Below are 56,227 nucleotides of genomic sequence, written 5' to 3'. Positions count from 1 at the left end.
CGGCCCTGGAAACCACAATTAGCCTGCCGTTCGTCACGGCTGATCAAAACGGCCCAAAGCATCTTGAGATCAAGCTCCGGCGGGCCAAGCTGGAAGAGTTGGTCGATGAGCTGATTCAGCGCACCGAAAAGCCATGTCGGGACGCAATGAAGGATGCGAAAATCAAGGCCGAGAAGATCGATGAGGTCGTGCTCGTGGGCGGTATGACCCGCATGCCGAAGGTCCAGGAGACAGTGGCCGATATCTTCGGCAAGGAGCCGCACAAGGGCGTGAATCCCGACGAGGTGGTCGCGATCGGCGCCGCCGTTCAGGCCGGCGTGCTGCAGGGCGATGTCAAGGATGTGCTGCTTCTCGACGTGACCCCGCTGTCGCTTGGCATCGAAACGTTGGGGGGTGTGTTCACGCGTCTCATCGAACGCAACACCACCATTCCGGCTAAGAAAAGCCAGATCTTCTCCACCGCCGAGGACAACCAGACTGCGGTCACGATCCGTGTCTTCCAGGGCGAGCGCGAAATGGCAGCCGACAACAAGCTGCTTGGCCAGTTCGATCTCGTCGGGCTCCCCCCGGCGCCTCGCGGCCTCCCGCAAGTCGAGGTCACTTTCGACATCGACGCCAACGGAATTGTCAACGTCTCGGCTAAGGATAAGGCGACTGGCAAAGAACAACAGATTCGCATCCAAGCGTCCGGCGGTCTGTCACAGGCTGACATTGAACGCATGGTCAAGGAGGCAGAGGCGAACGCGGAAAGCGATAAGAAGAGGCGGGTCCTGGTTGAGGCGAAGAATCTGGCGGAAGCCGAGATTGCCGCGAGCCAGAAAGTCCTAGATGACTCCAGGGACAAGACCCCCGCCGCCGATGCGAGCGCGCTTGAGAAAGCGATTGAAGACCTGAAGTCTGCGGTCGGCGCGGACTCGGTCGCGGATATCGAAGCCAAGACGAAGGCGCTGCGGACGGCGACATCGAACCTCGGAGCGAAGGTCCACGACAGCGCCGCCGGCGGCCCAGGTGCAGAGGGCAAGTCCAGCGATGAGGTCATCGATGCTGACTTTGAGGAAGTCGACGATGAACAGGGCAAACGCCCGCGACAGTCGGGCAGCGAAACGCCATAGAGGCATGCGCATCCGCTCCGGTACTTCTCCTGCTAGTTCCGACGAGGGCGCCCACGGAGGGCCCGCGAGCTCGCTCGACGCGTTGACGCGCCGCGGCCGCCGCTTGGGATAGTTGGTCCTTGCGATTTGCGCGGCCATGGAATCAGAACACGTCTACGGAGACGGAGTCGTGCCTAACGATCCAAGTTAAGGGTCTGGAGATAGGCGCAAAACATGTCCGCCATGGCCTGTGCGAACTCTTCGATCCACCGCCGTTTGAGGCCTTTCCGAAAAGCTTTTTCCAGCTGCGGTCAGCTACGCGATCGCCCAACCAGATCACGTGGATGTCGGCGACATCGTGATCTGACCAACGGTGCCCAACTGACTGCACATGGACGTGGTCCAGGTGACGGCTTGGGGCTCCGCGCGGCATAGCCCCTCACCCTCGATCCGCCGTGTCAAGCGACGAACCGCTCAAACCACTCGAGCATCAGCTTGGGGTTGGTGGGCAGGTAGTTGTAGCCGTCGAAGCGCCGGTTCGTGCCGTCGATCCAAATCAGGTCCTTCTGGTCGGTCGGCATGGCGTCAAAAATCGCCTGCACATCAGCGGGCGTCGTCAGCGTGTCGTCGCGGACCTGAAGGAGCAGCGTCGGGATATCTACCGCGGATGCGTACTGCGGCATGTCCATGTCCTTCAGCTCCATGCTGGTCGCACGGCGCAGAGCGTCGGCGACCTCCGGCAGGGCGTCCGGCATGCCCATGTGGCCCAGGATCGTGCGGTAGAAGGAGCTGAGCGAGATCGGCTGTGGCGCGACGATGGCCCGGACGCCGTCGAACTCCTCGCGATGCTTCTCGATGCGATCCGCGCCCAGAAAGCCGTAGCGGCCAGCGTTGATAGCCCGGAATCGGCGTCGGCATAAAAATCAGCAGTCCGACGCAGCCAAGCGGAATAGCCCGCGCCTAGACATGAGCAAAGGAGAACTCGGCCTTGCAAATGCGCCACGCCCTGTTGCCCATCCTTGTAGGAATGTCCGCCATGAGCAGCATCGCCGAAGCCGCGCCTCGTAACCAGGTCGTCGGCACATGGCGTATGGTTGCGGCAGAAATTGAAAGGGATGGCAAAGTCGTACCCGCCTACGGGCAGCGGCCAAGTAGAATGCTGATTTTCGCGCCGGACATGCACTACGTCGAGGTGCTGACTGATGGCGATCTGCCTCGTTTCGCGTCCAACCTGCGTGGCCAAGGTACTGATGAAGAAAACCGCACCGCAATGGCGACGAGCATCGGCATGTTTGGCTCATATACGGTCGATGAGAACGGTGATTTCGGCGGCGATCGCGTTGAAGGTTCGACGTTCCCAAATTGGGTCGGAAGTGTACGAACGCAGAAGGACATACGCATCGTGGTCAACGGAGACCAGATGACAAACTACTTCACCCGTCCAGATGGTACAAAGATCACCATCATTTTTGAGCGCGCAAAATAGCGAATGGTTGACAAGACAAACGCGGATTGGACGACCCCGAGCTGCAACAGGGCGCGAGCCGCTCCTATGCACGCGATTCAGAGTAGTGCCGCTTCTTCGCGTCCAGACGTAGATGCCCCCGATGACTTTCGCAGCTTCAGTCCGAGCGTGATGAGGACGACCCCAAGGATCGCGGCATAGATGCCGAGCAGCCAGCCCAGTGCGAGGAAGGTCTCAAACGGCCGCGTTACCAGAAGCCAAATGACGAGTATGCTGAGCGCGACGGAAAGAAGGCCGCTGATAAACAGCCAGACCTCGCCCTTAATCTCGTTTCTCAAGCGAATGGCCGCAGCTATTTCAAACACACCGGAGAGCATCGACCAGAACGCAATGCTCACCCATAGAAACGTTGCAAGCACCAGCGTGGCGACAAACGGCGATACCACCACGATAATGCCGGTCAAGACGCCAAGCGCGCCGCTGAAGGCAAGCCATCCCCATCGTTCCTCCTTACGGATCCGTCGAATGGCGGAGACGAGTTCGAACGCGCCGTCGACGAAGGAGTACGCACCGAATACGAGCGTCAGCGCGAGCAGAGAGTCTGCCGGCATTACGAAAGCGATTACGGCGATGATTAAAGCCAAAGCTCCGCGGAGTACAAAGACCCACCAGTTTTTTTGCAACGTGCAGATCAGAACTCCTGTTGCAGGCAGGGGAGGCGTGTCTTGGTTCATGTCGATTTCCTTTTTTGGATCGTCCTGAGGTTTCCCGGTGGGTTTAGCCAAGACTCTGCGCGGGGTTGCCCCATCCGCGGGGAGTGGGAGTCGCTTGGCCGGCCGTATTGCCGCTAGTTCCAGAGTACATCCCGCGGATGGGCCCGCTCGGTCCTCGCATGCAGCTCCGCCACCTCCTCCGCTTCGAGCAGTGTTTGCCGCTCGAAGCTATTGGGAGGTCTCATTCCACCCGGAGCCAGAGTCCGAGCGAAGTGCTGCTCAAGCTGCGGGCGGCCGAGCCGTGTACGAATTTGCGGACGGGTGGAGGCGTCCCGGTCTGCCGAGCCGACGTTGCATCAAAACAGGTCTGAGACCTGCTTCTTGATCCTGTCGAACCAGCCCTTGCCGCTCTTCCCACCACTTGACTTCTGTTCGATCTCTTTGATCTGCTCGAATATCGGCTCGAAGTCCGCCTTCTTGCCGTAACCCAAAGCCTCCGCCATTCTGATCTGCTTCCGGGCTTCGTCGAGTTGCGCGGCGAGCGATTTGTTGCCCTCTTCCGAGCGCTTATCGTCTTCCGCGAGCTTTTCAGCATCTTTTAAAAGAACCTGCGCGCGCAGTACGGGCAGTGGCACGGCCACCTCCGTAATGACCAGCGTGTTCAGCGCCGCCTGAAGGGTGTCTTTTGCTTCATCCACCTTGCTCTTGGCGATGAGGCCGGCCGCGGACTTGATCGCCGTAGGATAGGCAGCGAGTGGCAAATTCGTGGTCTGGAACACCACCTCGCTGGCGAGGTTACTGACCAACGGGCGTGCCTTTTGAACTTCTCCGTCGCCGAGCAGTCTCCGCGCCTCCTTGATCGCGTCTTTTACGGCATTGGGATCCGCGTATAGATCGCGGATGACGACCCCGGTGTCCACCGGCGCTAGTGCGAGCTTGGGGTCCCGCGCCAGGATAAGTTCGAGCTTCCCGGTAGCGACTTCAAGCGCCTCGAGGGCCTCTTGTGTCTTCTTGTCGCCGAGCAGCGCCAATGCCTTCTTCGTTTGGTCGAGCGCTGTCTCGGCGTCGACGACGATCTTCTTGCGTTCTTCGTCTGCCCGTTTGGCGACGTCAGCATCCACTTCGGGTTGTGCTGACTTCGCCGTCGGCGATTGCTCCTGCGCCGGGTTCGCCTGAGACTGAGACTGTTCCTGCCCACGGGCTGGAACCCCATGTGCGGCGACCAGGCTCAACGCCGCCGCGGAAAGCAGTATACTTTTAAGATTGGTTGTCATTGATGATCTCCCTTGTTGCAGCGTGGTTGAATCAGCGCGGGCTCACGGTTGCACCGGCAATCGCTACGGATCTGCACATCGGCCTCAACCTGATGCGTCAGGTCCAGCTCACGGGCCCTTTCTCTTGGCGGGCAAGCGCCGCGGAGCTGTCGGCAGACAAAGAGCATTGATGGCAACTCCGCCTCCGACCGACACTGACAATCGACAGTTTTTCGCGAGATACGGCGCTCGAAGCGCGGACGGCTGTTTCCGAAGGACCGCTCACGCGGCGTGACAGGGGCGCCCCACGGGTTGCAGCCAGCCTGCCCATGAAGGTCGGACGTTTGTTTTCCTGCCAAGTGGCGGTTCGTCGCGTGAGCAGCTTCGTGCTGAATCGGCGTCCACATCGAAAACTGACGCCTGTCAGCGCGCGCCACCATGCCCGGCGTAGCGTGGTTACGCCGTAAGTTGCGGAGGACCGACCAGGGGCCGCGCAGCGCGGCCATGCTCAATTGGCAGAAGGAAATAGAACAATGAGATCTGACAGTGACATCAAGCGCGACGTGGAATTCGAGCTGAAGTGGGACCCCGACATCGACGCCACCGACATCGGCGTTGCGGTCAAGTCCGGCGTCGTGACGCTCACGGGTTTTGTCCGCAGCTATCTGCAAAAGTACGAGGCAGAGCGAGCGGCAAAGCGTGTGTCCGGCGTCCTCGGCCTGGCGAACGACATCGAAGTACGGCTGCCCTCCGAAAGCCAGCGCACCGATCCCGAGCTCGCGCGCGAAGCCGTCGCCGCGATCAAGACCGAGCTTCCTTACGCGCACGAAAACGTCAAGGTGTTGGTGAAAACCGGCTGGGCGACGCTGGAAGGCTCCGTCGAATGGGATTACCAGCGCACACGCGCCGAACGCGCGGTCCGGGCCCTGAAAGGCATAAAGGGCATCTCAAACCTGATCACGCTGAAGCCGCGCGTCGCCCCGGCCGAAATCAAATCGAAAATCGAGGACGCCTTCAAGCGCAGCGCCGAGATCGACGCCAATCGGATCGTTGTGACGGCCAGCGGGGGGGAGGTCACGCTCACCGGCACGGTTCGCTCTTGGGCCGAGCGCCAAGAAGCCGAGCGGGCCGCATGGCGGGCACCAGGGGTCACGAAGGTCGATAACCGTATCACCATCGCTCCTTAAACCGGCGCACATGAGACAGCGGAGGGCGGAAGTGTGCACTCTGCTCTCCGCTTTATCGAAAGGTTTCGCGTCAAGGGGAAAGCGACCAATCGTGACTCTGTGAACAGCCAGGCAAACGCGACAGAAATCCTAAGCTAGAAGCCATTCTTGCGAACGCATTTCCCCGGTGAGACAGGGGCGAACGTGCGCAATACCGAACAAGAGGCGGCTCTACCGCAAGCATATAGTTTCCAATCAACCCGAGTTAGTTGTCTCGACGCGAGCTCGCACGTCGTATCCCATCCGATCATCCGAAACCCAACTCTACCGACGACCTCCGAACGGAACGCTGGGAGCTATCGCCAAGGGAGATGCACAAAATTTGGAGGAGCGCAGGTGCCGGACCGATTCTACCAAACAGTGGGTTTCATTGAAGCCGTCGAGAAAGCGCAGAGCGCGATCGAAGTGGAAGAGTGTCTGCTCGCATTTGCTGCAAGTTTCGGCTTCACATCTGTTTTTGGCGGTATTGTTCCGTTGCGCCCCGTTCCGCTGGACGAAATGCCTTCACGCATCTTGTTTCAGCGGTTTCCAGAGGGGTGGGCGGAGCGATACAACGACAACGGCTATGTACTTCGTGATCCCATCGTCTCTCGATTGATATATGATCGGGCACCCTTTGCGTGGGCTGACGCCTATAAAACCGATCGTGAAAGACAGAACGTCAAACTCATTAGTGGAGAGGCGTCCGAGTTCGGGCTCCGGGACGGCTACGTCGTGCCGATTCCCACGATCGAAGGTGACGTCGCCGCGGTGTCTTTCGGTGGCCCGGCGTACGCTGTGGAGCCAAGTGAGGTTGCGGCGCTTAATTTCGCCGCAAGCTACGCGGTCGGGAGCTATCTGCATCACAGAATCGCACGCAGGCGACTGTCTGCAGCCTTGACGCCGCGAGAGTCGGACTGTCTCGTGTGGGCGGGTGAAGGAAAAACGGATTGGGAGATTTCGGTTATTCTAGGCATCTCCCGCGCAACGGTTTTGAAGCACGTTGCCGCCGCGCGGGAGAAGCTCGGAGCGGTAAACAAGGCGCACGCCATTGCGACGGCGATCAGAATCAAACTCCTCGCGTAAGCTCATGGCAGCGTCTGAGAATTGATAAGACGCACGGCTCAGCGAAATGAATTTAGCGACGTAAGGGAGCTTTTGAGACTGTAGCTGCGCGGGCTCTTAGAAGCATCTAGCGTCCCTCGCGGCGCGCTCTCTAGCCGCCTCAAAGCCTCAGCGCTCTTCTCCGAACTCACTATGTAGATCTTTAAGGGTCTGCTCTGCCTGGCGAAGTCTGGGTCCAGGTGCGTCTACTACGATATTGATCATTGCCGCGAAATCGTCAGCCTCGTCCCGCCTCGCCGCAGCAAGGATATCCCGCACATTGCAGGTCTCTCCTGAGGGAGCGGGGGGGCCAGCGCCGAGCTCGAGAGCCTTGCGGGGCTGCGGCGCCGGCGCCGGCGCCGTGGTCAGAACAAGGGGCGCACGGGCTTCCTTTGCGGCGGCGCTGGGCCTCTTCGCCTTCGGCGCACTGGTTTGAGCCGGCCGGCGGGGCGAGACTTTGCCAGATCGCGCCGGTGCGCGGGCAGCGGCCGCCTCCGTTGGCTCCAGATGTGACGTGTCGGGACCGGGGTTAATCGCTCCCTGAAGGGATTCATCCTGCCAGACCCGCAATCTGGGCAGAGGCGGCGGGACGCTTCTCGCGCGCTCGTAATAGCCGCGATATGGCTTGTCCAAGTAGTGCCTGATCTTGGTCAGCTCGAACGACGGAGAATTTTTTACCATCAAGATGGAAAGGCGCGCCGACATTTCCCGTAGCTCGAGCGGGCTGCGCAGGGGGCGCGGTGTGTAGTGCGGCGACCAGACTCGGGGCGCGAAGATGCCCTGGCCCGGCCGCTGGATCGGCGTCTTATAGACCTGCGTGGTCTCACCAAGCATTTCGGAAACGAAGTCCGAAGTCTCAAGATCGTTGATCTGGATGAACAGCTTGATCTGCGAGCCAGAGACTGTGGTGATGCGGGTGTTCTTGCCGTAAAGCTCGTCGAGCTGCGCGAGGTCCTGCATGACGATTGCCATCCGGAAGCCATATCCGGCGCTGATCGTGATCTTGGAAATCAGCGAATCCATTCGGCCGACGTGATAGAACTCGTCGAGCATCAGCAGAACCTGATGCGGCTCGTCGTCGCCGGGAATCTTGACCATTAGAAGGTCGTGGATTTGCTGGAACAAGATGCGAATGAGCGGCCGGAAGATTGAAAGCTCGGCGATCGTGCATCCGATGAAGATTGTCATCGGCGTGCGCCGCAGCTCCCGGATGTCGAAGTCCGAGGTTTCCGTCGCGGCCGAGATGAGACCGTTGTTCCAAAGGCTCATCGCCATGTTGACGTTGAAGACCGCGCTGTTGCGCGTCTCCGGCTCGAGCGCGATGTATTGATTGAAGCTGTCGACCACCCATGTCGGCAGATTTTGTCGCTCGGTGCGGACGATGGCCCGCAGCACCGTCGAGATGTCCTTCCCGGTGGTCGTCATACGGGCCACCGTGCGCATGTGCTGAGCGCCCTCGATCAGCGGCGAGGAAAGCACATAGCCGATCAGGGCGGAGAGCAAGAGCCGACCGGCGCCGGCCCAAGTGTCGTCGGCCTTTTCTGGAATGACGAAGGAGGCGACCACGAGACAGTCGGTAGCCATGCGCTCGTCGCGGCGCACGAAGTCGAGAGGATTGTAGCGGTGTGTGTCGTTCGATCCCGGCGAGAACATGAAAACCTTATTGCCCATCGCCGTGCGATGGTTGGCGAGGGCCTCGAAGTTCTCGCGCTTCGGGTCGAAGAAGACTGCCGAACCTTGCCACACATAACCATTGGGCAGGACGAAGCCCGTCCCTTTGCCGGACCGCGATGGTCCGACCACGAGGATATGCGCAGGTTCGTCGGAACGGATGGTGACACCACTGAGCAATCCGAGGACGATTCCACGTTTGCTGGTCAAACCCCGCTTCGCCGCTTCCATCAGATTGCCGAAGCGAGCCGCGCCGTACGGCATCTGTCGACGGTTGATGTAGGCGAAGAGCGCGCCGGCCAGGCCAAGGGCGACCACTGCGGCGGCGGCGTATCCGGCACGGATGAGTGCCTCGGCGCGCGTCGGCGGATAGACCAGCCGCTCATAAAAATGACGCCATGCCACCAGGAAAAAGTCGGCGGAGCGGTCGGCATTCTGCATCGCGAACAGCGCCCAGCGGCTGGCGCCCTCGCTCGGGAACCGGTGGGGCGCCCAGCGCAGCGCGACCACCACCTCATACGCCAGGCTCCACAACAAGCAGAACGCCAGAAGCACGAGCAGCCCGATGCCGATGCGGAATGCGATGATGCGGCTCATCGGTCATACCTCGCGGCGTGCTCGCGTCGCCAGTCGGGCATGCGCGAGAAATAGATCTCGGATGTGCCGCGCCAGCCGCCAACCTTGGTTTGTTGAACCACGATCGGAAGAACGGACTTGATGTACGCGATGATCTCGTCACGCCGCAGACCAAGCCCGGCCTGCATCACCATCAGCGCCAGCTGTTCGAAGGCGCCGGCCGAACTGTCCGCATGGACCGTCGTGATGCTGCCGGGATGTCCCGTATTGATCGCGCGCAGAAACGAATAGGCTTCGGCGCCGCGGATCTCGCCGAGAAAAATGCGGTCCGGACGCAGCCGCATGGAAGCCTGCAGGAGCATTTCGACCGTAACTCGGGCTTCGCCCTGGTCCCCCTTCGAGGCCACCAAGGGAAGGAAGTTCTTCTGGATCGGATTGACCTCACGCGTGTCCTCGATCGTGATGATGCGCTCGTCGGCCGGCACTTCCTTGAGTATCGCGTTCAGGAACGTCGTCTTTCCGGAGCTTGTCCCTCCCGAAAGCAGGATCGAATATCGACTGACAACGGCCAGCTTGATAAAGTCCTCGATGCGGCCCGCGTCGAGATGCTCGCACAGGCGGCGATCGACGTCGGACAAGGCGCCCTCTTCGGTCATCGCGACCTTGTCGAACGATCCCATGCGGCGATAATCGTCGAGCCGCATCTCCTTGATGACCTGCTTGCGGATGGCAAACGCACCGCCCGAGGTCGTCGCTGGGGGAATGACGCCTTGGAAGCGCTCCCCCGTTGGCAAGGCCGCGGACAGAAGCGGATGTTCTTCGTTGACGCTTTGCCCCGAATGACCCGCGACGCGCTCGGCCAAGTGGCGGATCGCGTGTTCGCTGAGCGCTGGCACCTCGTGCCTTTCCATCGCCGATTGTCCAAACCGTTCGACCCAGACTTCCCCAGGCCCATTGGCGCAGATCTCGACGACCTGATCGTCCTCGAGCCAAGGTCGGATCGGCTCCAGCGCGCGATCAATGAAGACCGTCAGGCTTCGCGCCACTACGCTCACGCTTCAGCTCCCTGAGGGCTTCCTTGACCGGATCGGGATACAGTGCCGAGAAATCGAGATCGCGCCGCACGAACACGATGATCCGCGTTCCCTGGTCGAGGTAAATCGTCGGTGGAATGTTGATCGAGTTGCGCAGGGCCTCCTGAGCGATGTTGGTCAGAGTTTGGGAAATGTTCTGTGCGGCGATCTGACGGGCCTGCAGGGAAAGCTGGTTCTGGTTCACGCCGGTTTGGGTCTGCGTCACGACGCCGGTCACGGGGTCGGTGGTCGTGATGACCGTGCCGTTGCCATAGCCGTCGGTGTTTTGTCCGTATGCGCTGAGGAATTGTGCTCCCCCGCCGACCAGCGACAGCACGATCGCCGAGCCGAAGCGCTCGAGATAATGATTGTCGACGAAGCCAGCGTTGCCGGCACGGCCGAGCTCGTCGGCGCCGTTCGAACCGAGTTGCACCGACACGCCGTCGGACCGCAACATCCGGGTCCAGACGATGAAGACCCGGGTCTGGCCCTGGGCGATGCCGGACCGATACTCGCCGATCAGGCGGCTGCCCGACGGAATAAGCACGCGTCGGCCGTCGAACGACCAGACATTCTCGGTCACGACAGCTCGCACCATGCCGGGCAGATCGCTCTCTACGGCCGTTTCCAGCACGCCGCGGATCAGCGTGCCCTGCGCCACCAGCGCGTCGATGCGGTCGTTCTTTGATGCGCGGGCCACTTCGACCCCTGCGGCGGAGACCGATGCGAGGAAGCGCCTATTGGGATCGTCTTCGTTGCCTGCCGCACCACGAGGTCCGTCCTCGCCATTCGTAGCGGCGGCCGCCGAGGCGTTGTCAGCGATCACCTGTGGCGCGCGCAGCCGCTCCCAGCGCCGTCGCTCTTCCTCCTGGCGTTGCCGCTCGAGCTCCGCGAGCCGCCGCGCCTCGTCATCGTTGGGCGGTGCCGCGACAAGGGGCGGTTCCGGTGCCGGCGGCGGCGGCAACGCCAGGGGCGGTGCGACCGGAGGAGCAGGCGGAGCGGGTTCGGGCGGCGCCGGCGGCACGACGATCGTGCCCTGATCGGTTTGGGGACGGGGCGTCGAAAGCGACGGCGCCGGAAACTGGGTGGTCGTGAATTCTTCTTTGTCCGGCGTCGTCAAAGTGGGAGTCCGGCGGGCCAGCGATCCGTAGATGAGCCAGGCGGCAATCGCCAGCGCCCCAAGCGGTATGGCGATCTTCAAGAAACCGCCGAGAGCGGTTCGCCCCCGGGCGACAGAGCTGGCGGCGGCCGCCTCGAGCTCCAGTGAACGATAATCGTCGGCCGTCGGCATGCGCGCTCAACCTCCCGAGGCGGTGGCCGTGCCCACGCGCTGCGGCGCGTAAGGCTCAAGGCCTGTCGGCTCATGCACGTTGGTCAGACGGCGGTTGAAGATGCAGGTCGATTCCTGGCCGTTGCGCAGGGTCCATTGCGCGGAGACCTTGTCGACGACGACATAGGGTCCCTCTGTCCGGAAATTGACGAGGCTCTCATTGCGATCCGCGTCGACGATGAAGATCGCCGGTGTCTCGCCCTCGAACCGAAACCAGGTCTTGGTGCCGTCGTCGAAGACGGCGACCGGCTTGTTGGTGGAAGACCCCTTGTAGCCGTAGTTGCTGTTGGCGTTCGCGATGTTGAGCGCTTTCAAGTTCGGATTGGCGGCGCGCTCCTTGGCTTCGGCAAGCAGCCGGGCGCTGGCTTCGTCATCCGGGAAGCGAAACCGCACGGCGTAGATCTGATTCGATGGCGGGCGCGTGTTCGAGCGCAGCAGGAACGAGTAGACTCGCTTGTCGGTCACCACGTTGAGATTGGATTGCGCGTTCTTCTCCACGGGTTTGATGAAGATGATGTCGCCTTTTCGGTTCGGCTCGACGCGCCAGGCAATGGAATCGCCGAGCGCCAACGTCTCGATCTTTTCGTCAGGCTGCAGCTGGATCATCGTCGACGTGCCGTAGGTGGCGTCGATTGCGGTGACGTTGTCCCGGTTGTAGACGACGTCGCGCACACGCGGGTCGAGGCGGCCGGGGCGCGGCGTCGATTCGGCAAGCGCCGCGCCCGTCGACAGTAAGAGGGTAAGAAGCGCAACAGCGGACGGCCGCATCATGGCTGCTGCCCCACGCTGCGCGGAGATGGCGCCGATTCCTGGTCACGCCGATATTCGAGCACCTGGAAGCCCAGCGGATTGTCGAAACGCCATTCGTTGCGCATGGGCGCGGACGTGTAACGGAAGCGCACCAGAGAAACCCAGTGCCGAGTCACGATGTTGGTGGCCGACTTTTCGTCGGTGGAGAAGCGGACCAGAGCGGTGCGGTTGTTCGGAAAGGTCACCGACTTGATGGTGACGCTGACCTCGGTGTTCGTCCCGTAGATCTTCACCGGGTTATTGGGATTGGCGGGCGAGTAAATCTCGGTGAGTTCGCGCGCCGCGTCTCCGGCGGCGAGGAGTTGGGCGAGATCAAAATTATCCTTCAGCGCCTTCGGATCGTAGGTCTCGCGCGCTTTGATGTAGCGCACGACATTGAACATCGTGACCGCCTCGTCCTGCGTCAGCGGTCCCTCCGCGGTCGGTCGCTTGACCTCGACGAACCCCGTCGTTTTGTCGACGACGACCATATAAGGCTCGTAGGTCTTGAGTGGCACGAGGAGCGCCAGCACGGCGAGCGCGGTGACGGCAACCATGGTCATCACGGTGGCGACGATCCAGGCTAGCGCGCGCGAGTTGCGGTTGCGCCGGGCGATATCATGCTCCCAAGTTGCGCCGTCGGCATAATAGCGCGGATCAACCCGGTCGGACTGGGTCGTGGTATCCGTCACGGTCTTCCTCCCCCGCTCTGCGCGGGCGGTACGCCGGAGTTGCGGAGTTGGTCGGCGAGCCGACGGAACTCTGCGGACTGCGTCCAGCTCGCGGCGCGGAGGCCGACGCGCGCTCTCTGCCGCGCGGCCAGCTCCTCCCGCCGCGCCATCGAAGCGGGGTTGAACGGATTGCGGAAGGCGAGGCGCGCTCGGTTGGCGGCCGCCCCCATCCGGTAGCCGGAGGCCGTGGCCAGGACCGCGCCGAGCCGGGGCGCGAAGATCGGGACGCCACCTGCGATAGCGGCCGCCATGTTATTGATCTGGCTCAGCAGGAGGATGCCGATGATGGCGAGCAGCACCACCGGTCCGATTGTTGCCCATGTGGCAGACTTGCTGTTGGCGACGCCGTTCAGCGTGTCGATCGATTGCTGGATCAGCGAGACATAGAAGGCGAGGAAGGCGTATACGAGCACCTGCACAAGGAAATACTGCGCGAGTGAGCTCATCCAGCCGCTGAAGAACCGCGACGTGACGCCGAACAGAAGCAGGATGATGAATAGCGGCGCCAGGGCAAGCAGAAGCCACATGAACATCTTCGACAACACGATCAGGAAGATGGCGAAACCGATCAGGATCGCCATGACAACGTAGAAAACGGCGGCGAAGATGTAGGGTCCCCAATTGGTAATGCCGGCATTCTGTAGAAACGCCTCGGTCGCGCTATTGGTCGTGTCCCACATGTTCTGCAAGGCCGACTGGACGGCGTTGACCGAGGTGAGATTGGCCGAGGTGCCGGTATTGTTGGCGGAAGTGACGGCGCTCAGCAGCGCGTTGCCGATGGCGGAAGGACCGTCATTCAGGATCGTATACACGAAGGTTTGGAATTCTCCCCAGCGGGTCGCCAGGACATAGATCATCATCGCGCGAAAGAGCCGGAAGGCATAATCCGTCGGGCCGCCGCTGGCCGTGCCCTGCCAGATCCCGACGCCCCAGAAGATTACGTAAAGCGTCAGGAGCAGACCGGCGACGCCGGTTGTCCCGCCCGATGTCGCCGCGTTCGCGAGGGCCTGATATGCCGTCGAAACGTAATTCTGGCCAAGCTGGTCGACGGATTGCAGTAGCGAAGTGATATTGAAATTGTTGGCCATCGCGCTCCTCAGATCGGCCGCATCGGGCCGCAGGCGTCAACGGCCTCAACCGCGGCTCGAGCGGGCGGCGCGGGAGGGAGCTGCGCATAGGCCAGCGGCGCGCCGCCCTCGTCGGGTGAACACGGCGCTTTCAGCGGCTTATAGGCACAGCCGCCGAGCGCGAGCGTGAGTAGTACGCTGGCCATGAGGAGCGATACCGATCTCACTGCGGCGGCGCCTTGGGTTGCGTGAATGTCATGGCCCGCGAGGCGGATTCCGCGGCATCGTTCCGGTTGGGGGACGTTTCAGCGGTGCTCGTCGCCGGCCATGAGGATGGACGGAGCGCGTAGCGTCCGACCGCGACGCCCACGGCGAGCGCAACCACGGCTGTCGCGATGACAATGGCCTTCGACATGGGGGTCCCCCAGATGTTGTGTTGCGCCGTCCCGCGCGGCGTGCGCGAAAGCTTTTCGCGGCTCGCCGCCCGCTCCGCTACTGAGTGAATTTCATGGCGCGCGCCGCGGCCGACTCCGCCGCGATGCGATCGAGATTGGCCTGGTTCGCCGCAGCGGCTGCATTGTTCGCAACCCCGTTCAGTTCATTGATCGTCAGGCCGGTCTGAACCTGCACCTGGGTATTCTGATCGATGCTGCCTTTCAGATCCTGCGCCTGGCCGATCTGCTGGCCGCCCTGCTTGAAAGCGCTCGATCGCTGCTGCACCGCGCTCTGTGTCGAGTTGATGAGCCCCGAGAGCGTAGCGGCGACGTTCACGGAACTCTTGTAAGCCGTGTCCACGGGGTGGCTCTGGCCGCTGGTGAGACCGGTGATCGTCTGTACGAGCTGCAGGCCATTGATCAGAGTCGACACGATGTTCTGCGAATTCGAGCCCATGCCGGCGAAAGACAGCGCCCCGCCCGAGATCACCGATCCGAGGGAGGGCGCCTGCGCCATGGAGAAGCCGCCGCCGAGGGCCATTTGTGCGAGCGTTCCTTGCGCCTGGGACGAGCGATCGCCCGTCACCGCTTGCAGCGTCTTCTGGGTGAACTGCATGATCTGCTGATCGGCGGTCAGGATCTTCTGGGTGCTGGTTGCGATCTCCTGGGCCTTTTGCAGGTTGGCGTTGTCGATGACCGGGACTTGCGCCAACGCTGGCGACAATTGGGCGGTCACGATGACGGCGATGAGGGCAAGGATGGTGCGCATGAAAATCCTCCCTAGCGCGTGTCGTTGTTGATCGCGGCCAGCGCCGCGGCGACGTCGGCCACGGTCAAGCCGGGCCCGGTCGAAGCGCTGTCGTTCGTCGGTGTGCCTTGCGCCTGTGCGAGGTAAAAGATGACGTTGCCGTCGGTGTCGACGTAGCGGGCGCTGACGCATCCAGGGTCGGGGTTCGTGCCCGGCGGTGTGGTCGAGCATCCCGTCGGCGTCCGGCAAGGGTCAGTCGGCGAGCCGGTCCCGATCATGCCCGCGGGACAGACCGGACCGGAGGCGGGCCGTCCCCCCATCACCGTCGCCGCCCGCATGCCCCCGGCCGCCCGGCTCATGTCGCTCGTTCTGGCGAGGTTGAGCGCGTTCAGGGCGGTGACCCAAAGGTTCGTCGAATCAATGACGCCGTTCCAGGCAAGGTTGTTCTGCAGCCGCGCCGCGCTGTTCATGTCCATCGCCGCCATCACGGTCGAGCCGGTGCCGACCTGCTGGCCCGCGACCTGAAACCCTGACTGCGCGGCGCCAAGCGTCGAGCGACTGGCATCGAGACCGGCAACGACATTGCCGCTCGATTGAAACAATGTCTGGCTGTTCAGCGCGCCGCCTTGCGCCCCAGGATCGGGAGCGGCGGGCATGTCCGGCGCATAGGAGCGAAGGGCCTGGCTTCCGGCGCCCGCCTGCGGCTTAACGGTCGGATCGGTGACGTTGGCCTTCTTGCCCGTGGTCACCGCGCATTTGACGCCGCTATTGGCGTCCTTGCGCTGCGTCGTCACCGGTACGAGTTTGACCGTCGTGCTGGCTGTCAACGAATGTTGGCTGAGCTGTGCTGCGTCGTCGACCGGGATGGCCGCGTGCGCCTGGGTGGCCAAAGCCGCCGCCGCGACAATGATCAGGATGGTCTTCATGAAGGGTCTCTCCCCAGGAAGATCGGCAGCCACACCGCTGGATCGTCGCCAACGCGCGCGCGCAGCGCGTCGAGCTCGGCCACGGTCTCGGTCCGACCGGACAGCACCTTGATGAGGTCAGGCATGCTCGACAGGTTCAGCCGGGCCACGACGCTGTCCCGGCCGTGCTTGATCAGGAAGGACCGACTTTCGGGGACGGTGCTGCGAATCCAGTCGACCTCGCGGCCCGAAAGGCGGAAAGCCTGACGATAGCTCTCGTCGTCGGCTTTGGGATTCGGAAAGAAGATGTTGGTGCTGGTCTGCTCGATCAGCGTGTTGGACGCGCGTGAGCGGACGATATCGGCCGCAGATTGCGTGCCGAAGCCGATGATGCCGTTCTGCTTGCGGATCGTCTTCAGCTTATCGCGTATGAAGAAGGCAAAGACCTCGTCGTCGAGCAGCCGCCAGCCTTCATCAAGAAAGATCATCACCGGATCGCCCGTGAGCAACTCCTCGGTGCGGTGGAAGATGTACATGAGCGCGGCGGTGCGAATGACGGGATCGTCGAGGACGCGCGTCATGTCGAAGCCGAAGATGCTCGAAATCGAGAACTGGTCCTCATCGTTGTTGAACAGCCAGCCCCGCTGATCCGGCCGCATCCAGCTTTCCAAGCGCGCGAGGAGATCCCCCTCCCCCGCCCGGATGCGACCGCGCAGCAAGGTCGAGAACGCCTTCAGCGTCCGCCCGTCCGGACCCGCTGAAAGCGCCGCTGCGATTGCGTTTCGGATCACCTGCTCTTCGGAAGCGCTGAGATCGCCGCCCTTGGCCGGACGCAGCATGAAGGCGAACAGCTGGTACAGAAACTCGCGGTTCGCTGCCGAGTCGGGCAGCGACAGCGGATTGAACCCGGTGGGCTCGCCGGGAATGAGCGCTTCATATTGACCGCCGAGAGCGCGAATAAAGATCTCAGCGCCACGATCCTTGTCGACGAAGACGAGTTTGGGGCGCGGCTGGATGCGCTGCGTCTGCGCCGCGATGAACGATAGAAACACGGTCTTGCCCGACCCGGTCGGCCCGACGACGGTGAAGTTGCCGATGTCACGAACGTGGTGATTGTAATAGTAGGCCGTCTGCGACGTTGTCTCGAAGACCGAGATTGCGGGGCCCCAGTGGTTGCCGTCGGGGCGCCCGCTCGGATAGTTGTGCAGCGAGGCGAAGCCGGCGAAGTTTTTCGACGAGATCACAGCCTTGCGGGCGATATAGGCGAAATTGCCCGGCAGCTGCGACCAGAACGCCGGTTCGCAATTGAGGTCTTCGCGCACCCAGATCACCGACCGATCCGTCAGCGCGGCACCGGCCGCTGTCACGGCCGCGCCTACCTCGGCGAGATCGCGGCCGAGGCACATCACCGTCATGTGGTGCTCGCCATAGATCGCCTCGGAAGCCATCAATTCGTCCCGGGCCTCGTCAAGATGCTCCGCGACGATCGAACCGGCCTCGTCGGACATATCGACTTGCCGCGACACGCGATCGATCTGCTTGGCGGCGACCGGCCGATCGACGATGGCGAAGGTCTGGGTGGCGATAAATTCGTGCGGCACCCGCAGGAGATTGTCGAACGAACCGGGACCACTTTGCGCCGGATATTCGCGGATCGAAATCATCGCGCCGAAGCGCGTGTCGTCGCGGCTGGCGCCGCGGATCTCGATGGCGTTGCGGCCGAAGAAGAGACGCTTCGTCGAGAGCGCGTCCGCAAGGTCCATGCGGGGCAGATGCATCGGCCGCGGTAGGCCGCCGTTCACGATCTGCACGAGGAATTCCAGCGGCTCGGAGAACCAGATGCCGTCGCGCCGGACCACGCCGAGTTGCCGCGCGCCATAGGCGGCCAGGTTCTCGCGAACCGCCGTCGCGGCATCGCGCAGCTCGTTGAGGGCGGTCTGAATGGCCACCGACTCGCCGGCCTCGTCCTTGCGGCCGAGAGCCTTCGTCATCAGGACGTCGAAGGTTCCGGCCTGGCCCTGGAGCGGACGGCGCACGATCGTGAGATAGATGTCGTTGACGAACATTCGACGCTTCGACAGGGAGGCGTCGTAGCGCTCGTCGATCTCGCGGCACAACGCGTTGTCGAAGGTCGACGCGATCCGTGGTTGCACCTCGCGCCGGACGATGTGCGCGGCGAGCGCGAAGCGCGAGTTGGCGAGTGTGCGGACGATGTCGTTGCGGCCGAGCAGACGGGCGTTGACCTCGCTCATGTCGGATGTCTCGAACGAGTAGCCGTCGAGCTTCAACACCGTGAGGAGCAGGCCGTCTCGCGTCTTGAGGATGTGATCGTCGACGTGGCGGGTATAGGGAATGTGCGACGCCACCGGTCGCTCACGGCGGGACACGGCGCCGAAGGTGAGCTCGTCGAGAAGGGCGCGGGCGACCATGGCAGCCTCACGGGGCGTAGCTGTCGGCGCCCCAGAAGGAGCGCGAGCGGGGCGGACATCTTGTCGAGCGGACGAACAGGATCTCGAAGATACGGTCGTCGCGAAGAGTCATCACGTAGCCGAACAGATGGAGCGGAATCGCGACCAGCAGCATGAAGAGATTGTGGGTGACAAGGAAGCACACGCTCGAGACCACGCCGTTGAACATGAAGTACATATACGGCACGCCCATCAGCGTCGGCGCGCGAGTGAGGGCTTTGACCAGCGGGGTGATAAGCGGATCATCGAGCTCGGCTTCGGTCATTGGCCGACCGCCGACTGGAAGAATTGGACGATTTGCGCCGAGCCGAACACCAGAACGATGCCGAAAATGACGCTACCGGCGATGCCCCACGTCAGACGGCCGGACCAGGCGAACAGACCGCACGCGATGACGGCCAGTGTCGCCAGCGCGGTGGCGATCGGGCCTGTCAAAGCCTGAACCAACTGCGTGAGCGTGGATTGCACGGGTTGCAGCGTCCCGCCCGACTGTGCCGCGGCGTCGACGACGCTGAGCGCCACAAGGCTCAGAGCGAGGGGCGTGCGCGAAATCCATCGAGTCATCTAGTCCTCCCTGTCAATCGACGTGCATGACGAAACCATCGTTCCAATGCCTTCCGGCTTGGGGACGCGCCGCATCGGGCCGCGTGGCGAGTTCGACGACGTCAGGCTGGGCGGACGCGAGAGCGCCAGCGCCGCGAGGATCCGGCCAGCTGTAGAAATCGTTGATGACTTGGGCGACGAACCGAACGGTCTCGGGATAGGGAGGAACACCACGGCTCTTGGCGACGGCTTCCTCGACGGCGTTGTAGGCCGCGAGGATAAAGAACGGGTTCTTGTATTTGTCTTGGAGGCTGCGCAGGAAGCGGATGCCGCCGCGCACGTTATCGGCGGGGCTGCAGAGGTCGACGTTGAAGCGCTGCGCGGTCTGCGGAAGCAGCTGCATCAGGCCGAACGCCCCCTTTCCGGAGAGCGCCATCGAGTTGTACTGGCTTTCGCTCTTCGCCACCGACTGAGCGAATTCGGGCGAGAACTTCTCCTCTGTGGCGATGCGTGCCACCAGCGCTCGCGCCTCGTCGGGCGCCATCGCCTTCGCGCCGCCGCACGGCCGCGCCGCTTCATTCGCGTCGAGGCGGAATCGCGGCGTGTCCAGTGGAATGACGCGGCCGGAGGCATCGACGGTCGCGAGGTGCGAAACGTTCGCTGCGTCCTGAGCGTTTGCGCCGGCGCAGGCCACCATCATCCCCAATCCGATCGCCGCGATTCGCTTCGACATGCCCCTAGGCTCTCCACTTTTCAATAGACAATATATTAGATGTTGTTACCTTGGCAACAGGTTAGTGAATGACGTCCCCAGCTCGATCCGGAGGGATGGAATGAAACGCTGCTCAGTCCTGCTGGCCGGCCTCAGCCTCGGCCTCGTGCAACCCGCCCCACCTGCGGCGGCGCAGGACGCTTCGTTCGGGTGCAAGGTCTTGCTGTGCGCGGCGGCCAGCAATCCGGGATGGTCCAGCATCCCCTACTGCGTGCCGGTCATGCAGGAACTGTTTCGCCGGCTCGCCCGCGGCGGCGGCTGGCCAACCTGTTCTGAAGGGCATGCCAGCGGCCCGGGCTATGAGCCTTACGAAGCCTGTCCGGTAGGCCTAACACCGGTCGCAGGCTTGCCGGGCGGAGAAACATCGCCATCCGCCAACGGAGAGCTGTGCGCCGATCTGTCCAAGCCCGAGCGCATGTGCTCAGGAAGCGATGGCGGTTGCACGACGACCTATCCGACGACGCCGCGCCAGCGCCGCAGCGAGCCCTACTACGTCGACATCAGCTCGGCCAACGGCGTGCAGCGCTTCTATTTCTCGCTGCAGGGCTACTAGAATGGGCCGGGCATGGCTGATGGCCGCGATTCTGGCCCTGCCACTCACCGCAACAAGGGTAACGGCGCAATCCGCGTCGCCCTGGTTTCCAGTTCCAGCGGACGCCATCTATCTGACAGGCGACAGCTGGTCGGCCGGCGACGTGACCTATCGTCTTTATGGCGTCCAGGCCTGCCTGCGTGACACGAGCTTCACCAACGGCCACGGCCTCAAACGCGACTGCGGCGAGGCTTCGCTCGCCATGCTTGTCGCACTGGTTCGCGATCTCAGACCGCAGTGCTACGACGCGGCCGAATCGCCGCAGCTGCGAACCGTCTTCGTGTTCTGCCTAGCCAGCCCGAGCAAGGGCGCCGCGGCGGGCTCACGCATCGATCTCGGCACAGCTCTGATTTCAACCGGCTTCGCCTTCGCCGCGCTCAAACCGGACGGCCAGCCGGTTCACGCGCCGTACTTCGTGGCCCAGCTTGTCGCCCAGAGATCCAAGGCGGGATTGTGGGCGTTCGCCGACCTCCCCGATCCGAACGCGATCATTCTGCGCGCCCTGCGGCAGGCTTCGCCTGCTCCCGCGTCCGGGATGCCAGGAGCAAACCCAGCGACCCCATAGGACTCAACGTCAGCACGAGGAGCGACCATGCGAACCACAAATCTCTTCATCGTCCGTGGCTTTGTCGGGCAGGCGCCGAAGGCGTTTAACAAATCCGCCAAGATCCACATCGCGACCGACCGCGGGTGGACTGACGCCAAGGGCGAGCGGCACGAGGAGACCGACTGGGTAACGGTCAGCGTCCTCAATGAAAAAGCCGCGGCCTGGGTCATCGCCAATGTCGCGAAAGGCGATCCGGTCTATGCCGAATGCCGCATCGCCGACGGCTCCTACAAGAAGGACGGCGAGACGATCTACACGACCGACATCATCGCCAACGTCTTCCACAAGCTCGATCTCGGTGCGCGCGACGATGCCGCGGCGTGACACCGTGTTTCTCGCCATCTCGCTCCTGGCGGCCGCGACGACAACCAAGGCTGGCGCGCAGCCGGCCGATCGGAACGAGGGCATTTACGCGCCGCAGCTGCCGCTTCAATCGCCGCCGCTGCGGGTCGAGGTCATCAATGGGGTGCGGTTCCGCGATATCGAGACGGGCGCGGCCTACCGGCTCTACGGCATTGATACCTGCGCGCCGGAGCAGACCGCGCGCTTGGGCAGGCAGCCCTGGCCGTGCGGCACGATGGCGACATCGTGGCTCGTCACGGCGACCCTCAACGCCTGGCTCGCCTGCAGGACATTGCGGGACGAGGCGTCAGAGCACCTGGTGCGGTGCGCCACGGCGGGCCATCCCGACATCGCTGCCGATATGTTGCGCGCCGGCATCGCCGTAGCGCTCCCCGGAACGGACAGGGACCCGGCGATCCGTGCCTACGTCCAAGCCGAGCAGGACGCGCGCAAAGCCTATCGGGGGCTCTGGTCGAGTACATTCCAGATGCCCTGGGAGTGGCGTGCCAAACGCCCGGCCGCGCCGCCGCTCGCCCGGTTCGAGGCAACGCCATGAGCCGTACCGCCGTCGTTCTCTCTCTTCCCATCATGCTCGTGCTGTCAGCCTGCGCCGCGCCGCAGCCATGGCCGGTGACGGACTATGGGCCGCCCGCGCGCGAACCGATGTACACCCCCGCCGCCGTCAAGCCCGGCCGTCTGGAATATGCCCCCGATCGGTCGACGTTTGCCCCCATCCTTACCGAGCGTTTTCCCTATCCGACCCAGCCGGAGGCGAACGCGGCCTATCGTCGGCTTCTCGCCGGCTCTGCCCGGGAAGGCAACTTCCCCGCATCGGTGTGGCTGTTCGGGTGCAAGCCGGGCGCGCTGGACGAACAAACCGCCCGTGTGATCCGCTACCGCGGTCCCGTCGTCCATTGCGCGACGGATTTTCTGGACGGCAGTGGCCGTCGCCTTCGCCGCGAAGCGGTAAATTTTTATTACTACGGCGACGTCTGGAACATGCAGCCCGTCTACCCGCCGCGCAGCGTGGTGCCATGGCGCAATCGGGAGCGTTCGCCGAAGGATTTCTGGCGGTGGCTGCCCGGCCGCGACCGCTACGAATAGCAGGCGGCACAATGCGCGCGGCAAGGCAGTTGAGTCATTATATTAGATGTTGTATTAAAGGCACATCGCCGGCCTTTCGCAGCTCTGCCATTTTTGTCCTGGCGATGGGGATCGCAGGGATGATGAACACCCAAGCCCGCGCGCAAACGGTGACGCCCGATCCGGGGACGTGGCGACCGATGGCATATGCGGATCTTCAGCTGCCCTCTCGCGCGACCGCCACCTACACCGACATCTGGAAGGACGCGATCGAACGCAACAACCAAGGCTATCGGCAGCGTGGGGATCATCGCTTCGCGGGCGGCAATGCGCCCGTCACCGAAGCCCATTTCGTCATCTGGAGCCGCGGTCGTTCCGTTGTCCTCAGTATCCTCAACACGGCGATTGGATGCACGATCAAGACCGCAGTGCCGCAGGCGCGCGCGACGGTGAAGCTCTGCCCCATGCGGATTGCGATTTACGAGGGGATCCAGGTGCGCACTCTCGAGGGCGGCCGCGCTTGCTTCCTTGAGCTTGAGCCAGGCGCATCGCCCGATCCGACGGTGTCCGCGGCCTATGCATCCTACGACGTTCCGAACCGGACGTTGAAGACGGGCATGATCGTCAACCATAACGCTGTCGACGGCTGCTCGCTGGATGTGCCGCTGAACCGCCGCGACGCTGATTGAGGAGAACAATAGAAATGCACTTTCGGATGATCTGTCTGCTTGCTGCGACCGCCCTTGTCGGCGCGGTGCCAGCAGCCGCGGCCGACGCGGCTTTCAGCTACAAGACCTCGTATCGCAACGTGACCCAGGACCCCGACAAGGTCTGGACGGGTGATGCGCTCGCGGCCGGCTCGTCCGGCACCGTGACCATTCACGAATATGAATTGCGCACGCCGCGCGGCGACTTCTTGATCTCGCAGATTTGGAACGACGACTGCACATCCGGCACCTGCCCTACCCGCCTTGTGCGCGTCGCCCCCCATCAGCAGCCGACCGTCCTGGTCGACGATATGATGCATCAGATCGTGCCTCCTGATGATCCGCGCTTCGCCGCGATGGCCGCCGACAAGGCGCAGGCGGCGTTCGCACAGCGTCCCTTCGCGTTGACCGACGACGGGAAGACGCTCGTCAACGGCGATTTCACCTTTGCGATTCCGGAGGGCAAGCCATGACAGCGCGCGCTGTTCGCGGCATCCTGGCCGATGCGGGTCTCCTGCTGTGTCTGTCGGGGGCGGCAGCGTTCGCCGGAGAATCAGCCGCCAATCTTACTGCGGCGGGCATCCCGTCGAACTGTGCGGATTTCGCTGCGAAAGTGTCCAGCAGCGAAGGAAATTTCGGCACCACAAATCAGTTCGGCTGCCTCGGAGCATTCCAATTTTGCCCCGGCACCTTCGAACGCTATTACAGCGGCAGCGCGCAAAGCTTTCTCGACGATCCCTCCGCCCAGGTCGCCGCCTGGACCCGGTACGAACAGAATGAGTGGTCGAAGGCGCAGAGTAACGGCATGACCTCGCTGATCGGACAGCAGGTATGTTACGGCGGCCACTGCGCCACGATCGACCAATCTTCCATCCTCATGGCCTGCCAGTTCGGCTGCGGCCAGCGCGGGAAGCTCGCGAACTACGCTGCGAGCGGCGACTGCAATGCCCGCAACGTCAAGGATGGCAACGGGGTAAGCGTGTGCAGCTACCTCATCCGCGGCGCCGGATATGACGCCTCCTGCTTTACCGGAGACCAGTCGGCGGTTTGCCAGCAGACGCCGACCGGGCCGGGCGATTTTCCGACCTCGACCGGTATAGCCGCCAATCCGCCACCGCCATCGACAGCGTCGATCATCGTCAATCCGACAGACGTCTAGGTACCGCCCAGATCAGTTTTTCTCGGAAGGGTCGCGGATGATCCAGGGAGCAAAATAATTGAGTTCCTCCTCGGTCGAGGAACAGAGATCTCCGCCACGATAATGAGCATGAACCATGGCCCAAAACACAACCTCGTCGGAGCGCCCGGCGAACAAAGCTTTTTGCAAGGTGCGACCGATCAGCGTCACCGCCCGCGAATGTTCATATCGGGCGTGAAGTTCGTGAGCGATGATCTTGGTATCCGCAGTTCTTATCATAGAATAACTCCATGCTGATACGGACCATCACGCAACTGACGGCCAGTTAGACATCGGCAGCACCGACTCGTTGGAGCCTCGTGCGGCCCGGATTGTTTCAAGGGTCTCGCGGTTGAAGGACATGCGCAGGGCAATAACTTCGTCGCGGCCAATACGCTGGGGAAAACCGAGTGATCGGACGAAGAACCGCAATTGCATCGCGATTAACATCAACCGCCAGTCGATCGCGACCGTGACTGTGTCAACCTGATGCTCAATGCCCCATTCGACGACGCCTTGGGCGAGTTCGAGAAAGGGACTGTCACCGCGCGGTCGGTGTTCGCGATAGCTACGCGCAACGCTGAAGCGTGTCCACTCGAACACATGTTCGCCGCGTGGCGGCGTGTGCCGGCACAGATCCGTCAACACATCGCTCAATAAATGCGGGCGAGTGGTTGGTAACAGCCGCTGATAGCCGACGATCTCCTCGTCGCGCAGACAGATGTGATGGATTGCATGCCGATCGTCGAATCGATCGCGCTCGCGACCGCCCGGCTGGCGCAGTTCCTCCCAGCCCTTTTCTTCGACAAAAATTGAATGCCGAAACCGAAAGGCGCGGTCCATCAATGTCTCGTATCGACCGACGTCCGAGCCTGGAATGACCATCAGCATGAAATGCACCTCGACCAGATGACAGAGCCGAGTTGGTCATGTCCATCGCCAGCGCGGTATGGGCACAAAGGTCCATTGCAATCAGACTAGCGCGCGCATTGTCTGTTCTTGGAGATATTTCAATAAATGAAAAAACGAAACGCCTATTAGTACGGCGACTCTTCGGCGGACTTAGCTCAGGTGCGATCGCGGCGACACTATCATCGCTATAAAGGTCGCCAGGTCATCTGCCTTTGTTCTTGATCCGCTTCTGGTCGTGCTAAGATTTCGACCATGAAACCCGCCGAATAAACACGGCGCTAGCCAATAACGCTACGCCGGGGCATCACAAAGCCAGATTTTGCACCACGGCCCCGTTCTTTGCGCCAATCAATTCTTTCGTCTTCGCGGAACCGCTCCACAAGACGCGTGAAGAGGAAGCGAGGTTTTTGCCCCTGACGGCATGTAGCCCAGTTCGTCGCAGCGTTCCCGAAAAGTCATCCGCCGCCGCTCGTTTTGCGCCTCGGCCAATTCGCACTGGATGCCGTGCTCTTCGTCGGTGAGACCCTCGGGGCGGCAGACCGAGCAGGTGCCGAGGTGAAAAACCCGTTCCCACTCCACCAACGCCTGCACATAGGCGCGATGAGCCTCAATCGTGCGCGATTCAAGAGAAGTGCGCCCTCGCGCCTTGGCCCTGATCACTCGATCCTCCGTGGGGAGGTGCCTGCGGTACGCCCCCGCAAACGAACCCTCTCTGACTCTTGGTGATCGGGGAGTTCGAAACCGTGCTAGACGGCCCTGTGGCCTTTAGTTCGGGTGAACCTGTTGCATACGCCACAGGCTCCCCGACCATAAGGTCAAGGAGTGCGGTGCCGTGTCGGCCGGCACCAACCGCTAGCAGGGGTTTCGACGCCCCAGGGCAGCGCGTACTGCCCCACTCGACTCATAACCGTTCGTTCGCTCGGCTTCTAGATCAATTTCGGTAAACCATCGATTGCCAGGCAAGGAGCGTTCGCGTCGTCCGATGAGTCTGAAACTTGAATTCGTCGATTGTGTGTGATCTCCGTCGCCGCCGCTGGCGAGCGAGAGCGCATATAGGCCGCAAGACGGACCTACCGCGTTCGCCGACTTCGCCACCACACCAGACGCCCGTTCGCTCGCGTCCACCCAAAAGGCCGCCGGGCTTCGCTGATCTCGGCTTCTCATTCCGCATGCCAATTCCGACCAGAGCGCAGGTTGCCGGCAAAGTACGTGGTGCCTGTTTTTTCGAATTGGTGATCGATGCCGCTGGCGCGTTGCTGGATGCAAGGGAGGCTTCGCCGCGGTCGAGATCTCGGGCCGCGACGGCTTGCCAGCGCGCCCTTGCATCCGGCACGCTTCGCGGCAGACGGGCGCCGTGCCCTCGGGATAAGGCGAGGCAGGTCAACCGAAGAAAGGACCGGGGTATGTGCGATGCGCGCCCGGTGAAGGCGATGGAGAAAAAGGAAATCGAAGAACTGCGAAGCAAGGTCGGTTGCGCCGCGCTGCTTCAACAGGACGGCTGGAAAATCGATCTAAAGGAGAGCACGCGGCGCGCCATGAAATTCCGCCGCGATGCCAATATCATTATCGTCATTCACAACGATCGCGGCTGGTTTGACCCGTTGTCGACCGCGAAAGGCGACGTGTTTGATCTCGCCGAGCATCTCGGTGCGCAGGGCTTTCCCGAAGCCTGCGCATGGGTCGCGTCCCTGGTCGGGTTCGTGCCCACCCCGCTCGCGTGGCAGCGCGAGGTCCGGTCCTCCCCGCTTAGCTCCATCGCCGACCGCTGGGCGCGTCGGAGTCTCCCGCGGTCGGGCTCGGCGACCTGGCGCTATCTCACCGAGACACGCGGGCTTCCCGATACGATCGTCGCCGTGGCGGTCGGCCAAGGCATGGTCCGCGAGGGGCCGCATGGCAGCATGTGGGCGGCTCATCGCAGCGAGAACGGCATCGTGGTCGGCTGGGAGGAGCGCGGCCCCCAATGGCGCGGATATGCGACCGGCGGGGCCAAAGAGCTGTTCCGGCTCGGCCCGTCGGCCGCCGCGCGCGTCTGCATCACTGAAGCGGCGATCGATGCCATGAGTCTCGCCGCGATCCAGGTCATGCGGCCCGATACGCTCTACGTCAGCACCGGCGGCGGCTGGTCTCCTGCGAGCGAGGATGCGATCCGCCGCTTAGCGGCACGGCCGAACACGCATCTCGTCGCGGCGACCGACAACAATCGCCAGGGTGATGTCTATGCCGAGCGCGTCCAGGCGATCGCGGTCCAGACGAGCGCGACCTATGCACGCGCGCGACCGCGCGCCGGCGATTGGAACGAGGACCTGAACCTGCTGCTCGCCCGGCTCGCTGAGCCGCTTGCGGCCGCCGGCTGACCGACCCGCTCTCAACCCTACCGCTCGAAGGGTCGACGAAGCGGGCAAGAGGGTATCGGCGGAAAGAGGCAATGGCGTCGCTGCCGCATGCCCGGCCGGCGCGTCAAGGGGGGCTTCGCCCGCTTGGCCAGCGGCCCTTGACCCGCCGGACCGGAGAGGCGGCCGCCCCGAGGGTGTCTTCAACACCCGAAGGGAAGGACGACTCCGATGCCCATCTTCACGATCGAAACCACCTATCGCCTGCCGGTCTATCGGCAGCGCAATTACGAGGCGGAGAGCCTCGCCGAGGCCTGCCGGCTCGCCGTCGAGGACGACGACTGGGACAACGAGAAGCACGACTACGAGACCGCCGGCGAGACCTATGTCACCGGCGTCTGGGAAGGCCGCGACAGCGCCTATAGGGGCCCGTCCGTGCTGGTCCCATCGCACTATCGCGAGACCGTGCAGCGCAAGGCCGATCACTTCGAGGTGCTGCTCGGCCTGGTGAAGGTGCTGAGCGGCGCCGAGGCGTCGGATCGCGCCTATTGGCAGGACCGCGCCGTGTCCGCGATCGCCAAGGCCGAAGCCATCCTCGCCGGCGCCCGCGATCCGGACTGATCCGGCGCCGGCATCCACCATCCCCGCAATCACGCCCGGCCCTGCCGGGCTTTGTCATTTTCAGGAGGCCGACATGGCCAGCTACTTCGTGCCGACCGTCGTGCAGACGACGATTTCCAACCCCGACATGACGCCGCTCGAGCGGCTCGTGCTCTCGCATATCTTCGAGGCCGAGCCTGATGGCGACGGGCTCTATTTCTTCGCCGAGGAAAGCCCCGCCGAGTGCATCGAGGTCGACGCAGCCGAGCTGCGCGCCGCGCACCGGGATTCGGCCGGCGTCGACTGCGTTCTCGACTCCATCGCCGCAGAGCGCCTGGCGGAGACCGCCGATGCCGACACCCACATCGAGCTCGACCTATCCATGACGTCATGGGCGACGATCTTCCAGGACATCGTGCGGCGATCGCCAACGCTCGGGGAAATTGTCGTGACGTCGGCGTTCACCTGCTCGCGGATGCGTCCGGACGGATTCGGCGGCATGGCCACCCTCATCACCGCCGACGCGATCCGATCCTGCGCGACCGACGAGATGATCGCGCAATTCCGCGACGAAGCTGCCGCGGCGGCCGCGCCGCCCAGCCATGTGCTCCTGCGTTTCGACGAAGCCGAAGTGCGCACGATGATCGGCGAGATCATCGCCTTTGACGGTGCGCTGACGCGCCTGTCGCCGGATGCGGTGAGCGACGACGACATCCACGCCGCGAGCCTCGCCGCCGTGGCCGCCACGGATCTCGCGGAGGAACGAGGCTCGGCGCTCTTCAAGGCCGCGCTCGGCGCGATCGGCAATGCCGAGCGGCGTCTCGCGGAGGAGCAAAAAGAAGGGAGGAAAGAAGAGGAATGAAGGCGCGATGCCGCATGCCCGGCCGGCGCGTCAAGGGAGGCTTCGCCCGCGTGCCGCGGCCCTTGACCCGCCGGACCGGAGAGGCGGCCCGCGGAAAGGCGTGATGAAGGGCTGAAATGATGAGGGATCAGGCGATCGCTCGCGCTTCGGCCCGCAAGGCTGAAAGGAGCCGCCATGCACGCCGTCCCGACAATCCGCAAGGTCTTCCAGGGCGTCGCCACGCGCCGTGAGATGTACCGCATGTTCAATCGCCATCGCGGTGATCCCGCATACAGCGCAGGCGACTGCGCGCAGCTCTTCGCCGGAGAGTGGTTCGAGATCGCCGAGGCCGAGCATGATTACATGCTCGAGATCCTGCCGCCGCTGTTCATGCGCGGCGATCTGTTCGCGCTGCGCGAGTTCATGACGGACAGCGTGACCAGCATCTTCTTCGCACTCGTCATCGACGGTCGCCAGCGCTGGTTTCACGGCTATTGCGACCTCTCCGATCGCGCGTCGCCCGATCGGATGAAGGCCGCGATCATCGAGCGCGAGTCGCGGCCGGTCCGCGCCATGACGCGCGAGGAGCGGCTCGAGCACATCTGGTCGAGCACGCATGACGACTATCGCGGCTATGCCGGCGAACGCTGGCCCGCCTCCATGCGCGGCCGCCGCACGGTGCTCGTCTATGCCGGCGGGCACGGCACCGTGCTGAAGCTCCTCGACGAACTCAGCGACGCCGAGATCGCGGCGAAGCTGCCGGTTCAGCTCCGGCATCTGCCCGAGACGATCGCGGCCTAGCCCCGCGCCGTCCTCTTCGACCTGCGAACAGCCCGGCCGCATGCCGGGCTTCGCATTTCCGCAGCCGGCCGATCGCGCCGGCTCTCCCGTCAATCCCGCAACGCCGTGCCGTCCGCCGCCCTCCGCGGCGGCGGCGCGGTCGCGCGCGCCCAGCAGAAGGACTTTCCCAATGGCGCAGGACGACCCTTTCACCCTCGACCTCTTCGGAAACACGGCGCTTTCGTCGGGCCTCGGCCTCGGCGTCACCGCCTTCGCTGCCGACATCACCGGCGATGACGATCCCGACGATGATCCGCCGCCGCCGCCGTCCCCCGCGGCGCCGGCGGCCGCATCGGCGCGGCCCGCTCGACCCGGTTCACGCAAGCGGGGCGCCAATTTTCATCTCGCCGGCGACCGCGGCCTGGCCAGGGGCTGGAAGCAGCGCGCCCGCGACAGCATCGCGGCCGTGCGGCTCGCTGCAGAGATCGAGGCCGATGAACGGCCCGCTACGCGCGACGAGCAGGAACGGCTGATACGCTTCACTGGCTTCGGCGCCTCTGAGCTCGCCAATGGCGTCTTCCGCCGCCCGGGCGAGACCGGCTTCACGAAAGGCTGGGACGAGATCGGCGCCGAGTTGCAGGACGCCGTCGACGATGCCGATTACGCCTCGCTGGCGCGCTGCACGCAATACGCCCATTTCACTCCCGAGTTCATCGTCCGCGCCATCTGGGCGGGCGTGCAGCGGCTCGGCTGGCGCGGCGGCCGCGTGCTCGAGCCCGGCATCGGCAACGGCCTGTTTCCCGCGCTCATGCCGGAGGCGCTGCGCGACGTTAGCCATGTCACCGGCGTCGAGCTCGATCCCGTCACGGCGCGCATCGCCCGGCTCCTGCAGCCGCGCGCTCGCATCGTCACCGGCGACTTCACGCGCACGGAGCTGCCGCCGCGGTTCGATCTTGTCATCGGCAACCCGCCCTTCTCCGATCGAACCGTGCGCTCGGATCGCGCGCTACGCTCGCTCGGCCTGCGACTCCACGATTACTTCATCGTCAAGGCGATCCGGCTGCTGAAGCCGGGCGCTCTCGCAGCCTTCGTCACGTCGCATGGCACGATGGACAAGGCCGATGCCGGCGCGCGCGACGAGATCGCGAAGCACGCCGATCTCGTCGGTGCGGTCCGGCTGCCCGAAGGCAGCTTCCGCGCCGACGCAGGCACCGACGTCGTGGTCGACATCCTGTTCTTTCGCCGGCGCAAGCATGGCGAAGCCGAAGGCGACCTGTCCTGGCTCGATCTCGAGGAGGTGCGCGACGCGACTGCGGACGAGGGCGCCATTCGCGTCAATCGCTGGTTCGCCAGCCATCCCGACATGGTGCTCGGCGCACATGCGCTGACCTCCGGCCCCTTCGGCGAGACCTACACCTGTATGCCGAATGAAGGCGACGACCTCGCGACCGCGCTCCCCGCCGCGGTCGCTCGCCTTCCCGCCGCTCTCTATGACGGCGAGCCGGAGCCGATCGACTTCGAGGCGGAAGACGAGGTGTCGTCCACGCAGACGACAGGCGCTACGGGTCTTACGGCGCGGGAGGGAAGCTACCTCCTCGATAATCGGCACGGCCTGATGCAGGTCCTCGACGGCGGTCCCGTCGCCGTCGCGGTGCGCAAGGGCCGCAGCGCCGAGGGCGTTCCGGAAAAGCACGTCCGCATCATCAGCAAGCTGATCCCGATCCGCGAGGCCGTGCGAGAGGTTCTGAAGTGCCAGGAGCTCGACCGGCCGTGGAGGGACGCGCAGGTCAGGCTGCGGATCGCCTGGTCGAATTTCGTGCGCAGCTTCGGCCCGATCAACGCGACCGTCGTCTCCACGACGGAGGACCCGGAAACGGGCGAGGTCCGCGAGACGCATCGCCGTCCCAATCTGCAGCCCTTTCTCGACGATCCCGATTGTTGGCTCGTGGCGTCGATCGAGGACTACGACCTCGAATCCGATACGGCGCGGCCGGGCCCGATCTTCACCGAGCGCGTGATCGCGCCGCCGGCGCCGCCCGTCATCACCAGCGCGGTCGATGCGCTGGCCGTCGTGCTCAACGAGCGCGGCCATGTCGATCCCGACCATATCGCGGAGCTGCTGCATCGCGATGTCGAGGACGTGATTGCCGAGCTCGGCAGCGCCATCTTCCGCGATCCGTCGGACGGCTCCTGGCAGAGCGCCGACGCCTATCTCTCCGGCGCGGTCCGCTCGAAGCTCGTCGCGGCCGAGGCCGCGGCGGCTCTCGATCCGGCCTATGAGCGCAATGTCGCGGCGCTGCGCGATGTGCAGCCTGCCGATCTTCGGCCCTCGGACATCACGGCGCGGCTCGGCGCGCCGTGGATTCCGGCCGACGACATCATGGCCTTCGTCAAGGAGACGATGGGCGCGGACATCAAGATCCACCACACGCCGGAACTGGCGTCGTGGACGGTCGAGGCCCGCCAGCTCGGCTGGATCGCCGCCGGCACGTCGGAATGGGGCACCGACCGGCGGCACGCCGGCCAGCTTCTCTCCGACGCGCTCAATTCGTCCGTGCCGCAGATCTTCGACACGATCAGAGACGGCGACAGCGAGCGCCGCGTCCTCAACGTCGTCGACACCGAGGCGGCGAAGGAGAAGCTTCAGAAGATCAAGACCGCGTTCCAGACCTGGATCTGGAGCGATCCGGATCGCACGGATCGGCTGGCGCGGGTCTATAATGATCGCTTCAACAACATTGTGCCGCGCGCCTTCGACGGCTCGCATCTGAAGCTGCCGGGCGCATCCGGCGCCTTCGTCCTCTACGATCATCAGAAGCGCGGCATCTGGCGCATCATCGCCGCGGGCGCGACCTACCTCGTCCACGCCGTCGGCGCCGGCAAGACCATGACGATGGCGGCCGCCATCATGGAGCAGCGCCGGCTCGGCCTGATCGCTAAGGCGATGCTCGTCGTGCCCGGCCATTGCCTGGCGCAGGCCGCGCGCGAATTTCTGGCGCTCTATCCGAACGCCCGCATCCTCGTCGCCGACGAGACCAACTTCAGCAAGGATAAGCGCGCCAGATTCTTGTCGCGGGCGGCGACCGCGACCTGGGACGCCATCATCATCACGCACTCGGCCTTTCGCTTCATCGGCGTGCCGTCGGCTTTCGAGCAGCAGATGATCCAGGACGAGCTGGAGCTCTACGAGACACTGCTGACCAAGGTCGAGAGCGATGACCGCGTCTCGCGCAAGCGTCTCGAGCGGCTGAAGGAGGGGTTGAAGGAGCGCCTGGAGTCGCTCGCCACGCGCAAGGACGATCTCCTCACCATCTCGGAGATCGGCGTCGACCAGATCATCGTCGACGAGGCGCAGGAATTCCGCAAGCTGTCCTTCGCCACGAATATGTCGACGCTGAAGGGCGTCGATCCCAACGGCTCGCAGCGCGCCTGGGACCTCTATGTGAAGTCCCGCTTCATCGAGACGAAAAATCCCGGCCGCGCGCTTGTGCTTGCGTCGGGCACGCCGATCACGAACACGCTCGGCGAAATGTATTCGGTGCAGCGCTATCTCGGCTACGCCGCCCTCCGCGAGCGCGGCTTGCACGAGTTCGACGCCTGGGCCTCGACCTTCGGCGACGTCTCGACCGAGCTCGAGCTTCAGCCCTCCGGTAGATATAAGCCGGTCACGCGCTTCGCGACTTTCGTCAACGTCCCCGAGCTGATCGCCATGTTCCGGTCCTTCGCCGACGTGGTGATGCCGGAGGACCTGCGCCGTTACGTGAAGATTCCGGCGATCTCGACCGGCAAGCGCCAGATCGTGACGGCGAAGCCGACGCCGGCGTTCAAGCGCTACCAGCTCCAGCTCGATGCGCGCATCAAGGCGATCGAGATGCGCGACCGTCCGCCGGAGCCGGGCGACGACATCTGGCTCTCCGTCATCACCGACGGCCGCCATGCCGCGATCGACCTTCGCCTGGTCGACCCGGACAACGACGACGAGGCGGACAACAAGCTGAACCTGATGATCGGCAACGCGCTGCGCATCTGGCACGAAACGGCCGCTGACGCCTACGTGCGTGCCGACGGCAAGCCCTATGAGCTGCCCGGCGCCGCGCAGATGATCTTCGCCGATCTCGGGACGATCTCCGTGGAGAAGAGTCGCGGATTCTCGGCCTATCGCTGGATCAGGGACGAGCTCGTCCGCATGGGCGTGCCGCCAGGCGAAATCGCCTTCATGCAGGACTACAAGAAGTCGGAGGCGAAGCAGCGCCTGTTCGGCGACGTGCGCGCCGGCAAGGTCCGCTTCCTGATCGGCTCCTCCGACACGATGGGCACCGGCGTCAACGCGCAGCTCCGCCTGAAGGCACTGCATCACCTCGACGTGCCCTGGCTCCCCTCGCAGATCGCCCAGCGCGAGGGGCGGATCGAGCGCCAGGGCAATCAGCACGACGTCATCGACATCTTCGCCTATGCGACCGAAGGCTCACTCGATGCCACGATGTGGCAGAACAATGAGCGCAAGGCCCGCTTCATCGCGGCCGCGCTGTCGGGCGACACCTCGATCCGCCGTCTGGAGGACCTCGGCGAAGGCCAGGCCAACCAGTTCGCGATGGCGAAGGCGATCGCATCGGGCGACCAGCGTCTGATGCTCAAGGCCGGACTCGAAGCCGACATCGCGCGGCTCGAACGGCTCCGCGCCGCCCACATCGACGACCAGCATGCGGTGCGCCGCCAGCTCCGCGACGCCGAGCGTGACATCGAGTTCTGCATGCGGCGCATCGCCGAGATCGGCGAGGATATTGAGCGCCTCACACCGACGAGCGGCGAGGCCTTCGCGGCGATAATCGCCGGCAAGCGCCATGTCGAGCGCAAGGAGGCCGGCCGCGCGCTGATGAAGGAAATCCTGACCCTCGTCCAGCTTCAGCAGGAGGGCGAGAGCATCATCGCATCGATCGGCGGCTTCGATCTCGAATATTCCGGCGAGCGCTTCGGCCGCGACGGCTATCGCTACGGCACCATGCTGCTCCGCACCGGATCGGAATACGAGATCGAGCTTCCGGTCACGGTGACGCCGCTCGGCGCGATCTCGCGTCTCGAGCATGCGCTCGACGATTTTGAAGGTGAACGCGAGCGCTACCGCCAGCGCCTCGCCGACGCCCGCCGCAGGCTCGCCTCTTACCAGTCGCGCGACAACGGCAATTTCGCCTTCGCCGTTGAGCTGGCAGAAAAGCGCCGGCAATTGGCGGAGGTGGAGGAAGCCCTGGCGAGCGATGTTGAGGGAGGCCGCGAACAGGCCGCCGCGGCATGAAGATGAAAAGGTGATGAGAAAGGCCCGCTCGCAGATCGGCCAGGCCGGCAACGCTTGAGCTCAACCGCCGCCTGCGCGAGCCCGGCCCGTCGTCCTTCGCAGGGCTGTTAGCCCCGCTCGTCCGGCCGGGCAGGGCTGCTCGGCCGCAGTTGTGCCGGCCCGACCGCTCCGCGGGCCGGGGGGTGTCTTCGGAAAGAAGACGAGGAAGGGCCGCGAGGCGCGGTCCGCCAACCCCGAAAAGGAGCATCCCATGTATCTCTTGAAAGTCGATCCGCGCGCGCTCGTCGAGAATCCCGACCATTCGCGCCAGACCAAGTCGACGCCGCAGGCCGACGCGCTGTTGCTGGCCTCGATCAAGGCCGTCGGCATCGTGCAGCCGCCCGTCGTGTCGCAGCAGGCCGATGGCGGCAACGGCTTCCTCATCAACGCCGGCCGGCGCCGCGTGCGCCTCGCCATCGCCGCGGGCCTCGAGGAAATCGACGTGCTCGTCGATGACGCCGCGAACGACAACGGCGCCATGCGCTCCTTTGTCGAGAACATCGCGCGCGAGCCGCTGAACCCGGTCGATCAGTGGCGCGCGATCGAACGCCTTGTTGCGCTCGGCTGGACGGAAGAGGCGATCGGCGTCGCCCTCACGCTGCCGGTGCGGCAGGTCAGGAAGCTCCGCCTGCTCGCGAATGTGCTGCCGGCGATGCTCGATCATATGGCCAAGGGCGACATGCCCGACGAGCGTCAGCTCCGCACGATCGCGGCGGCCTCGCCCGACGAGCAGAAGGAAGTCTGGAAGAAACACAAGCCGTTCAAGGCCGATCCGCAGGTGTCGTGGTGGAGCGTCGCGCAGGCGCTGACCAAGGCCCGCATGTACGCACGTCATGCGAGCTTCGGCGACGACCTCGCCCAGGCCTACGGCATCCAGTGGGTCGAGGACCTGTTCGCGCCGGCCGATGAGGATAGCCGCTACACGACGGACGTCGAGGCCTTCCTCGGCGCGCAGCAGGAGTGGATGGCGGCGAACCTGCCGAAGAAGGGCATCATCGCCGAGGCGACGAACTATGGCGAGGTGAAGCTGCCGCCGAAGGCCGAGCGCGTCTATGGCAAGCCGTCGAAGAGCGATTGCACGGCCATGTATCTCGACCGCGACGGCCGCGTGCAGACGGTGCATTACCGCATGCCCACGGCGAAGAAGCCGAAGGGCAAGGGCGCGTCCGCCGGCACTGATGCGGCGGATGAGACCGGCGCGATCTCGAAGCCGCGTCCGGACGTGACGCGCAAGGGCGTCGAGATGATCGGCGACTTCCGCACCGACGCGCTGCATGAGGCGCTCGCCCGTGCGCCGATCGAGGACGATGCGCTGATGGCGCTGCTGATCCTCGCCTTCGCCGGTCAGAACGTCTCCGTCGCGTCCGCCAGCGCCGGGACCTATTACGGCAATCGCCGGATCGCTCGCCATGCGGTGAACCTGTTCGATCAGGAAGGTCAGCTCGTGCTCGACAACGACGCGCTCCGCGTCGCGGCACGGTCGATCCTCGCCGAGGTGCTGTCGTGCCGGGAGAACCGTACCGACAGCGGCATCGTCGCGCGCGTCGCCGGCGATGTCGTCGGCGCCGACAACTTCCTGCCGAATATGGGCAGTGACGACTTCCTGTCGTGTCTGTCGCGCGTCGCGCTGGAGGGCTCGTGCAAGGATACGCCGGTCCTGCCGCGCCAGAAGGTGAAGGACACGCGGGCCGCCCTGGTCGAGCACTTCAAGGAGGGCCGCTTCGTCCATCCGGCCGCGTTGTTCGCCCCGGACAGGACCGCGCTCCTGAGCTGGATCGCGTCGAACGCCGTCGCCGAAGACGACGAGTCCGACGAGCCGATCGAAGACAGCGAGGATGGCGGCGAAGCCGCTGACGACGAGGCCTTCCGCGAAGCCGCGGAATAGCGCCGACCTTCTTCTCTCCCGAACGACCGCCGCCGCCGGCCCATGCCGGCGGCGGCTTCATTTCCACCATCCGCAAAGGAGGACATCATGTCCGCACAGTTGATTTATGACCTCGCGCCGCTTGGCTCGATCATTCGCTTCTCCGACGGCGCGCCGCGCCCGCCGGAACGCCATCGCAGGAAGTTCTCCGCCTGGGAGAACAACAACAGCGCTGGTCGCCTCATCCGCAAGCAGGCCGAGCGCCGGGCCGGCAATACGGTCATCGGCGCAAGCATCACCTTGCATGCAGGCGACTATGGCAGCGCCGGCGTCGTGGTGCTCCGTGTCCACCGGACGTTTTCGGTCGACAGCAGTCTGAAGTTCGTCGTCACCGAACGACCGAAGGTCGGTTCGGTCCAGGTGCTCGACCGGCCGGGCGACGACGGCGAGCTGGTCTATCTCGCCAGCCATCGCGGCGACGCGCAGGAGTGGCTGACGCGGCATGGCTACCCGAACGCTGTGCTGCGCGAGATCTCGGCCGACGAGGTTGCCGCCGCCGTCGTGGAGGGGAGGACGGCCGCATGAGCACGACCGCACCCTCCACCACGATGATCGCGGATTCTGCGACCGCATTTCCGCCGATCGCGTTCGGCCGCACAGCAGAGGGCATTCTCGTCGCCTGTGTCGCCGACACCGCCTTCGCCATGCTGCCGGCGCGCGATGGCCGGCACTATCTCGCCACCGGCTGGCGCATCGGCCGGCCGATGGCCGAATGGAAGCGATCCGACTTTTACGGTCATGCCGGCGAGCTCGCCGACGAGGTGGCGTTCCGCTGCAAGGTCGCGGAAAACGCGGAGCATCAGCGCGAGAAGCGCGCGCTCGGCCGCCGCGAGATCGGCTCCACGGCGAATACGCCGTGGGGCCGCTCGCAGGGCGCGGCCCTCTATGCCGAGGGTGTCGTCTGCCATTCGACCGCCGGTCATGGCGGCTTCCACCTCTCAGCCGAGCGCAATCGCAAGGTCCATTCCATGCTGCGGTCGCGCGGCGGCTGGTACGAGGAAGATGCAGGCTGGGCGATCGTCGCGCTCACCTTCCCGCATCTCTTCACCAGCTATGAGCGGCGCTGCGCCGAGCGCACGATCAAGGATAGCTGGCCGGACGCCTGGGAAGCGATCTTCGGCACGATCCTTCAGCCCGGCGAGTCTCTTGAAAAGGATCGCCGCGCCTTCGAGCAGCGGCACGCCGACGACTGGATCGTCGTATCGGCGATTACATCGGATCAGCAGCCGGGCTTTGTCGAAGTCGTCGCCACGCCCGGCGGCCGCCGTGGTGCGGGCACCGAGGAACGGCGCTTCCTCGTGCCGTCCGGCGAGTACCAGGTCGGACGCTTCGGCTTCGTCGTCGATGAGGCGCGTCATCCGGTCCATTCCGGCCCGTCGAGCTTCATCGGCTGGCAGGGGAGGGCGCGATGACAGCTTCCCCGCAACGCATCGCGCAGCTCTCGCGCATGGAAGAGGCGCGCCGCCAGACGCAGCGCCAGCTCGACATGATCGACCGGCAGATCATCCGTCGCATGACGGCGCTGATTCCACAGCTCGGTCGCAAGCGTGCCGCATATCGCCACGGCAAGCCCGCCGATCCGAGCGCGTTCCTCGAGCGCTACCGCTCGAACCTCGCCGCCATCACGGCCGAGCGCCAGCCCGAGATCGACGCCCTGTCGCGCAAGCTCGCCCGGCAGGATGCGGCGATCGAGGCATTGCGTGAACGCTGCGGCGCCGGGCCATGCGGGTCAAGGCCGGCTCAGCCGGCAGACGCCGCCGCTGTCGAGGATGGCAGGCGCGCTTGTCGGCCGGGAGAGCAGCGCGGCGGGCTGATCTAGCCGCATCGCGCGTCATCGCCATGCGCATGCAAGCGGCACGGCGTGTCGTGAGCGTGGTGATCGGCGTGGCCAGGTCCATCCTTTCCGGCATCGCCAACCCGGCCCGCACCCTGTCGGCCCGCCCCTCGGGTTTGCTGCGGTCTACGCCCCCGGCGGTCCGCTTCAAGACCAAGCCGCAAGCGGCCGGAGCCCGCCAATCTCGACAAGGCCCGGCCGCGGCCTGCGCAGGGCTGGAGCCCCGCTTGTCCGCAACCGGACCTCGCTCGCCTGGCGGCTTCCGGGTCTTGAAGCGGCCCTCGTGCCGGCGGCGCCGGGCGACCGCACCCGAAGGGGGTCCGGCAGGGGCCGGATCGACCCCGACGGCGCAACCAGGAAAGGACACTCCCATGACCAAGACCGCTCGCGCATCCCGCCCCAGCGCCCGCGTTGTCCAGCTTCGCCGCGGCACCACGGTCGAAATGATCCGGCTCGTCTGCCCCGACGCAGCGCAGGCCACCCGCATCGCCGAGAGCTTCGGTCTCACCATCCTCGACAGTGACGGCATCCGCGATCTGCATCAGCGGCTCATCACCGAGACTGCGGACGTGCTCGGCGAGGGCCTCAGCGAACGCGCCATGCAGATCCACCTGCAGCGAATCGTCGGCTCCTATGTCGGCTCCGCCCACGGCGCCGGGCAGTTCTACAGCCGGGCCGTGACCGACGCCCGCGAGGCGACGGCGCGATTGGCCAACGACGCCCGCGACGAGGACCTCGACGGACCCGTCGGCTTCGACTCCGCGGCCCAGCGCAAGCGCGAGTTCGCCGCCGAAGTCGGGGTGCAGGCGCACGCCCTGCGCATGGCGGCCGAAGGCGCGATCGCCGCTTACGAGCACGTCGTCGGCGAGAGCTGGAAGCCGTTCGAGCGTCAGCCCGAGCATCCCGGCGAGACCGTCAGCCGCAAGGCGGCCGAGGTCCAGATGGCGGCATTCGAGTGATGCCGCCGGCGGGGCTTCGGCCCCGCCTTTCTTCCTCTCCGACCAATTCCGGCCGGTCCTTCGGGACCGGCTTTTTTCATGTCGCGCAGCGCGGACGCGAAAAGAAGGGCGGAAAGGAGAAATGCGGGCGGCCATCGCCGCCCGTCTCGGCTTTCGGTCCATGCTCCGGCCTGCGCGGCAGCGCAACGGCGTGGCCGTCCTCCACTGACGTTCCGGTCCGGCGCGTCGCCAGTCATCTCGCTCATGAACCTCAACCGGATGCGCGGCCGTGCGGGCCTCCGCGGCGGACCGCCGTGACGGGCCGCGATGGGCGCGGCCTCCAACGGAGGTTCGAATCATGACTGGTAAGGAAACAAAGTCCCGCGTCGACGTCTATGCGCGGATCACAGATCGCATCGTCGCCGACCTGGAACGCGGTGTTCGCCCGTGGATTCAGCCGTGGAGCGCCGCGAACGGCGCCGGACGCATCACGCGGCCCCTGCGCCACAACGGCCTGCCCTATCAGGGCATCAATGTCGTACTGCTCTGGTCGGAGGCCGTGGCGCGCGGCTTCGCCTCGCCGATCTGGATGACGTTCAAGCAGGCCCTCGAGCTCGGCGGCAATGTCCGGAAGGGTGAGACCGGCACGACCGTCGTCTACGCCAATCGGTTCACGAGAACGGAGACCGACGAGCATGGCGACGAGGTGGAGCGCGCGATTCCGTTTCTGCGCGCCTACGCCGTGTTTTGCGTCGACCAGATCGAGGGCCTGCCGGAGCGCTTCTACGCCCGGCCGGCGGCGCCCGCAGCGCCGGCGCAGCGCATCGCCCATGCCGACGCATTCTTTGCCAACACCGGCGCCGTCATCCGGCACGGCGGCGACAAAGCGTTCTTCGCGCCATCGCTCGATCTCATTCAGATGCCGCCCTTCGACTCGTTCCGCGACCCGGAAAGCTACTACGCCACGCTGGCTCATGAGACGGTGCACTGGGCAGGCGCGGAGCACCGGCTCAACCGGGATCTCTCGCGCTATCATAGCGACCGCAGTGAACGCGCTCGCGAAGAGCTGATCGCGGATCTGGGCGCTTGCTTCGTCAGCGCCGATCTCGGTATCGTCCCCGAGCTTGAGCCGCGCGCCGATCATGCGAGCTACCTCGCATCCTGGCTCGCGGTCCTCGCCAACGACAGGCGCTTCATCTTCTCGGCCGCCGCGCACGCGCAGCGGGCCTGCGCCTATCTGCATGGTCTGCAGCCGCAGGCGGTGACTGTGCCGGAGGCGGCCTGATGCTCTCCGATCCAGCCTTTGACTGGGGCTGGCATTCGTCATTCAATTGCATTACATTTCCTTGGAAAGGAGGCGATCATGGCCACAAATGCGCTTGTCCAGACCCGAATCGACGCTGACGTACGAGACCGCGCGTCCGCCGTGCTCGAGGGCATAGGGCTCACGGTGTCGGACGCCGTGCGCATCCTGCTCACCCGAACCGCCAATGAAGGCGCGCTTCCGCTGGAACTCGTCACCAACAGCGAGGCGCATGACGCCTGGTTCCGGATGAAGGTGCAGGATGCGCTGCAGGATACGCGCCCCGACGTGCCTGACGAGCAGGCCGAGACCCATTTCGCCGCGCGCCGCGCGGACGCCCGGCGCAAGGCCGCCGGCGGATCGTGAAACTCGTCTGGTCGGCCTTCGCGCTCGCCGATCGCGACGGCATCTTCACCCATATCGAAGCGGACAATCCGCGCGCGGCGATCGCCGTCGACGAGCGGATCGCCACCGCAGCGCGCCGCTTGGTCGACTTTCCGGAGAGCGGCCGTCCCGGCCGCGTCGCCGGCACGCGCGAGCTCGTCATCACCGGCACGCCCTATGTGGCAGCCTACGCCGTGACCGCTGAGACGATCCGAATTCTGCGCGTCCTGCACGGCGCCCAAAGATGGCCGGATGAGCTGCCGCAAGGCTGAGCCGGCATCATCACCCCTTTTTCTGGGGTGGCAGTTGGAGGCTGCGAGGCAGATCGTAGGGCAGCCGCGGCGACATCATGCTTCTGGATGAACGAACACCGGCGATTTTCTCAGCCCCGCCCGCAAAGGCAAAGCCCTTCTCGCGTCCCGATCGCCTCACCTCAGACGCGATTCGCTCAACCGCTCTTGACTCTCGCCCCAACAACACAGAACAAATAGAGAACATGATGCAAGAGCCATCGCAGGAGGTCAAGGATCAACGTGCGGCCGCAGCCCGCCATAGAGTCGTTGCGCGCGCAAATCGAGAAGATCGAGGGTCGAACCCCGCGCGCGAAATCGGTGCTTCCATTCGGAATCGCCGAGGTGGACTCACGACTTCCCGGCGGAGGGCTGGCACTCGGCGCTCTGCACGAGGTGGCGGGCGGCGGATTCGGCGCCGTTGACGGCGCGGCCGCAGCCCTCTTCGCCGGCGGCGTCGCAGCGCGGACGAAAGGCAAGGTCCTGTGGTGTATCACGCGCCCAGACCTTTTCGCGCCCGCACTTGCCCAGGCAGGTTTGCCGCCCGACAGGGTGATCTACGTCGAGGCGGGTGACGACAAGTCGCTTCTCGCCTGCATGGAGGAGGGTCTTCGTCATGGCGGACTGGGCGCCGTCGTTGGCGAGGTCGCGCGTCTCTCGATGACTGCGTCACGGCGACTCCAACTCGCCGCTGAAGGAGCCGGTACGATCGGTATCGCGCTCCGGCGCTGGCGGCGCCAGACCGAGGCAGCCGATTTCGGGCAACCGACCGCAGCCATGACGCGCTGGAGAATTTCGGTGTTGCCCTCGTCGCCGCTTCCGGTTCCCGGTGTGGGCCGTCATCGATGGCTCGTCGAATTGATCCGCGCCCGCGCGGGCGAGAGTGCAGATTTCGAGTTGGAGGCTTGCGATGACACGGGTTGCCTCGCTCTTCCTGCCGAGCTGGTCGACCGACCGGCTGCGGCGGAAGGGCGGCGACGCGGCGCCTCCGCTTGAGGCCCCGCTCATCCTGATCGGCCGGGAAGGAAGCCGGCGCGTGGTGGTGTCGGCGGATGCCGCCGCGCGAGCGGCCGGCCTGCGGCCTGGCATGGCGGTCGCGAAGGCGCAGGTCCTCGTACGGGACTTGCTCATCCAGGATGCCGATCCGGTCGCAGATTTCGAGGCGCTCGAGCGCCTCGCCTTATGGGTGCTGCAACGCTTTGCCCCCATCGTCGCGGTGGATGGCGACGACGGCATCGTGATCGACACCACGGGCGCCGACCATCTCCATGGCGGTGAAGAGGCGATGCTCGATGCGCTCGTCGGGCGCCTTGCCATGTCCGGCATCGCCGCGCGGGCCGCCGTCGCCGACAGCTGGGGCGCCGCGCACGCCTTCGCCCGCTATCTCGCGCAGCCAGCTTTCGTGGCAGCACCCGGGCATGGGCCGGCGACGGTCTCGCCGTTGCCGCTGGAAGCGCTGCGCCTGCCCGCCGCCACGACCCACGATCTGCGTGTGCTCGGCTTCGAGTGGATCGGGGACCTCCTATTGCAGCCGCGTGCGCCGCTGACGCTTCGTTTCGGTCCCGAGCTCGGGCGGCGGCTCGATCAGGCGATCGGCGCGGCGGCGGAGCCGATCGATCCGGTTCGGCCGGCCGATCTCATCGAGGTCCGGCGCAGTTTTGCCGAACCGATCGGCGCCGCCGAGACCATCGCGCGTTACATCAGCAAGCTCGTCGTCGCGCTGTGCGAACGCCTTGAGGAAATCGACCTCGGTGCGCGACGGCTAGATCTTCATCTGCGGCGCGTCGACAACCAGCGCCAGGCAATCCGCGTCGGCATGGCTGTGCCCGTTCGCGACGCGAAGCGCCTCACCCGCCTCTTGTGCGACAGGATCGAGACGATCGATCCCGGCTTCGGCATTGAAGTCCTGACCCTCGTCGCAAGCATCGCCGAACCATTGGTCCGCAAGCAGACCGTCAGCGCGCTCATCGAAGAGGCCATCCCCGATGTGTCTGACCTGATCGACACGCTGGCCAACCGCGTCGGTGAGCGCGCCATCTACCGCGCGGCGCCGCTATCGAGCGACGTGCCCGAGCGGGCCGTCGCTCGAATTCCTGCGATGGCGCCCGATACCGGCGCCACCTGGCCGGGCCATTGGCCGCGACCGGCCCGCCTGCTGCCGCGCCCCGAGCCGATTGAGACCGTCGCGCTCTTGCCCGACCATCCGCCGGTCACTTTTACCTGGCGTGGTATCCGCCGCCGTGTGCGACGGGCCGACGGGCCCGAGCGCGTGTTCGGCGAATGGTGGAAGCGTGATGCCGAACTCGTCGCGGTGCGCGACTATTTCCGGCTCGAGGACGAGGCCGGCGAGCGATATTGGGTGTATCGCGCCGGCGACGGCGAAGACGCTGCGACCGGATCGCATCGCTGGTTCATGCACGGGGTGTTCGGATGAGCACCCATCGCTATGTCGAGTTGCAAACGACATCGCACTTCAGCTTCCTGCGCGGAGCCTCCTCGGCCGACGAGCTCTTCGCCCAGGCGGCGGTGCAGGGCATCGAGGCGCTCGCGATCGTCGACCGCAACAGCCTCGCCGGCATCGTGCGCGCACACGAAGCTTCGAAGGCAACCGGCGTGCGCCTGATCGTCGGCTGCCGCCTCGATCTCTCCGACGGCATGTCGCTCTTGGTCTATCCGAGCGACCGGTCCGCTTATTCGCGGCTCTGCCGATTGCTCTCGCTAGGCAAGCGACGCGCCGGCAAGGGCAAGTGCAGCCTCGGATGGGCCGATGTCGTTGCTTACGGCGAGGGCCTCATCGTGGTGCTCGTGCCGGACACGGCCGATGATGATTGCCGATTGCACCTGCGCCAGCTGCACGACGCATTCGCCGATCGCGCCTATATGGCGCTCACGCTCCGGCGCCGGCCGAACGATCAACTGCGGCTTCACGCGCTCTCGAACGCCGCTGCGGCCGCGAAGGTCCGAACCGTCGTGACCAATGACGTCCTCTTCCACGCGCCCGATCGCCGGATCCTGCAGGACGTTGTCACATGCATCCGGCACAACGTCACGATCGACGCGCTCGGCGATCGGCGCGAGCGGCATGCCGATCGCTTTCTCAAGCCGCCCGAGGAGATGCATCGCCTCTTCACGCGTTACTCCGACGCTTTGGCGCGCACGCTTGAAATCGCCGATCGCTGCCGTTTTTCGCTCGACGAGCTCGCCTATCAATATCCGGAGGAGCGCGACGATCCTTCGCTCTCGCCGCAGGAGACGCTTGAAAAGCTCACCTGGGAGGGCGCGGCGACGCGCTATCCCGAAGGGCTGCCCGACGAGGTGCGCGCTGTCCTCCAGCACGAGCTGCGCCTCATCAACAAACTCGACTACGCGCCGTATTTCCTGACGGTTAACAGCATCGTCAGGTTCGCGCGCTCACGCGACATCCTGTGCCAGGGACGCGGCTCGGCCGCGAATTCCGCCGTCTGCTACGTTCTCGGCATCACCTCGATCGATCCCGGACGCAACGACCTGTTGTTCGAGCGCTTCGTCAGCGAAGAGCGCCGCGAGCCGCCCGACATCGACGTCGATTTTGAACACGAAAGGCGAGAGATCGTCATGCAGTGGGTGTTCGAGACCTACGGCCGCGATCATGCCGCTCTGTGCTCGACCGTGATCCGTTATCGCACGAAAGGCGCATTGCGCGATGTCGGCAAGGCGCTCGGCCTGCCCGAAGATCTGATTTCGTCGCTCTCCGGCCAGGTTTGGGGCTGGTCCGAGGAAGGCGTTGAAAATCGCCATGTCGAGGAGCTCAACCTCAATCTTGCCGATCGACGGCTGCGATTGACGCTCGATCTCGCGCGCCAGCTCATGGGCGCGCCACGACATCTCTCACAGCACCCCGGCGGCTTTGTCTTGACCCACGATCGGCTCGACGATCTCGTGCCGATCGAACCGGCGAGCATGAAGGACCGGCAGGTCATCGAGTGGGACAAGGACGATATCGACGCGTTGCGATTTATGAAGGTCGACGTCCTCGCCTTGGGCATGCTCACCTGCATGAAGAAGGGTCTCGATCTGCTCGCGCACCACAAGGGCGTCGAGCTCGACCTTGCGACGATTCCTGCCGAGGATCCTCGTACCTACGCCATGATGGCCCCTGAACATTAAAGGGGCACAGATATACGGTAGAAAGTTCAGATCACGAACAGCGACGGGCTTCCGCGCCACAGTCGAAGGTCGTAGAAGGGTGGAACTTTGCCGTTCGTCTCGCCCATCGGAACGAGACGCCATTCACAACACAAGCACCTAGGTTTGAACGCGGAAATGAGACATTTGCGGATGTAACAACCTTGCCGCAATGCAGCATCGTCCGCCTTGCACGCGGCGAAGGGTCACTTCACTGACGGATAGAGTCACAAAACCTTCGCGACCTTGACATCGAAGTGTCATCCACGAGCCCTACTGTATTGCGAAACGCAATCTCTGCGTCATTCACATTACAGATGGTGATCCATGAAGCCCAGCGATGCCGAGACCGACCGCAAATACGTGTTGCGGCTCAGAAATGTCGGTGTGACCTATTCAGGCGGAGTGGTGGCGCTCAGATCGACCACCCTCGATTTCTTCCAGCGCGAGTTCTCCGTTTTACTCGGCCTGTCGGGTGCGGGGAAATCGACACTTTTGCGCTCCCTGAACCTCCTTGTTAAACCTACCTCCGGCGAGATTGTCTCATCGGATTTCGGTGTCCTTGGCCCGACCGGCGCACTCCGCCAGCACCGGCGCCGAACGGCACTCATTTTCCAGCACCATCAGCTGATCGAGCGACATACGGCCCTCGCCAACGTCCTCACCGGCCGACTCGGCTATCACAATACCTTGCGCAGTTTCTTCCCGCTGCCCCGCGCGGACCTGGAACTGGCTCTCCACTGCCTCGAGCGCGTCGGTCTGGCCGACAAATCCATGACGCGTGTCGATCAGCTCTCTGGCGGCCAGAAGCAGCGTGTCGGGATTGCCCGCGCGCTGGCGCAGCAGCCCAACATCATTCTGGCCGACGAGCCTGTCGCCAGCCTCGATCCCGCCACCTCGGAGAAGATCCTCGAACTGCTTCGCCAGGTGTGCAAAGAAGACGGCATCACCGCCATCGTGTCGCTGCACCAGCTGGAATACGCGCAGCGCTTTGCAGACCGGATCATTGGCCTTGCCGGTGCACATGTTGTGTTTGACGGCGCTCCTGATGAGCTCAATGACGACAATTTCGCCGCGATATACGCCGGGCACCGCCGTGAGCCAATCGCACCCAGCCGGACGAGTAACCCCGCCTACGCCCAGCCACCGTTTACGCCTGAGATGGAGATGTCCCTATGAACCGCCTGCTGAAATTTGCCATTGCTGCCGCCCTTGCCATGGGGCTGGCAGCGCCAGCCCACGCCGCCAATCCGAATCCAGAGACTTTAAAGGTCGCACTGTTACCGGATGAGAATGCGTCCGAGTTGATCAAGCGCAATCAACCGCTCAAGGACTACCTCGAGAAGGAACTGGGCAAGAAGGTCGATCTGGTTGTGACAACAGACTACTCGTCGATGATCGAGGCAATGCGTTTCGGCCGGATCGACATAGCCTATTTCGGTCCGCTCTCGTACGTGCTTGCCAAGGGCAAAGCCGATATCGAGCCGTTTGCGGCAATGGTCAGCGACGGCAAGCCGACTTACCGCTCTGTCGTCATTGCCAACGCGAATGCCAATGTGAATTCGCTCAGCGACATCAAGGGCAAGAAGGTCGCTTTCGGCGATCGCGCTTCCACCTCCAGCCATCTGATTCCGAAGACGTTGATGGCGGAAGCCGGTGTCGTGAATGATCGCGATTACCAGCAGCACTTCGTCGGCAGCCACGATGCGGTTGCGGTGAATGTCGCCAACGGCAATGCGGAAGTCGGGGGCCTTTCCGAGGTGATCTGGAAAACTCTTCTTGAGAGAAAGCTCGTCGACGCAGGCAAGGTCAAGGTCATCGCCTACAGCAAGGAATATCCCCAATACCCGTGGACGATGCGCTCCGACCTGAAGCCGGAGCTGAAGGACAAGATCCGCACCACTTTCGTGAACCTGAAGGACCCCGCAGTTCTGAAGAACTTCAAGGCGGACGGTTTCGCCCCGATCACGGACAATGATTACGACGTGATCCGCGATATGGGAAAGTTGCTTGGAATCGACTTCGGAGCGATGTGAGGACGTGATGACGACGCTCGGCGCAACCACAATCAACACAACAAACCATTATCTCGATCAGTACAGTCGGGCGTGGATCCGGCAGTCTGCCCAGGTTGCTGCGGTACTCGCTATTGTGCTGGTTGCATTCTGGTATGTTGGTCTTCTGGATTTCGGGACCCTGGCAAACGGGGTTCCGGCCATCTTAACGCTGGCCCGCGAGGCGATGCCGCCGGATTTCACCAATGCGCGCGCGTGGCTCAAGCCGCTGGTGGACACCTTGGCAATGAGTATTGCCGGAACGGCAATAGCGGTGCTTCTGTCATTTCCGCTGGCTTTTCTTGCTGCCCGGAACACGTCGCCGCACACGATCGTATTTCATGTCGCCCGTACCCTGCTAAACGCTCTTCGCTCGGTCCCGGAGCTGATTATGGGCATCATTTTCGTTGCTGCCGTAGGCTTTGGTGCTTTACCCGGCGTTCTGGCATTAGGCCTGCATTCGGTCGGTATGGTCGGCAAGTTTTTTGCGGAAGCAATTGAGCATGTCGATGAGGCCCCCATAGAGGCTGCGCGCGCCGCAGGTGCAACTCCGGTTCAAGTGTTGTTCCACGCCGTCCTGCCACAAGTGTCATCGCAGTTCGCAGACGTATCCGTCTATCGCTGGGAATATAACTTCCGCGCATCCACGATAATGGGAATGGTTGGCGCAGGCGGTATTGGGTTTGAGCTGATGGGATCGCTTCGAATCATGTTGTATCAAGAAGTCAGCGCCATTTTACTCGTCATCCTGATAATGGTGACAATCGTCGATGGCCTGAGCGGCTATTTGCGGAAGAAATTCAAGTAAGGACCGGCCATCGTGAAACCGCGCGTCGTCATCACCCACAAAGTGCATCAGGAAACCTTGGATCTCCTCTGTGACCATTGTGAAGTCACTCCCAATCAAACTATGGAAACCCTGCCCCGCGAAGAGATTCGCCGCCGTGTCGGCACGGCGGATGCAATGATGGCCTTCATGCCGGACTGGGTCGACGCCGATTTCCTGGCAGCTTGCCCGCAGATGAAGGTCATCGGCGCGGCCTTGAAGGGCTACGATAACTTCGATGTCGCGGCCTGTACGGCCCGGGGCATCTGGCTGAGCATCGTGCCTGACCTCCTGACCGTGCCGACGGCTGAGTTGGCCATCGGCCTTACCATCGGCCTCACCCGCAAGATGATCCAGGCCGATGCCAGGGTCCGCTGCGGCAAATTCGCCGGTTGGCGGCCGGAGTTTTTCGGCCTGGGCATCGCGGGGTCCGCCATTGGTATTCTCGGAATGGGGGCGATTGGGCAAGCCATCGCCGAACGGCTGAATGGCTGGGGCGCAACGCTGCTATACAACGACCGGGTGCCGATCCCAGCACCCGGCGGCGAAGCTCGACCTAGTGTTGCTCGGCGCAGCCTGGAGGAGGTATTATCCGAATCCGATATCGTCATCCTGGCCCTGGCGCTGGCCCCAGACACCATCCATCTGATCAACGACAGGACGCTCGCCCTGATGAAACCAGGCGCATACCTCGTGAATCCATGCCGCGGCTCTGTCGTGAGCGAAGCTGCTGTTCTAACTGCGCTCACCAGCGGTCAGCTCGGCGGGTATGCCGCCGACGTGTTCGAGCTGGAGGATTGGGCTCGCGAAGACAGACCGCGGGAGATCGCTCCGGGCTTGCTGGGTCACCCAAACACGATGTTCAGCCCGCATATTGGCTCTGCTGTTAAGAAAGTTCGCTTGGCAATCGAACTGCGCGCTGCAGAAAATATCCTGCAGGCCCTTTCGGGTAAGCCGCCAATGGATGCCGTCAACAATCCGAGACAAGTGGCTTAGATCGGCAATGCTGAATCTAGTATGGGTGCGGACATTTCTGGCCCTGGCGAAGCATAAGAGCTTTCAAGCGTCCGCAGAATATCTTCGGATCGCTCAGCCGACGGCCTCATCACATATCCAGAAGCTTGAGGAGCAGCTGGGTGTCCTGCTATTCCATCGCTCCCGAACGGGGTGCGAGCCGACGCGGGAAGCGATGAACTTTCTGCCTTATGCCCAGAGCATCCTTAGGGTTAACGAGCGTGCACTCGCCGCGGTCTCTGGGGAGCGCACGCGGATCGGTGCCAGTTCCAATATCGGAATCTATCTGCTGCAGCCCTATGTCCGGTCATATCTGGAAGGCCGCGATCCAGCGGCTTTTGATATGGTGATTGACCGCAATCCGTCCATCGTCGAGAAACTGGAGAATGTCGAAATAGATGTGGCCGTGTTGGAATGGTGGGACAACCGCGACGGCTGCCAAGTCGAGCGCTGGAGAAGCGAGCCCGTCGTCGTCATCGTTCCGCCCGATCATCCATTGGCGTCTCAAGACCACATTGATCCGGTTCAGTTATCCGCATTTGAGCTTCTCGGCGGCGAACCTGGCACCGGGACCGGGCGGATGCTTGCGAAATATTTCGGCGATCACGCTCAAATGCCGCGGGTTTCCCTACAGTTGGGTAGCACCGAGGCTGTCAAGCAGGCGGTAAAGGCTGGAGTTGGCATCTCTCTAGTTCTGGCGTCAGCCGTATCGGACGAGGTGCGGGCCGGAAGCCTGCGTGCCTTACCCTTCCCTGACCCGCCGCTACGAAAGGACCTGTTTGTCGCTTGGCGCACCGGCATTTCGGGCATGCCTATACCGGCCTTCGCCCAGCATCTATTGAACGCTCACTGCAATGAGACGGTATCCGCTCGCTGACGTCAGCGCCTCTCGAATCGGCTACATGCGCGTTTTGTTGGTCATGAACGCGTATTTCGCACGGTCTAAGCGGTCGCTCAACCGGTTCGATGATTGAGTGAGGAGCTTAAATGCGACGTCAAAGAGCGTGGGTACAGGCGATCTGTTTTCGCATGCGCTCTGCGGTCAGCTGAAGGCGGCCCAGCTCCATCAACCCATGTCATGGGTTCGTGTTTCTTAGTCGATCTGGCTAGCTTCTCCTGTGGCGAATGTCCGCAAAGTGGCAACCAAGCCGCCCTCGGCAACCAATCGAAAGCGCAGAATTCCACTCCACCGCGACGTTCCTGCCCTCTGCCGGAAAAGGCCGCAGTGGCTCATGGCTTGCCGTACAACTTTCTCGAACCAAGGTCCGAAAGGGGTCCGGGAGCGGCCGGAGAAGGCACGAAGCTGTCCCCCTCGCATACTTCAGGTTTCGCGCTTGCGACGACTGAGCAGCTTTTCACCATCGGCTCTCAACTCGCCTTCTGGCCCGACAAACCGGTAGAGCGTCTGCCGGGTAATTCCGAGTTCGGCACAGAGATCGCGCACCTTGGTTGCCGGTTGTCCCATGGATGCGGCGGCAAGCCGCAGCTTGGCTGGCGTCATCTTGAAGGGGCGGCCGCCGTTGCGCCCTCGGGCGCGGGCTGACGCCAGGCCTGCCTTAGTCCGTTCGACGATCAACTCACGTTCGAACTCAGCCAGCCCGGCGAAGATGGCGAATACCAGTCGGCCGTTGGTAGTGGTGGTGTCGATCGATGCGCCTTCGCCAGCCAATATCTTCAGACCAATGGCGCGTTTGGTTAGATCGCCGACCAGGTTGACCAGATGACGTAGATCACGGCCGAGCCGATCCAGTTTCCAAACCACGAGTGTGTCGCCAACACGCAGCGCCTTCAGGCATGCCTCAAGACCGGGTCGGTCGTCGCGGCGGCCCGAGGCTGCATCCTCATAGATATGGTCAGGCAGAACGCCGGCCCTGATCAGGGCGTCGCGCTGCAGGTCGTGGGCTTGACTGCCATCAGCTTTCGAGACCCGTGCGTATCCGATCAACAATGTCATTTATACGTCCGTTTGTGTGACATTCTTCATTTGGTCGCGCCAAAGTCTGTAGATTGTCACATAACCCGTCTTGCAATGTAAGCTCCATGAACGGTTATCTCCGATCTTTTTGTGACGAACGGAGTACCCATGCCCCGCCGGATGATTTTGACGGATGCCGAACGGCAGAATTTCCTTGCTCTTCCCATTGATGACGACACTCTGATCCGGCATTGGTGCCTCGATGACGATGATCGCCATCTTATCGAAACTCGACGCCATGATGACACTCGGTTGGGATTAGCGCTTCAGCTCTCTGCTCTTCGTTATCCCGGCCGCCTGATTCAGCGGGGGGAAGTCATCCCTTCTGTGGCGCTGTCGTTTCTGGCCGAACAACTCGGGATCGAGCCAGAGGCACTTTCCACTTTTGCACGGAGAGCACCAACCCGCTATGAGCAGCTCGCCATCCTGCGCCAGCACTATGGCTTCACTGAACTGTCACACCCGTTGCGCGCCGATCTGCTTGCATTTGCACGCGGCATTGCGATCGCTTCGACGAAAGACAAATTTGTCGTTGCAACACTGGCTGACGAGATGCGGCGGAGGCGCATCATTATTCCCGGCATTACCGTGCTCGAACGGTTGGCGGGGCAGGCTTGCACTGAAGCCGAGGAGGCGCTGTATACCGATGTCGCCGGAAGATTGACGCCGGACCTTGTTCTTCGGATGGAAACATTGCTCGGCGCGGGACGACGCGCAAAACAGAGCGGCATATCCTGGTTGCGAGAACCTCCCGGTAAAGCCGGGGCAACGGCCATGCGGGGATTGATAGATCGACTGGAGGCCGTGCGTCATGTCGGTGTCCCCAATGATGTGCTTCAAGCGATCCCGGCTCACCGTGTTCGTCGGATGGCACAGGAAGGTCGTCGTCTGACTGCCCAGAATTTTGAGCAGATGCGGCCAGGCCGCCGTCACGCGACATTGGCCGCGTTTTTTCTGGAAATGGAAATAGCACTCACCGACGCGGCGATCAGCATGTTCGAGACGTTGATTGGCAAGAGTTTTCGGCAGGCAGAGGCAGCCCGTGACAAGCAACTCCTCGAAACCGCATCGTCGGCGACATCCGCACTCGATTTCTTCGTCAATTTTGGCGAAGCCATAACCGCCCAACGCGAAGCTGGGCTTTCTCTTGATGAGGCGGTGACCACTGTCGCGAGCTGGGAAGAGCTCATTCAGGCAACAGCTTCGGCGAAGGCAGTGAGAAGGCCTCGCAGCGAGGATGATTTGATCACCTACCTGCCGGCTCAATATGCTCGCATCCGGCGGTTCGCGGCTGCATTTCTGGCCTCGTTCACCTTTGAAGGAAACCGCCGAAACGTACATATCATTGAAGCTATTGTGCAGATGGAAACTGCCTGGAGGAAAGGGGCCAGATCAAACGATCGGCCCTGGATCCGCAAGGCGTTGCTGCTGGCGAATGCGCGATGGCGCAAGGAAATCGTCGGCGCTGATGACGTGATCGACCGGAAGATGCTGGAACTCTTTCTCATCGTCGAGCTGAAAAACAGGATTGCCGCCGGCGACATATGGATCAGGGGTTCCCGCGCCTACCGCGCACTCGACGAGTACATGATCTCGCACCAGACGTTTGCCGTCATCAAAGCCGAGGCCCGCATTCCGGTCGCGATTCCGATCGATGTCGAGACCTATCTCGCCCAGAAGGCCGACGCTCTGGATCAAAAGCTGCGTGAGGCGACACGTCGCCTGGAAACTAGTCGAGGCGATACCCGCATCGGCGCAAAAGGATTGCGGGTCCCAGCGGTCAGAAGCACGGAAACCGAAGCCGCAATCGCGTTCGCAAGGCGGGTGGCGACAGCCATGCCGCCAATCCGGTTGACGGACCTTGTGGCCGATATCGACCGGATGACCGGCTTCAGTTCGTTATTCGAGCACCTCCAGACCGGTCGGTCACCTTCCGATCTGCGGGTGTTCTATGCGGCGCTGATCGCCGAAGCCACAAATCTCGGCTTCTCGAAGATGGCGCATGCCTGTCCCGGCATCACGCGCCGCCAGCTACAGCAGATGGCAATCTGGCATTTTCGCGAGGAGACATTCGCTCTGGCGCTCGCCAAACTGGTTGAGGCTCAACACTCTGCCCCGTTCTCAACAGTGTTCGGCTCGCACGCTGTTTCCTCGTCGGACGGACAACATATCCATCTTGGCGACGGCGGCGAAGTCGCAGGCGGCGTCAATGGCAGGTATGGAAACAACCCGATTATCAAGCTCTACACCGCAATCTCTGGTCGCTACGCGCCCTTTCATACCAAAATCATCGCCGCAACGGCAAGTGAAGCCGTTCACGTGCTTGACGCATTGCTGGAAACCGACGCTGGCCTTAATATTGTCCGACACCACGTCGATGGCGGCGGCGTCAGCGATCTTGTATTCGCCCTCTGTCATGCGCTCGGCTTCGCATTCGTGCCGCGCATCCCCGATCTCGACGGGCGATGCCTCTACGCCTTCGGACTGGCCAAACAATACGGAATTCTTCAGAATGTCATGGGTGACCGGATTGACGCCGATCTGATCCGGACGCATTGGGATGATATCTTGCGCCTGATGACCTCGCTACGCACGCGCACCGTCAGCGCCTCGCTCATGCTGAAGCGATTGTCGGCGACAACGAGGCAAAGCGGTCTTGCCCAGGCGTTGCGCCAGATGGGACGGATTGAACGAACCCTCTTCACCCTCGACTGGATCAACGACGAGCAATTGCGAAAGACAACTACCGCTGAATTGAACAAGGGCGAAAGCCGGAACAGCCTTGTTCGGGCAGTCAATCTTCATCGTCTCGGCCGTTTCCGCGATCGCAGTCAGGAAAACCTGTCGATCCGGGCATCCGCTCTCAATCTGGTTGTCACCGCCATCATTCACTGGAACACAATCTATATCGGCCGCGTCATCGATGCCCTGCGCAGTGCAGGACAGGCTATCCCGGATCATCTGCTGTCCAGCCTGTCGCCTCTCACATGGGAGCATGTGAACCTGACCGGCGATTACCTCTGGGAAGAAAAGCCGGCTCTCGACAAAAACGGGTTCCGAGCCATCCCGTTCAACCCATGATCCGCCTGCCGTATATCTGTGCCCCTTTAATGTTCAGGGGCCATGATCAGGAAGGCCGATACGCTCGGGACGTTTCAGATCGAAAGCCGTGCGCAGATGTCGATGCTTCCGCGCCTAAAGCCGCGAACCTATTACGACCTTGTCGTCCAGGTGGCGATCGTTCGGCCTGGCCCGATCCAAGGCGATATGGTCCATCCCTATCTTCGCCGCCGCGAAGGACGCGAGCCCGTCCATTATCCCAAGCCCGAGCTCGAACAGGTGCTCGGAAAAACCTTGGGCGTGCCCCTGTTTCAAGAGCAAGCGATGCGGGTGGCGATCACCTGCGCGGGCTTCACGCCCGGCGAAGCCGATATGCTGCGCAAATCGATGGCCACGTTCAAGTTCACGGGCGGGGTCTCATCGTTCAGGACCAAACTGATCGACGGCATGGTCGCCAACGGATACGAGCGCGATTTCGCTGAGCAGACGTTTCGCCAATTGGAAGGGTTCGGTTCGTATGGATTCCCGGAAAGTCATGCAGCTTCGTTCGCGTTGATCGCCTATGCGAGCGCCTGGCTGAAATGCTGGCATCCGGATGTCTTCTGCGCGGCTTTGCTCAACAGCCAGCCCATGGGTTTTTATGCGCCGGCGCAGATCGTAAGAGACGCGATCGGGCATGGCATCGAGGTACGGCCGGTCTGCGTCACGGCCTCGCGCTGGGATTGCACGCTGGAGCCAACCCGCGACGAAAGCCGCTTTGCGGTCAGGCTCGGCCTGCGGATGGTTCGCGGTCTCGCCAATGGCCACGCCGCCCGGATCCTCGCGGCCCGCACCGATAAACCCTTCGCCTCGGTCGACGACCTCTGGCGCCGCTCCGACGTGCCGCAAGCCGCACTCGTTCTCCTGGCCGAGGCAGATGCATTTCGGCCGGCCCTCGGTCTCGCCCGGCGCGAGGCGCTGTGGGCGATCAAGGCTCTCAGGGACGAACCTTTGCCGTTATTCGTGGCCGCCGCGGCGCGCGATCACGGATCGAGCGCCGAGCTCAACGAACCCGCGGTGGCGCTGCGATCGATGAAAACGGGCGGCGAAGTCGTCGAAGACTACCGGCATGTCGGCTTGTCATTGCGCAGTCACCCGGTCTCGTTTCTTCGCAGCGACCTGCATCGTCGGCGCATCGTCTCCTGCGCGGAGGCGATGGAATCGCGCGACGGCCGCCGGCTCGA

55 protein-coding genes and 1 pseudogene (2 of these 56 only partly in view) are annotated in these 56,227 nt (G+C 63.6%); 35 read left to right on the top strand and 21 right to left on the bottom strand.

Annotation, left to right across the window (positions count from 1 at the left end):
* Window positions 1-1,112: the 3' portion of a molecular chaperone DnaK gene (dnaK, locus tag HMPREF9695_RS25065; RefSeq protein WP_006023733.1), read on the top strand. Its footprint begins 811 nt before the window's first position; the window shows 1,112 of its 1,923 coding nt (coding positions 812-1,923); the start codon falls outside the window, past its left edge; it ends in the stop codon at window positions 1,110-1,112.
* A gap of 437 nt (window positions 1,113-1,549) precedes the next feature.
* Here dnaK and HMPREF9695_RS25060 read toward each other — a convergent pair whose 3' ends face one another.
* A complete protein-coding gene (locus tag HMPREF9695_RS25060) occupies window positions 1,550-1,846 on the bottom strand; it encodes an alpha/beta fold hydrolase (protein WP_152544215.1) in 297 nt (98 codons plus the stop codon).
* A 281-nt stretch (window positions 1,847-2,127) separates the two neighbouring features.
* Between HMPREF9695_RS25060 and HMPREF9695_RS25055 the strand changes: the two genes are divergently transcribed.
* The gene (locus tag HMPREF9695_RS25055) at window positions 2,128-2,577 is read left to right on the top strand and encodes a lipocalin-like domain-containing protein (protein WP_244434411.1); all 450 of its coding nucleotides are present in this window, start codon (window positions 2,128-2,130) and stop codon (window positions 2,575-2,577) included.
* A 77-nt stretch (window positions 2,578-2,654) separates the two neighbouring features.
* Here HMPREF9695_RS25055 and HMPREF9695_RS25050 read toward each other — a convergent pair whose 3' ends face one another.
* Window positions 2,655-3,290, bottom strand: a complete 636-nt coding sequence (locus HMPREF9695_RS25050; protein ID WP_006023730.1) for an HdeD family acid-resistance protein — start codon at window positions 3,288-3,290, stop codon at window positions 2,655-2,657.
* Window positions 3,291-3,625: 335 nt separating this feature from the next.
* Window positions 3,626-4,543 carry a YfdX family protein gene (locus HMPREF9695_RS25045; protein ID WP_006023729.1) on the bottom strand — a complete coding sequence of 306 codons (918 nt, stop codon included), beginning with the start codon at window positions 4,541-4,543 and terminating at the stop codon, window positions 3,626-3,628.
* Window positions 4,544-5,055: 512 nt separating this feature from the next.
* Here HMPREF9695_RS25045 and HMPREF9695_RS25040 point away from each other — a divergent pair.
* Window positions 5,056-5,709 (top strand): BON domain-containing protein, encoded by a 654-nt coding sequence (locus HMPREF9695_RS25040; RefSeq protein WP_006023728.1) that lies wholly within the window; start codon window positions 5,056-5,058, stop codon window positions 5,707-5,709.
* Window positions 5,710-6,084: 375 nt separating this feature from the next.
* Window positions 6,085-6,813, top strand: coding sequence for a helix-turn-helix transcriptional regulator (locus HMPREF9695_RS25035; protein ID WP_006023727.1), 729 nt, complete (start codon window positions 6,085-6,087; stop codon window positions 6,811-6,813).
* Between the two features lie 147 nt (window positions 6,814-6,960).
* On the opposite strand, the gene HMPREF9695_RS25030 is transcribed toward HMPREF9695_RS25035, so the two are convergent.
* From HMPREF9695_RS25030 to HMPREF9695_RS24965, 14 genes are all read right to left on the bottom strand, one after another.
* On the bottom strand, window positions 6,961-9,099 hold the full coding sequence (locus HMPREF9695_RS25030) for a type IV secretory system conjugative DNA transfer family protein (RefSeq protein ID WP_006023726.1): 2,139 nt from the start codon (window positions 9,097-9,099) through the stop codon (window positions 6,961-6,963).
* Window positions 9,096-10,133 (bottom strand): P-type DNA transfer ATPase VirB11, encoded by a 1,038-nt coding sequence (virB11, locus tag HMPREF9695_RS25025; RefSeq protein WP_006023725.1) that lies wholly within the window; start codon window positions 10,131-10,133, stop codon window positions 9,096-9,098. Before virB11 ends, HMPREF9695_RS25030 begins: the two co-directional genes overlap by 4 nt.
* A complete protein-coding gene (virB10, locus tag HMPREF9695_RS25020; protein WP_006023724.1) occupies window positions 10,096-11,442 on the bottom strand; it encodes a type IV secretion system protein VirB10 in 1,347 nt (448 codons plus the stop codon). Before virB10 ends, virB11 begins: the two co-directional genes overlap by 38 nt.
* Window positions 11,443-11,448: 6 nt before the next feature.
* Window positions 11,449-12,252, bottom strand: coding sequence for a P-type conjugative transfer protein VirB9 (gene virB9 / locus HMPREF9695_RS25015; RefSeq protein WP_006023723.1), 804 nt, complete (start codon window positions 12,250-12,252; stop codon window positions 11,449-11,451).
* A complete protein-coding gene (locus HMPREF9695_RS25010) occupies window positions 12,249-12,962 on the bottom strand; it encodes a VirB8 family type IV secretion system protein (protein WP_006023722.1) in 714 nt (237 codons plus the stop codon). The genes virB9 and HMPREF9695_RS25010 overlap by 4 nt, the downstream gene beginning before the upstream one ends.
* Window positions 12,959-14,089, bottom strand: a complete 1,131-nt coding sequence (locus HMPREF9695_RS25005; protein WP_006023721.1) for a TrbL/VirB6 family protein — start codon at window positions 14,087-14,089, stop codon at window positions 12,959-12,961. The genes HMPREF9695_RS25010 and HMPREF9695_RS25005 overlap by 4 nt, the downstream gene beginning before the upstream one ends.
* Before the next feature lie 8 nt (window positions 14,090-14,097).
* Window positions 14,098-14,274, bottom strand: coding sequence for a hypothetical protein (locus HMPREF9695_RS26750; RefSeq protein WP_024921632.1), 177 nt, complete (start codon window positions 14,272-14,274; stop codon window positions 14,098-14,100).
* A gap of 17 nt (window positions 14,275-14,291) precedes the next feature.
* Window positions 14,292-14,483 (bottom strand): hypothetical protein, encoded by a 192-nt coding sequence (locus HMPREF9695_RS24995; RefSeq protein ID WP_006023720.1) that lies wholly within the window; start codon window positions 14,481-14,483, stop codon window positions 14,292-14,294.
* A gap of 77 nt (window positions 14,484-14,560) precedes the next feature.
* Window positions 14,561-15,271, bottom strand: a complete 711-nt coding sequence (locus HMPREF9695_RS24990) for a type IV secretion system protein (RefSeq protein WP_006023719.1) — start codon at window positions 15,269-15,271, stop codon at window positions 14,561-14,563.
* Window positions 15,272-15,282: 11 nt separating this feature from the next.
* The gene (locus HMPREF9695_RS24985) at window positions 15,283-16,176 is read right to left on the bottom strand and encodes a hypothetical protein (protein ID WP_006023718.1); all 894 of its coding nucleotides are present in this window, start codon (window positions 16,174-16,176) and stop codon (window positions 15,283-15,285) included.
* A complete protein-coding gene (locus tag HMPREF9695_RS24980) occupies window positions 16,173-18,584 on the bottom strand; it encodes a VirB4 family type IV secretion/conjugal transfer ATPase (RefSeq protein WP_006023717.1) in 2,412 nt (803 codons plus the stop codon). Before HMPREF9695_RS24980 ends, HMPREF9695_RS24985 begins: the two co-directional genes overlap by 4 nt.
* Window positions 18,585-18,591: 7 nt before the next feature.
* On the bottom strand, window positions 18,592-18,888 hold the full coding sequence (locus HMPREF9695_RS24975; protein ID WP_006023716.1) for a VirB3 family type IV secretion system protein: 297 nt from the start codon (window positions 18,886-18,888) through the stop codon (window positions 18,592-18,594).
* A complete protein-coding gene (locus HMPREF9695_RS24970) occupies window positions 18,885-19,187 on the bottom strand; it encodes a TrbC/VirB2 family type IV secretion system protein (RefSeq protein WP_006023715.1) in 303 nt (100 codons plus the stop codon). The genes HMPREF9695_RS24975 and HMPREF9695_RS24970 overlap by 4 nt, the downstream gene beginning before the upstream one ends.
* A gap of 13 nt (window positions 19,188-19,200) precedes the next feature.
* Window positions 19,201-19,899 carry a lytic transglycosylase domain-containing protein gene (locus HMPREF9695_RS24965; protein ID WP_006023714.1) on the bottom strand — a complete coding sequence of 233 codons (699 nt, stop codon included), beginning with the start codon at window positions 19,897-19,899 and terminating at the stop codon, window positions 19,201-19,203.
* 100 nt (window positions 19,900-19,999) lie between these two features.
* Between HMPREF9695_RS24965 and HMPREF9695_RS24960 the strand changes: the two genes are divergently transcribed.
* Genes HMPREF9695_RS24960 through HMPREF9695_RS24925 form a run of 8 tightly spaced genes read left to right on the top strand, consistent with a single transcriptional unit; the run spans window position 20,000 to window position 24,428 of the window.
* On the top strand, window positions 20,000-20,491 hold the full coding sequence (locus HMPREF9695_RS24960) for a hypothetical protein (protein WP_006023713.1): 492 nt from the start codon (window positions 20,000-20,002) through the stop codon (window positions 20,489-20,491).
* Between the two features lies 1 nt (window position 20,492).
* Entirely contained in the window at window positions 20,493-21,095 is a 603-nt protein-coding gene (locus tag HMPREF9695_RS24955; RefSeq protein WP_006023712.1) for a thermonuclease family protein, read from the top strand.
* A 27-nt stretch (window positions 21,096-21,122) separates the two neighbouring features.
* Complete coding sequence (locus tag HMPREF9695_RS24950) at window positions 21,123-21,461, top strand: single-stranded DNA-binding protein (RefSeq protein ID WP_006023711.1); 339 nt, start codon at window positions 21,123-21,125, stop codon at window positions 21,459-21,461.
* Window positions 21,462-21,465: 4 nt separating this feature from the next.
* Window positions 21,466-22,035: a thermonuclease family protein gene (locus HMPREF9695_RS24945; RefSeq protein ID WP_244434414.1), complete on the top strand. Its 570-nt coding sequence runs from the start codon at window positions 21,466-21,468 to the stop codon at window positions 22,033-22,035.
* A complete protein-coding gene (locus HMPREF9695_RS24940; RefSeq protein WP_006023709.1) occupies window positions 22,032-22,583 on the top strand; it encodes a hypothetical protein in 552 nt (183 codons plus the stop codon). The genes HMPREF9695_RS24945 and HMPREF9695_RS24940 overlap by 4 nt, the downstream gene beginning before the upstream one ends.
* Window positions 22,584-22,594: 11 nt before the next feature.
* On the top strand, window positions 22,595-23,251 hold the full coding sequence (locus HMPREF9695_RS24935) for a hypothetical protein (RefSeq protein ID WP_006023708.1): 657 nt from the start codon (window positions 22,595-22,597) through the stop codon (window positions 23,249-23,251).
* 14 nt (window positions 23,252-23,265) lie between these two features.
* Window positions 23,266-23,742, top strand: coding sequence for a hypothetical protein (locus tag HMPREF9695_RS24930; protein WP_006023707.1), 477 nt, complete (start codon window positions 23,266-23,268; stop codon window positions 23,740-23,742).
* Complete coding sequence (locus HMPREF9695_RS24925; protein ID WP_006023706.1) at window positions 23,739-24,428, top strand: hypothetical protein; 690 nt, start codon at window positions 23,739-23,741, stop codon at window positions 24,426-24,428. The genes HMPREF9695_RS24930 and HMPREF9695_RS24925 overlap by 4 nt, the downstream gene beginning before the upstream one ends.
* A 12-nt stretch (window positions 24,429-24,440) precedes the next feature.
* On the opposite strand, the gene HMPREF9695_RS24920 is transcribed toward HMPREF9695_RS24925, so the two are convergent.
* From HMPREF9695_RS24920 to HMPREF9695_RS26085, 3 genes are all read right to left on the bottom strand, one after another.
* Entirely contained in the window at window positions 24,441-24,686 is a 246-nt protein-coding gene (locus tag HMPREF9695_RS24920; RefSeq protein WP_006023705.1) for a hypothetical protein, read from the bottom strand.
* A gap of 27 nt (window positions 24,687-24,713) precedes the next feature.
* Entirely contained in the window at window positions 24,714-25,337 is a 624-nt protein-coding gene (locus HMPREF9695_RS24915; protein WP_006023704.1) for an acyl-homoserine-lactone synthase, read from the bottom strand.
* Window positions 25,338-25,706: 369 nt separating this feature from the next.
* The gene (locus HMPREF9695_RS26085) at window positions 25,707-26,018 is read right to left on the bottom strand and encodes a transcriptional repressor TraM (RefSeq protein WP_083875224.1); all 312 of its coding nucleotides are present in this window, start codon (window positions 26,016-26,018) and stop codon (window positions 25,707-25,709) included.
* A 770-nt stretch (window positions 26,019-26,788) separates the two neighbouring features.
* Between HMPREF9695_RS26085 and HMPREF9695_RS24910 the strand changes: the two genes are divergently transcribed.
* The 21 genes from HMPREF9695_RS24910 to HMPREF9695_RS24805 all read left to right on the top strand — a co-directional run bounded on the left by HMPREF9695_RS24910 (window position 26,789) and on the right by HMPREF9695_RS24805 (window position 50,846).
* A complete protein-coding gene (locus tag HMPREF9695_RS24910) occupies window positions 26,789-27,712 on the top strand; it encodes a DUF3991 and toprim domain-containing protein (protein ID WP_024921637.1) in 924 nt (307 codons plus the stop codon).
* A gap of 207 nt (window positions 27,713-27,919) precedes the next feature.
* Window positions 27,920-28,309, top strand: a complete 390-nt coding sequence (locus tag HMPREF9695_RS24905) for a hypothetical protein (RefSeq protein WP_006023702.1) — start codon at window positions 27,920-27,922, stop codon at window positions 28,307-28,309.
* A 73-nt stretch (window positions 28,310-28,382) separates the two neighbouring features.
* On the top strand, window positions 28,383-29,150 hold the full coding sequence (locus HMPREF9695_RS26795; RefSeq protein WP_006023701.1) for a hypothetical protein: 768 nt from the start codon (window positions 28,383-28,385) through the stop codon (window positions 29,148-29,150).
* Window positions 29,151-29,324: 174 nt separating this feature from the next.
* Complete coding sequence (locus tag HMPREF9695_RS24895; RefSeq protein WP_006023700.1) at window positions 29,325-29,930, top strand: DUF1419 domain-containing protein; 606 nt, start codon at window positions 29,325-29,327, stop codon at window positions 29,928-29,930.
* Between the two features lie 169 nt (window positions 29,931-30,099).
* A complete protein-coding gene (locus HMPREF9695_RS24890; RefSeq protein WP_006023699.1) occupies window positions 30,100-35,199 on the top strand; it encodes a DEAD/DEAH box helicase family protein in 5,100 nt (1,699 codons plus the stop codon).
* Between the two features lie 250 nt (window positions 35,200-35,449).
* Complete coding sequence (locus HMPREF9695_RS24885) at window positions 35,450-37,123, top strand: ParB/RepB/Spo0J family partition protein (protein WP_006023698.1); 1,674 nt, start codon at window positions 35,450-35,452, stop codon at window positions 37,121-37,123.
* Window positions 37,124-37,210: 87 nt separating this feature from the next.
* Window positions 37,211-37,687 (top strand): hypothetical protein, encoded by a 477-nt coding sequence (locus HMPREF9695_RS24880; protein ID WP_006023697.1) that lies wholly within the window; start codon window positions 37,211-37,213, stop codon window positions 37,685-37,687.
* Window positions 37,684-38,574 carry a DUF7007 domain-containing protein gene (locus HMPREF9695_RS24875; RefSeq protein ID WP_006023696.1) on the top strand — a complete coding sequence of 297 codons (891 nt, stop codon included), beginning with the start codon at window positions 37,684-37,686 and terminating at the stop codon, window positions 38,572-38,574. Before HMPREF9695_RS24880 ends, HMPREF9695_RS24875 begins: the two co-directional genes overlap by 4 nt.
* Window positions 38,571-38,981, top strand: coding sequence for a hypothetical protein (locus HMPREF9695_RS24870; protein ID WP_006023695.1), 411 nt, complete (start codon window positions 38,571-38,573; stop codon window positions 38,979-38,981). Before HMPREF9695_RS24875 ends, HMPREF9695_RS24870 begins: the two co-directional genes overlap by 4 nt.
* A 386-nt stretch (window positions 38,982-39,367) precedes the next feature.
* Window positions 39,368-39,955 carry a hypothetical protein gene (locus HMPREF9695_RS24865; protein ID WP_006023694.1) on the top strand — a complete coding sequence of 196 codons (588 nt, stop codon included), beginning with the start codon at window positions 39,368-39,370 and terminating at the stop codon, window positions 39,953-39,955.
* A 337-nt stretch (window positions 39,956-40,292) separates the two neighbouring features.
* Entirely contained in the window at window positions 40,293-41,219 is a 927-nt protein-coding gene (locus tag HMPREF9695_RS24855) for an ArdC family protein (RefSeq protein ID WP_006023693.1), read from the top strand.
* A 78-nt stretch (window positions 41,220-41,297) separates the two neighbouring features.
* Entirely contained in the window at window positions 41,298-41,603 is a 306-nt protein-coding gene (locus HMPREF9695_RS24850; protein ID WP_006023692.1) for a type II toxin-antitoxin system RelB/DinJ family antitoxin, read from the top strand.
* Complete coding sequence (locus tag HMPREF9695_RS24845; RefSeq protein ID WP_006023691.1) at window positions 41,600-41,893, top strand: type II toxin-antitoxin system RelE/ParE family toxin; 294 nt, start codon at window positions 41,600-41,602, stop codon at window positions 41,891-41,893. The genes HMPREF9695_RS24850 and HMPREF9695_RS24845 overlap by 4 nt, the downstream gene beginning before the upstream one ends.
* A 261-nt stretch (window positions 41,894-42,154) precedes the next feature.
* Entirely contained in the window at window positions 42,155-42,907 is a 753-nt protein-coding gene (locus HMPREF9695_RS24840) for an ImuA family protein (protein ID WP_024921641.1), read from the top strand.
* The gene (locus HMPREF9695_RS24835) at window positions 42,822-44,345 is read left to right on the top strand and encodes a Y-family DNA polymerase (protein WP_006023689.1); all 1,524 of its coding nucleotides are present in this window, start codon (window positions 42,822-42,824) and stop codon (window positions 44,343-44,345) included. The genes HMPREF9695_RS24840 and HMPREF9695_RS24835 overlap by 86 nt, the downstream gene beginning before the upstream one ends.
* Window positions 44,342-46,057 (top strand): PHP domain-containing protein, encoded by a 1,716-nt coding sequence (locus tag HMPREF9695_RS24830; RefSeq protein ID WP_006023688.1) that lies wholly within the window; start codon window positions 44,342-44,344, stop codon window positions 46,055-46,057. Before HMPREF9695_RS24835 ends, HMPREF9695_RS24830 begins: the two co-directional genes overlap by 4 nt.
* Window positions 46,058-46,402: 345 nt before the next feature.
* Window positions 46,403-47,254: a phosphonate ABC transporter ATP-binding protein gene (gene phnC, locus HMPREF9695_RS24825; protein WP_006023687.1), complete on the top strand. Its 852-nt coding sequence runs from the start codon at window positions 46,403-46,405 to the stop codon at window positions 47,252-47,254.
* On the top strand, window positions 47,251-48,111 hold the full coding sequence (gene phnD, locus HMPREF9695_RS24820; protein WP_006023686.1) for a phosphate/phosphite/phosphonate ABC transporter substrate-binding protein: 861 nt from the start codon (window positions 47,251-47,253) through the stop codon (window positions 48,109-48,111). The genes phnC and phnD overlap by 4 nt, the downstream gene beginning before the upstream one ends.
* 7 nt (window positions 48,112-48,118) lie before the next feature.
* Window positions 48,119-48,937 carry a phosphonate ABC transporter, permease protein PhnE gene (gene phnE / locus HMPREF9695_RS24815; protein ID WP_006023685.1) on the top strand — a complete coding sequence of 273 codons (819 nt, stop codon included), beginning with the start codon at window positions 48,119-48,121 and terminating at the stop codon, window positions 48,935-48,937.
* Between the two features lie 12 nt (window positions 48,938-48,949).
* The gene (locus HMPREF9695_RS24810; protein ID WP_006023684.1) at window positions 48,950-49,951 is read left to right on the top strand and encodes a phosphonate dehydrogenase; all 1,002 of its coding nucleotides are present in this window, start codon (window positions 48,950-48,952) and stop codon (window positions 49,949-49,951) included.
* A 7-nt stretch (window positions 49,952-49,958) separates the two neighbouring features.
* Window positions 49,959-50,846: a LysR family transcriptional regulator gene (locus HMPREF9695_RS24805; RefSeq protein WP_006023683.1), complete on the top strand. Its 888-nt coding sequence runs from the start codon at window positions 49,959-49,961 to the stop codon at window positions 50,844-50,846.
* A gap of 444 nt (window positions 50,847-51,290) precedes the next feature.
* On the opposite strand, the gene HMPREF9695_RS24800 is transcribed toward HMPREF9695_RS24805, so the two are convergent.
* Window positions 51,291-51,917 (bottom strand): recombinase family protein, encoded by a 627-nt coding sequence (locus tag HMPREF9695_RS24800; RefSeq protein WP_024342673.1) that lies wholly within the window; start codon window positions 51,915-51,917, stop codon window positions 51,291-51,293.
* Window positions 51,918-52,052: 135 nt separating this feature from the next.
* On the opposite strand from HMPREF9695_RS24800, the gene HMPREF9695_RS24795 reads away from it, so the two are divergent.
* The gene (locus HMPREF9695_RS24795) at window positions 52,053-55,025 is read left to right on the top strand and encodes a Tn3 family transposase (protein WP_006023681.1); all 2,973 of its coding nucleotides are present in this window, start codon (window positions 52,053-52,055) and stop codon (window positions 55,023-55,025) included.
* 39 nt (window positions 55,026-55,064) lie between these two features.
* Window positions 55,065-56,227: pseudogene (locus HMPREF9695_RS24790) on the top strand (helix-hairpin-helix domain-containing protein); its annotated part runs 418 nt beyond the window's last position; the annotation flags it as partial.

This window comes from Afipia broomeae ATCC 49717 (assembly GCF_000314675.2).
Classification (GTDB): domain Bacteria; phylum Pseudomonadota; class Alphaproteobacteria; order Rhizobiales; family Xanthobacteraceae; genus Afipia; species Afipia broomeae.
The sequence above is the reverse complement of the archived record's forward strand: the minus strand, read 5'-3'. Positions and strand labels throughout refer to the sequence as shown.

What these genes read in the sequence shown, in the direction of transcription:
- HMPREF9695_RS24930 (WP_006023707.1), top strand. Translation starts at nt 23,266, where the DNA reads ATGCACTTTCGGATGATCTGTCTGCTTGCTGCGACCGCCCTTGTCGGC.
- HMPREF9695_RS24985 (WP_006023718.1), bottom strand. Translation starts at nt 16,176, where the DNA reads ATGAAGACCATCCTGATCATTGTCGCGGCGGCGGCTTTGGCCACCCAG.
- HMPREF9695_RS24975 (WP_006023716.1), bottom strand. Translation starts at nt 18,888, where the DNA reads ATGACCGAAGCCGAGCTCGATGATCCGCTTATCACCCCGCTGGTCAAA.
- HMPREF9695_RS24960 (WP_006023713.1), top strand. Translation starts at nt 20,000, where the DNA reads ATGAAACGCTGCTCAGTCCTGCTGGCCGGCCTCAGCCTCGGCCTCGTG.
- HMPREF9695_RS24920 (WP_006023705.1), bottom strand. Translation starts at nt 24,686, where the DNA reads ATGATAAGAACTGCGGATACCAAGATCATCGCTCACGAACTTCACGCC.
- HMPREF9695_RS24925 (WP_006023706.1), top strand. Translation starts at nt 23,739, where the DNA reads ATGACAGCGCGCGCTGTTCGCGGCATCCTGGCCGATGCGGGTCTCCTG.
- virB9 (WP_006023723.1), bottom strand. Translation starts at nt 12,252, where the DNA reads ATGATGCGGCCGTCCGCTGTTGCGCTTCTTACCCTCTTACTGTCGACG.
- HMPREF9695_RS26750 (WP_024921632.1), bottom strand. Translation starts at nt 14,274, where the DNA reads ATGGCCAGCGTACTACTCACGCTCGCGCTCGGCGGCTGTGCCTATAAG.
- HMPREF9695_RS24970 (WP_006023715.1), bottom strand. Translation starts at nt 19,187, where the DNA reads ATGACTCGATGGATTTCGCGCACGCCCCTCGCTCTGAGCCTTGTGGCG.
- HMPREF9695_RS24885 (WP_006023698.1), top strand. Translation starts at nt 35,450, where the DNA reads ATGTATCTCTTGAAAGTCGATCCGCGCGCGCTCGTCGAGAATCCCGAC.
- HMPREF9695_RS24855 (WP_006023693.1), top strand. Translation starts at nt 40,293, where the DNA reads ATGACTGGTAAGGAAACAAAGTCCCGCGTCGACGTCTATGCGCGGATC.
- HMPREF9695_RS24980 (WP_006023717.1), bottom strand. Translation starts at nt 18,584, where the DNA reads ATGGTCGCCCGCGCCCTTCTCGACGAGCTCACCTTCGGCGCCGTGTCC.
- HMPREF9695_RS24955 (WP_006023712.1), top strand. Translation starts at nt 20,493, where the DNA reads ATGGGCCGGGCATGGCTGATGGCCGCGATTCTGGCCCTGCCACTCACC.
- phnD (WP_006023686.1), top strand. Translation starts at nt 47,251, where the DNA reads ATGAACCGCCTGCTGAAATTTGCCATTGCTGCCGCCCTTGCCATGGGG.
- HMPREF9695_RS24875 (WP_006023696.1), top strand. Translation starts at nt 37,684, where the DNA reads ATGAGCACGACCGCACCCTCCACCACGATGATCGCGGATTCTGCGACC.
- HMPREF9695_RS24795 (WP_006023681.1), top strand. Translation starts at nt 52,053, where the DNA reads ATGCCCCGCCGGATGATTTTGACGGATGCCGAACGGCAGAATTTCCTT.
- virB10 (WP_006023724.1), bottom strand. Translation starts at nt 11,442, where the DNA reads ATGCCGACGGCCGACGATTATCGTTCACTGGAGCTCGAGGCGGCCGCC.
- HMPREF9695_RS24805 (WP_006023683.1), top strand. Translation starts at nt 49,959, where the DNA reads ATGCTGAATCTAGTATGGGTGCGGACATTTCTGGCCCTGGCGAAGCAT.
- HMPREF9695_RS24965 (WP_006023714.1), bottom strand. Translation starts at nt 19,899, where the DNA reads ATGTCGAAGCGAATCGCGGCGATCGGATTGGGGATGATGGTGGCCTGC.
- HMPREF9695_RS25045 (WP_006023729.1), bottom strand. Translation starts at nt 4,543, where the DNA reads ATGACAACCAATCTTAAAAGTATACTGCTTTCCGCGGCGGCGTTGAGC.
- HMPREF9695_RS24835 (WP_006023689.1), top strand. Translation starts at nt 42,822, where the DNA reads ATGACACGGGTTGCCTCGCTCTTCCTGCCGAGCTGGTCGACCGACCGG.
- HMPREF9695_RS25060 (WP_152544215.1), bottom strand. Translation starts at nt 1,846, where the DNA reads ATGCCGGACGCCCTGCCGGAGGTCGCCGACGCTCTGCGCCGTGCGACC.
- HMPREF9695_RS24890 (WP_006023699.1), top strand. Translation starts at nt 30,100, where the DNA reads ATGGCGCAGGACGACCCTTTCACCCTCGACCTCTTCGGAAACACGGCG.
- HMPREF9695_RS25050 (WP_006023730.1), bottom strand. Translation starts at nt 3,290, where the DNA reads ATGAACCAAGACACGCCTCCCCTGCCTGCAACAGGAGTTCTGATCTGC.
- HMPREF9695_RS24880 (WP_006023697.1), top strand. Translation starts at nt 37,211, where the DNA reads ATGTCCGCACAGTTGATTTATGACCTCGCGCCGCTTGGCTCGATCATT.
- HMPREF9695_RS24895 (WP_006023700.1), top strand. Translation starts at nt 29,325, where the DNA reads ATGCACGCCGTCCCGACAATCCGCAAGGTCTTCCAGGGCGTCGCCACG.
- HMPREF9695_RS24935 (WP_006023708.1), top strand. Translation starts at nt 22,595, where the DNA reads ATGCGCGCGGCAAGGCAGTTGAGTCATTATATTAGATGTTGTATTAAA.
- phnE (WP_006023685.1), top strand. Translation starts at nt 48,119, where the DNA reads ATGACGACGCTCGGCGCAACCACAATCAACACAACAAACCATTATCTC.
- HMPREF9695_RS24830 (WP_006023688.1), top strand. Translation starts at nt 44,342, where the DNA reads ATGAGCACCCATCGCTATGTCGAGTTGCAAACGACATCGCACTTCAGC.
- HMPREF9695_RS24910 (WP_024921637.1), top strand. Translation starts at nt 26,789, where the DNA reads ATGGAGAAAAAGGAAATCGAAGAACTGCGAAGCAAGGTCGGTTGCGCC.
- HMPREF9695_RS24950 (WP_006023711.1), top strand. Translation starts at nt 21,123, where the DNA reads ATGCGAACCACAAATCTCTTCATCGTCCGTGGCTTTGTCGGGCAGGCG.
- HMPREF9695_RS24915 (WP_006023704.1), bottom strand. Translation starts at nt 25,337, where the DNA reads ATGCTGATGGTCATTCCAGGCTCGGACGTCGGTCGATACGAGACATTG.
- HMPREF9695_RS24940 (WP_006023709.1), top strand. Translation starts at nt 22,032, where the DNA reads ATGAGCCGTACCGCCGTCGTTCTCTCTCTTCCCATCATGCTCGTGCTG.
- phnC (WP_006023687.1), top strand. Translation starts at nt 46,403, where the DNA reads ATGAAGCCCAGCGATGCCGAGACCGACCGCAAATACGTGTTGCGGCTC.
- HMPREF9695_RS24850 (WP_006023692.1), top strand. Translation starts at nt 41,298, where the DNA reads ATGGCCACAAATGCGCTTGTCCAGACCCGAATCGACGCTGACGTACGA.
- HMPREF9695_RS25040 (WP_006023728.1), top strand. Translation starts at nt 5,056, where the DNA reads ATGAGATCTGACAGTGACATCAAGCGCGACGTGGAATTCGAGCTGAAG.
- HMPREF9695_RS24870 (WP_006023695.1), top strand. Translation starts at nt 38,571, where the DNA reads ATGACAGCTTCCCCGCAACGCATCGCGCAGCTCTCGCGCATGGAAGAG.
- HMPREF9695_RS24995 (WP_006023720.1), bottom strand. Translation starts at nt 14,483, where the DNA reads ATGTCGAAGGCCATTGTCATCGCGACAGCCGTGGTTGCGCTCGCCGTG.
- HMPREF9695_RS26795 (WP_006023701.1), top strand. Translation starts at nt 28,383, where the DNA reads ATGGCCAGCTACTTCGTGCCGACCGTCGTGCAGACGACGATTTCCAAC.
- HMPREF9695_RS25005 (WP_006023721.1), bottom strand. Translation starts at nt 14,089, where the DNA reads ATGGCCAACAATTTCAATATCACTTCGCTACTGCAATCCGTCGACCAG.
- HMPREF9695_RS25055 (WP_244434411.1), top strand. Translation starts at nt 2,128, where the DNA reads ATGAGCAGCATCGCCGAAGCCGCGCCTCGTAACCAGGTCGTCGGCACA.
- HMPREF9695_RS24865 (WP_006023694.1), top strand. Translation starts at nt 39,368, where the DNA reads ATGACCAAGACCGCTCGCGCATCCCGCCCCAGCGCCCGCGTTGTCCAG.
- HMPREF9695_RS24990 (WP_006023719.1), bottom strand. Translation starts at nt 15,271, where the DNA reads ATGCGCACCATCCTTGCCCTCATCGCCGTCATCGTGACCGCCCAATTG.
- HMPREF9695_RS24905 (WP_006023702.1), top strand. Translation starts at nt 27,920, where the DNA reads ATGCCCATCTTCACGATCGAAACCACCTATCGCCTGCCGGTCTATCGG.
- HMPREF9695_RS25030 (WP_006023726.1), bottom strand. Translation starts at nt 9,099, where the DNA reads ATGAGCCGCATCATCGCATTCCGCATCGGCATCGGGCTGCTCGTGCTT.